General features: G+C 37.8%; 42 protein-coding genes and 2 tRNA genes (1 of these 44 running past the window's edge). 8 read left to right on the forward strand and 36 right to left on the reverse strand.

Features of this window, described 5'->3' with window-relative positions:
• Positions 1-284 precede the first annotated feature (284 nt).
• The 9 genes from ACSQ7D_RS08760 to htpG form a co-directional block, all read right to left on the reverse strand.
• A complete protein-coding gene (locus ACSQ7D_RS08760) occupies positions 285-935 on the reverse strand; it encodes a potassium channel family protein (protein ID WP_437135984.1) in 651 nt (216 codons plus the stop codon).
• 3 nt (positions 936-938) lie between these two features.
• Positions 939-2267: a TrkH family potassium uptake protein gene (locus tag ACSQ7D_RS08765; protein ID WP_437135985.1), complete on the reverse strand. Its 1329-nt coding sequence runs from the start codon at positions 2265-2267 to the stop codon at positions 939-941.
• 12 nt (positions 2268-2279) lie between these two features.
• The gene (locus ACSQ7D_RS08770; protein WP_437135986.1) at positions 2280-3149 is read right to left on the reverse strand and encodes a mechanosensitive ion channel family protein; all 870 of its coding nucleotides are present in this window, start codon (positions 3147-3149) and stop codon (positions 2280-2282) included.
• A gap of 138 nt (positions 3150-3287) precedes the next feature.
• Positions 3288-4757, reverse strand: a complete 1470-nt coding sequence (gene guaB / locus ACSQ7D_RS08775) for an IMP dehydrogenase (protein ID WP_437135987.1) — start codon at positions 4755-4757, stop codon at positions 3288-3290.
• Between the two features lie 138 nt (positions 4758-4895).
• Positions 4896-6443, reverse strand: coding sequence for a sialidase family protein (locus ACSQ7D_RS08780; protein WP_437135988.1), 1548 nt, complete (start codon positions 6441-6443; stop codon positions 4896-4898).
• Between the two features lie 95 nt (positions 6444-6538).
• Positions 6539-7111, reverse strand: a complete 573-nt coding sequence (locus ACSQ7D_RS08785; protein WP_002672699.1) for a PhnA domain-containing protein — start codon at positions 7109-7111, stop codon at positions 6539-6541.
• A gap of 71 nt (positions 7112-7182) precedes the next feature.
• Positions 7183-9567, reverse strand: a complete 2385-nt coding sequence (locus ACSQ7D_RS08790) for a TonB-dependent receptor domain-containing protein (protein ID WP_437135989.1) — start codon at positions 9565-9567, stop codon at positions 7183-7185.
• Positions 9568-9669: 102 nt separating this feature from the next.
• Positions 9670-10407, reverse strand: a complete 738-nt coding sequence (locus tag ACSQ7D_RS08795) for an EthD domain-containing protein (protein WP_437135990.1) — start codon at positions 10405-10407, stop codon at positions 9670-9672.
• 165 nt (positions 10408-10572) lie between these two features.
• Positions 10573-12468, reverse strand: a complete 1896-nt coding sequence (htpG, locus tag ACSQ7D_RS08800) for a molecular chaperone HtpG (RefSeq protein WP_437135991.1) — start codon at positions 12466-12468, stop codon at positions 10573-10575.
• Positions 12469-13046: 578 nt separating this feature from the next.
• Between htpG and ACSQ7D_RS08805 the strand changes: the two genes are divergently transcribed.
• Genes ACSQ7D_RS08805 through ACSQ7D_RS08825 form a run of 5 tightly spaced genes read left to right on the forward strand, consistent with a single transcriptional unit; the run spans position 13047 to position 18300 of the window.
• The gene (locus ACSQ7D_RS08805) at positions 13047-15899 is read left to right on the forward strand and encodes an SNF2-related protein (RefSeq protein ID WP_437135992.1); all 2853 of its coding nucleotides are present in this window, start codon (positions 13047-13049) and stop codon (positions 15897-15899) included.
• 55 nt (positions 15900-15954) lie between these two features.
• On the forward strand, positions 15955-16242 hold the full coding sequence (locus ACSQ7D_RS08810; protein WP_002672706.1) for a hypothetical protein: 288 nt from the start codon (positions 15955-15957) through the stop codon (positions 16240-16242).
• Between the two features lie 17 nt (positions 16243-16259).
• A complete protein-coding gene (locus ACSQ7D_RS08815) occupies positions 16260-16484 on the forward strand; it encodes a hypothetical protein (protein ID WP_009421325.1) in 225 nt (74 codons plus the stop codon).
• Between the two features lie 15 nt (positions 16485-16499).
• Positions 16500-17009: a DUF4252 domain-containing protein gene (locus ACSQ7D_RS08820; RefSeq protein ID WP_002672710.1), complete on the forward strand. Its 510-nt coding sequence runs from the start codon at positions 16500-16502 to the stop codon at positions 17007-17009.
• A 7-nt stretch (positions 17010-17016) separates the two neighbouring features.
• Positions 17017-18300 (forward strand): dihydrolipoamide acetyltransferase family protein, encoded by a 1284-nt coding sequence (locus ACSQ7D_RS08825; protein WP_178976687.1) that lies wholly within the window; start codon positions 17017-17019, stop codon positions 18298-18300.
• A 100-nt stretch (positions 18301-18400) separates the two neighbouring features.
• Here ACSQ7D_RS08825 and ftsZ read toward each other — a convergent pair whose 3' ends face one another.
• The 8 genes from ftsZ to ACSQ7D_RS08865 all read right to left on the reverse strand — a co-directional run bounded on the left by ftsZ (position 18401) and on the right by ACSQ7D_RS08865 (position 26602).
• Complete coding sequence (gene ftsZ, locus ACSQ7D_RS08830; protein ID WP_034554261.1) at positions 18401-20182, reverse strand: cell division protein FtsZ; 1782 nt, start codon at positions 20180-20182, stop codon at positions 18401-18403.
• A 30-nt stretch (positions 20183-20212) separates the two neighbouring features.
• Positions 20213-21640: a cell division protein FtsA gene (gene ftsA / locus ACSQ7D_RS08835; RefSeq protein ID WP_009421338.1), complete on the reverse strand. Its 1428-nt coding sequence runs from the start codon at positions 21638-21640 to the stop codon at positions 20213-20215.
• 251 nt (positions 21641-21891) lie between these two features.
• On the reverse strand, positions 21892-22629 hold the full coding sequence (gene kdsB, locus ACSQ7D_RS08840; protein WP_315011305.1) for a 3-deoxy-manno-octulosonate cytidylyltransferase: 738 nt from the start codon (positions 22627-22629) through the stop codon (positions 21892-21894).
• A gap of 2 nt (positions 22630-22631) precedes the next feature.
• Complete coding sequence (locus tag ACSQ7D_RS08845) at positions 22632-23075, reverse strand: DUF6790 family protein (RefSeq protein WP_437135993.1); 444 nt, start codon at positions 23073-23075, stop codon at positions 22632-22634.
• A gap of 79 nt (positions 23076-23154) precedes the next feature.
• Positions 23155-24507, reverse strand: coding sequence for an acetyl-CoA carboxylase biotin carboxylase subunit (gene accC, locus ACSQ7D_RS08850; protein ID WP_437135994.1), 1353 nt, complete (start codon positions 24505-24507; stop codon positions 23155-23157).
• Positions 24508-24518: 11 nt separating this feature from the next.
• The gene (gene accB, locus ACSQ7D_RS08855) at positions 24519-25022 is read right to left on the reverse strand and encodes an acetyl-CoA carboxylase biotin carboxyl carrier protein (protein ID WP_002672720.1); all 504 of its coding nucleotides are present in this window, start codon (positions 25020-25022) and stop codon (positions 24519-24521) included.
• A gap of 32 nt (positions 25023-25054) precedes the next feature.
• Complete coding sequence (locus ACSQ7D_RS08860) at positions 25055-26065, reverse strand: beta-ketoacyl-ACP synthase III (RefSeq protein WP_437135995.1); 1011 nt, start codon at positions 26063-26065, stop codon at positions 25055-25057.
• 369 nt (positions 26066-26434) lie between these two features.
• A complete protein-coding gene (locus ACSQ7D_RS08865; RefSeq protein WP_437135996.1) occupies positions 26435-26602 on the reverse strand; it encodes a hypothetical protein in 168 nt (55 codons plus the stop codon).
• Positions 26603-26895: 293 nt separating this feature from the next.
• Between ACSQ7D_RS08865 and ACSQ7D_RS08870 the strand changes: the two genes are divergently transcribed.
• Positions 26896-27219 carry a hypothetical protein gene (locus tag ACSQ7D_RS08870; protein WP_437135997.1) on the forward strand — a complete coding sequence of 108 codons (324 nt, stop codon included), beginning with the start codon at positions 26896-26898 and terminating at the stop codon, positions 27217-27219.
• A 65-nt stretch (positions 27220-27284) separates the two neighbouring features.
• Here ACSQ7D_RS08870 and ACSQ7D_RS08875 read toward each other — a convergent pair whose 3' ends face one another.
• The 6 genes from ACSQ7D_RS08875 to ACSQ7D_RS08900 all read right to left on the reverse strand — a co-directional run bounded on the left by ACSQ7D_RS08875 (position 27285) and on the right by ACSQ7D_RS08900 (position 42923).
• Positions 27285-27731 (reverse strand): hypothetical protein, encoded by a 447-nt coding sequence (locus ACSQ7D_RS08875; protein WP_437135998.1) that lies wholly within the window; start codon positions 27729-27731, stop codon positions 27285-27287.
• Between the two features lies 1 nt (position 27732).
• On the reverse strand, positions 27733-28188 hold the full coding sequence (locus ACSQ7D_RS08880; RefSeq protein WP_437135999.1) for a hypothetical protein: 456 nt from the start codon (positions 28186-28188) through the stop codon (positions 27733-27735).
• 379 nt (positions 28189-28567) lie between these two features.
• Complete coding sequence (locus ACSQ7D_RS08885) at positions 28568-40420, reverse strand: T9SS type B sorting domain-containing protein (RefSeq protein WP_437136000.1); 11853 nt, start codon at positions 40418-40420, stop codon at positions 28568-28570.
• Between the two features lie 486 nt (positions 40421-40906).
• Positions 40907-40979, reverse strand: a tRNA-Met gene (locus ACSQ7D_RS08890).
• A 70-nt stretch (positions 40980-41049) separates the two neighbouring features.
• A complete protein-coding gene (gene alr / locus ACSQ7D_RS08895; RefSeq protein WP_437136001.1) occupies positions 41050-42159 on the reverse strand; it encodes an alanine racemase in 1110 nt (369 codons plus the stop codon).
• Positions 42156-42923, reverse strand: a complete 768-nt coding sequence (locus ACSQ7D_RS08900) for an enoyl-CoA hydratase/isomerase family protein (RefSeq protein WP_437136002.1) — start codon at positions 42921-42923, stop codon at positions 42156-42158. The genes alr and ACSQ7D_RS08900 overlap by 4 nt, the downstream gene beginning before the upstream one ends.
• An 89-nt stretch (positions 42924-43012) precedes the next feature.
• Here ACSQ7D_RS08900 and ACSQ7D_RS08905 point away from each other — a divergent pair.
• A tRNA-Ala gene (locus tag ACSQ7D_RS08905) sits at positions 43013-43086 on the forward strand.
• A gap of 138 nt (positions 43087-43224) precedes the next feature.
• Here ACSQ7D_RS08905 and ACSQ7D_RS08910 read toward each other — a convergent pair.
• The 13 genes from ACSQ7D_RS08910 to ACSQ7D_RS08970 all read right to left on the reverse strand — a co-directional run bounded on the left by ACSQ7D_RS08910 (position 43225) and on the right by ACSQ7D_RS08970 (position 57373).
• On the reverse strand, positions 43225-43374 hold the full coding sequence (locus tag ACSQ7D_RS08910; protein ID WP_437136003.1) for a hypothetical protein: 150 nt from the start codon (positions 43372-43374) through the stop codon (positions 43225-43227).
• Positions 43375-43538: 164 nt separating this feature from the next.
• A complete protein-coding gene (locus ACSQ7D_RS08915; RefSeq protein ID WP_437136004.1) occupies positions 43539-44453 on the reverse strand; it encodes a restriction endonuclease in 915 nt (304 codons plus the stop codon).
• A gap of 83 nt (positions 44454-44536) precedes the next feature.
• Positions 44537-45850, reverse strand: a complete 1314-nt coding sequence (gene nqrF, locus ACSQ7D_RS08920) for an NADH:ubiquinone reductase (Na(+)-transporting) subunit F (RefSeq protein WP_009410222.1) — start codon at positions 45848-45850, stop codon at positions 44537-44539.
• A complete protein-coding gene (nqrE, locus tag ACSQ7D_RS08925; RefSeq protein ID WP_009410221.1) occupies positions 45834-46577 on the reverse strand; it encodes an NADH:ubiquinone reductase (Na(+)-transporting) subunit E in 744 nt (247 codons plus the stop codon). Before nqrE ends, nqrF begins: the two co-directional genes overlap by 17 nt.
• Positions 46578-46597: 20 nt before the next feature.
• The gene (locus ACSQ7D_RS08930) at positions 46598-47245 is read right to left on the reverse strand and encodes an NADH:ubiquinone reductase (Na(+)-transporting) subunit D (RefSeq protein ID WP_009410220.1); all 648 of its coding nucleotides are present in this window, start codon (positions 47243-47245) and stop codon (positions 46598-46600) included.
• A 6-nt stretch (positions 47246-47251) separates the two neighbouring features.
• Positions 47252-47989: a Na(+)-translocating NADH-quinone reductase subunit C gene (locus ACSQ7D_RS08935; protein ID WP_009421015.1), complete on the reverse strand. Its 738-nt coding sequence runs from the start codon at positions 47987-47989 to the stop codon at positions 47252-47254.
• A 3-nt stretch (positions 47990-47992) separates the two neighbouring features.
• Positions 47993-49222 carry an NADH:ubiquinone reductase (Na(+)-transporting) subunit B gene (locus ACSQ7D_RS08940; RefSeq protein ID WP_009421023.1) on the reverse strand — a complete coding sequence of 410 codons (1230 nt, stop codon included), beginning with the start codon at positions 49220-49222 and terminating at the stop codon, positions 47993-47995.
• On the reverse strand, positions 49219-49743 hold the full coding sequence (locus ACSQ7D_RS08945) for a ClbS/DfsB family four-helix bundle protein (RefSeq protein WP_009410217.1): 525 nt from the start codon (positions 49741-49743) through the stop codon (positions 49219-49221). The genes ACSQ7D_RS08940 and ACSQ7D_RS08945 overlap by 4 nt, the downstream gene beginning before the upstream one ends.
• Positions 49744-49748: 5 nt before the next feature.
• Positions 49749-50624: a hypothetical protein gene (locus tag ACSQ7D_RS08950; protein WP_437136005.1), complete on the reverse strand. Its 876-nt coding sequence runs from the start codon at positions 50622-50624 to the stop codon at positions 49749-49751.
• Between the two features lie 40 nt (positions 50625-50664).
• Positions 50665-52020 carry a Na(+)-translocating NADH-quinone reductase subunit A gene (locus ACSQ7D_RS08955; protein WP_437136006.1) on the reverse strand — a complete coding sequence of 452 codons (1356 nt, stop codon included), beginning with the start codon at positions 52018-52020 and terminating at the stop codon, positions 50665-50667.
• A 377-nt stretch (positions 52021-52397) separates the two neighbouring features.
• A complete protein-coding gene (gene folE / locus ACSQ7D_RS08960) occupies positions 52398-53069 on the reverse strand; it encodes a GTP cyclohydrolase I FolE (protein ID WP_437136007.1) in 672 nt (223 codons plus the stop codon).
• 37 nt (positions 53070-53106) lie between these two features.
• A complete protein-coding gene (gene lon, locus ACSQ7D_RS08965) occupies positions 53107-55560 on the reverse strand; it encodes an endopeptidase La (protein ID WP_437136008.1) in 2454 nt (817 codons plus the stop codon).
• 550 nt (positions 55561-56110) lie between these two features.
• Positions 56111-57373 (reverse strand): acetyl-CoA hydrolase/transferase family protein, encoded by a 1263-nt coding sequence (locus tag ACSQ7D_RS08970; RefSeq protein WP_009410211.1) that lies wholly within the window; start codon positions 57371-57373, stop codon positions 56111-56113.
• 114 nt (positions 57374-57487) lie between these two features.
• Between ACSQ7D_RS08970 and ACSQ7D_RS08975 the strand changes: the two genes are divergently transcribed.
• Positions 57488-57671, forward strand: the 5' end (the start) of a protein-coding gene (locus ACSQ7D_RS08975) for a BrxA/BrxB family bacilliredoxin (RefSeq protein ID WP_009418093.1). 227 nt of this gene lie beyond the right edge of the window; the window shows 184 of its 411 coding nt (coding positions 1-184); its start codon is at positions 57488-57490; its stop codon lies beyond the right edge, outside the window.

Genomic DNA, 57671 nt, shown 5'->3' on the forward strand with positions numbered 1-57671 from the left:
AGTTTTTTGCTATATTTATCGACTCCTGTTTCTTTTACAAGAAATTCTAACTCTTTATCTTCTATCTTAGAAAAGATATTTGAAATTCTTTTTCTATTCTTTATTATAGTGGTCATAACTTTTTTTTGCAAAGATAATACTTACACAGTATTCCTACAAAAAAAAACATAGTTAAAAATCAGTGCTTTATAAATCTTCCTTACAGTTTTGGTTTAAAACTTTAGCAATGTTAATACCTAAAAAATTGATTACAGAAGCTATTTTTTAGCATAAAAAAGCTTTTTTTATACTACTCTATCAATTACATTGGTATTGGAGAGTATAACTAAAAGGTCGTCTTTGTTAAGTTTGACATTCGGGTCGGGGGTTACGTTCATTTTGCCATCGGAATGCTTTACTGCCAAAATATTTATCTCGTACTTATGTCGCAAATTGAGTTCCATCAATGATTTTCCTATATAGCTCTTGGGCACTTTTACTTCGTATATAAAATAATCTTCGGCAAACTTAAAATATTCTATAATAGTAGGTCGCAAAACGGAATAGGCTACTTTTTCACCCATTAATTCCTCTGGGAATACTACTTGCGTAGCACCTATTTTGTATAAAACCTTTTCTTGGGTGTGATTTACGGCTTTACAAATGACATTCTTCACCCCCAAATCCTTCAACTGCAAGGTAATAAGGATACTCGCCTGAATATTATCGCCTACACTCACAAAAGCAGTGTCGAAATCGTCTTTCACTACATTTTTGAGGGCAATTTCATCGGTAGCGTCCAAAATCACAGCTTCATCGATGATATTTTCACTGAGAGCTTGCTTGATAACACTCTCACGAGAATCTATTGCTAGCACAGTAGCTTTGTTTTTATAGAGTGTTTTGGCTACCGATTTGCCAAACTCTCCTAATCCTATGACTAAAAAATTCTTCATAATCTATCCTATTAAAATATTTTCTTTTGGGTATTTGTAATTTCCTTCAGCACGTGGTCTCGATAAGGCGAGTGCAATGGTAAGCGGTCCTACCCTGCCTAAAAACATTGTAAATATCAAAATAAATTTTGAACTATTGCCTAATTGTGAGGTAATTCCGGTAGAAAGTCCGCAAGTGCTGAATGCCGAAATGAGTTCGAAAGCTATTTTTGTAAATTCTAAATCGGGTTCTAAGGCTGTGAGTATTACAATCATTGTAAGCACATACATCATCGCAATAAACACGAGTGCTGAGGCTTTATTAAAGAGTTTCCAAGAGATGCGCCTCTTTGAAAATTCGATATAGTTCTTATTGAGTAATGCTGTTTTAATACCGAGAAATAAGATGCCAATAGTAGTAGTTTTCACGCCAGAACCTGTGGAGTTTGGCGATGCCCCTATAAACATAAACGTTACGCAAAAAAGAATGGTAGCACTGCTTAAATGCTCCAACGGAATCGTATCGAAACCTGCTGTACGCAAACTTACGGAGTGAAAAAAGCTAATAAGCATCTGTCCAAAGAAACTTTTCCCGTAAAGTGTGTAATAATTTTTATATTCTAAGGTAAAAAACAAGAACGTACCCGCAACGAGCAAGATAATAGTTGTTATAATTGAAAACTGAGAGTTAATATCGAGTCTTCGTCTCTTTTTTCGCAGGTATTCATAGGCTTGAATAATGGTTGTAAAGCCTAAACCACCAAAAATAACCAAAAAAGCGATGATAATATTTACAAAAACATTGTAGGTATAACCTTCGAAACTATGAGGAAACAAAGAAACGCCTGCATTACAAAAAGCCGATACCGAGTGAAACACTGAAAAGAATAATGCTTTTCCGAAAGGGAAATCTTGAATAAAAGAAACAAACAAACACAGTGCTCCCGTAGCTTCAAAAAGCAAAGTAATATACACCACACGCTTTGTTATGGCATAAATATCGTAACTTTTGTTGTGATTAAGCCCTTCGGCTACTATTTTTTTAGTATAAAAACCGATACGTTTAGCAATAAGCAACACCAAAACAGAGGAAATAGTAAGCACTCCCAATCCGCCAAACTGAATAAGCACTAATAAAATGAGTTTTCCGTAAATAGTAAAGGTCGCTCCTATATCTATCACCGAAAGGCCCGTAACGGTAACCGCCGAAGTAGCTGTAAAAAGTGCTTCGAGGAAAGAAATATCTTTCTGAGGCGTATGGGCAAAAGGCATCATCAAAAGCAAAGCTCCTACAACTATTAAGCCGATAAACGAAAGCATTATGAGGTTATATGGGGATATTCTTTTTAACATTGGGTTCAATTTTTATTGTTTATCCATCTGAACGGTACGAATAGGGAAAGGTATATTTATATTATGTGCATCAAAACACTTCTTGATAGCCATTATAGCTTCTGATTTATACAAAAAAGACTCAGAAAGTTTCTTGGAAGGAATAGTAAAATACACAATAAAATTGATAGAACTATCAGCGAACTCAGTATAATAAAAAGAAATGGTAGTGTCAAGCTCTTTTTGTTTCATCATCTGCCGAATGGTAGTTTCAGTAAGCATTTTCACCTGCTCCAAATCCGATTCATAACCTACGCCACAAGTAACTAACACATTGGCAGTATCACTTTCAGAATAATTTTTCATAGGATTGTCTACTATAAGCTTATTGGGTATCGACACATAGTTCCCGTCAGCCATTTTAAGCTTGATAGTACGCAAATTTATATCTTCAATAGTTCCTGTATAGCCCATAGTTTCAATTTGATGCCCTATGCGAATGCTCTTGCTAAAAGATAAGGTAATGCCTGAAAAAGTATTGCTAAGCGTGCCTTGTAAAGCCAAACCGATAGCTAAACCTGCTACTCCTGCTCCTGCCAAAATGGTTTTGAACATATTTTCGAGGTCTAAAATATTTAGCGAAAACATAAAGAAGATAATAACTACCAACACAGAAATAATATTGCCAAGCATTATGCGTGAAGAAGGTTTTACACCACGCTTTTCTAAGATACGAATGGCTATTTTTTTGATAAGTCTAGAAAGATAAAAACCTAAAATAAAGACTAATAAGGCTATAACGATATTAGGTGTTTTATCGATGAAGAGTTGAATCCATAGATGTATTTTTTTAGTGAATACTTCTATAATATTAATGTAATCATTTACTATTCCGTTTTCCATTGAGTCTAATAAGTTTGTTTTACCAAATGGCAAAAGTACAAAATATATTGCTGATACGCACTTTTTTGTTATTTATTACATAAATGAGGCTGTCTAATCTTTGCAGACAGCCTCATTTATGGAAGTTATATTCGTTTATTAACGTGAATAATTAGGAGCTTCTTTGGTGATGGTAATATTATGGGGGTGGCTTTCGGTAATTCCGCTTGCAGTGATGCGCACAAAGCGACTCACGGCTTGCAACGTTTCAATATCCTTGGCACCACAGTATCCCATACCTGCGCGCAAGCCTCCGATGAACTGATGCATACTTTCTTGTAGTTCGCCTTTGTATGCCACGCGCCCTACAATGCCTTCGGGCACAAGTTTTTTGATGTCGTCTTCTACATCTTGGAAATAACGGTCTTTACTACCTTGGTTCATCGCTTCTACCGAGCCCATACCGCGATAAGATTTGTATTTTCTGCCTTCGAAAATGATAGTTTCCCCTGGTGATTCCTTAGTGCCTGCAAGCAGAGAGCCAAGCATCACACTATTGGCACCTGCGGCGATGGCTTTTACGATATCGCCGGTGTAGCGAATGCCCCCGTCGGCAATCACAGGGATTCCTTTACCTTTAAGAGCGTTTGTAACGTTCATCACCGCTGATAATTGAGGATAACCCACGCCTGCCACCACTCTGGTAGTACATATAGAGCCTGGACCTATGCCTACTTTCACTGCATCGGCGCCATTTTCGGCTAAATAAAGGGCAGCCTCGGCAGTGGCAATGTTTCCTACCACTACTTCTAAGTCGGTAAACTTGCTTTTTACGGCTTTAAGAGCGTTCACTACGCCTTTTGTATGTCCGTGAGCTGTATCAATAACTACGGCATCAACTCCTGCTTGTACAAGAGCTTCGGCGCGGTCTACCACATCGGCAGTAACGCCTAAGGCTGCTGCTACGCGCAAGCGTCCTAAGCTATCTTTGTTAGAAATAGATTTTTCTTGCAAATTGGCAATGTCTCGGAAAGTAATAAGACCTACTAATTTGTAGTTTTTATCTACTACGGGGAGTTTTTCTACCTTACTGCGTTGTAAAATACCCTCAGCTTCCTTCATAGAAGTGCCTTCGTTGGCAATCACAAGGTTTTTAGAGGTCATTACTTCGGTTATTGGGCGATTATTATCGTGTTCAAAGCGTAAATCACGGTTAGTTACAATGCCTTTTAAGATTCCGCCGGCATCAACAATGGGGATACCGCCAATATTATTTTCTTTCATACAGCGTTTTGCATCACTCACCTTGCTGTTTAAGGGAAGCGTAACAGGGTCGATAATCATACCGCTTTCGGCGCGTTTTACTTTGCGTATTTGTTTGGCTTGCTCCTCAATAGTCATATTTTTATGAAGCACCCCTATGCCTCCTTCGCGTGCCATAGCTATAGCCATAGCAGCTTCGGTTACAGTGTCCATAGCCGCTGAGATAATGGGCACATTCAGGGTGATGTTACGGGTAAAACGTGAGGTTATCGACACTTCACGAGGTAATATCTCAGAATAATTGGGGATAAGAAGAACATCATCATAGGTAAATCCTTCATTAATAATTTTATCTTGGAAATTCATTTTAAAAAAGAGAATTTAGTTGCGTGCAAATGTACTTCTTTTTTTATATACGAAGCAAATTTTTCGAGTATTTTAAATCAAACAAATAGAGACAATACTCTTTATATCGTCTCTATTAAGGTTACAAATTCTTTTGCTTTACTTGATAAACTCTTTGATAGGCACTTTTTGGAAGTATAAATCTCCATCACCTTCGTAAAGAATACCTATATATTTATTGTCTATTACAGTAAGACAAGAATAGCCCATAGCTGCTTGCTCATACAACAATATTGAAGGTAGTTTATCCCAAGTATTACCTTCGTCATTACTTGCTTTGATAGTCATATTTACTCTGTTCTTTGCGTCATTAGGATTAGAGAAGAATAAATACTGTTTTCCCTTTTTGTCTTTATAAGAAACGATACTTGCCATACAATTAGGTTCGGTGAGAGCAGTGCGAGAGGTATTGTGCTCTATCCACGTTTTGCCCATATCGGCAGTAACGGCTACTGAGCGCCCGTGATAGTTATCAGAAAGCTCATAATTAGAGCGATTGCGGTCGTCGCGCATATTGAGCATTAGTGCACCATCGGAAAGTTCTACCACTTGCGCCTCAGTAGTGTGTGATTTGGCTCCTGTACCTACGTGCCACGTTTTTCCGTGGTCTTTACTGTAAATAATAGTAGAATGAGGCACTTGGTCTTTATCCTTAAACTGACCTGCAAATACCAAAGTACCATTACTCATAGAGATACCTCTGCCAGGTCCTTGGAAAAAGAGCCTCCATTCAGGATTTTTGATTTGAGAGGTGATATTGATAGGTTCACTCCACGTTTTGCCATCGTCTTCACTTTTTACTACTACTATTTGTCCTGTTTCCTCAGGAGTCATTCCACTTTTAGAGCCCCACCAACTCATTGTTTGAGGATCTAAGCCGTGCTGCCACAAGCCCATCACCCAAATAGTGTTGGTTTGCTCATCTACTAAAACTGCGGGATCTCCCACCCCATTAAGACGGTTAGGTTTTCCTCCCCATTCGCCCATATCAATCACTTTTTTCATTGGCTCCCACGTTTGTCCACCATCAGTACTGCGACTCATTCCCACATCGATGTCTTCTTGCAAATCCTTGCAGTTGTTGTAACGATTGTCGTAAACGGCTATCAGCGTACCCTTATTAGTGGTTACAAGCCCTGGTATACGGTAACACTCTATGCCATCTTGCTTACGCTGACGAAGAGCAATAGCAAAACGCTGTCCTTCTTTTTTAGCATTATTGAGCGTAATTTTTGTCTCATTAGTGATGAGTTTTATCTTTGATAAGTAGAGTTTTTGTAAGAGGTCTGGTTTTTGAGTAGTACGAGCAGAAACCCAAACAAAAAGGGTATCATTAGTAGCTTTGAAATTCCCTTGTAGTTTGGTATTACAACTGAGATTCGAAGTTTTAGCAAAAAGTGTTGCTTGTTCTCTTTTAGCGTTAGCACCTACATAAACAGAGAGTTCAGATAGATTGAGCTTTTTACTTTTAAACTGCAAAGAAATTTCTTTTACCTCTGTCCCTTGTTTTATAGGCAGTACAAATGAGGTAATAGGATTATCTTTATCTGTAGCCAAAGGCATTTGCGCTTGAGTAAAAGTCATTCCTTTTTGCGCATAGCCCAAACTAAGAAAACATAATGCAATAATGGTAAATAGTTGTTTCATTTGTTAATTTGTTAATTTAGAGATTGATTATTAATATTATAGACTTTGTCAAAGTCTTTAACTTTGACAAAGTTGTGATGTAAACTCATACAATATTATGCCTTTTTCACATATTGAGTAAGGATAACGATTTGTTGTCCATCAACTTTGCCTTCTATATATTCAGCGTTTTCGGGGTCGAGAGTGATTTTGCGCACAACAGTACCTTGTTTAGCTGTCATACTAGTGCCTTTTACTTTCAGGTCTTTGATAAGCACAACGTTATCACCATTAGCGAGTACTGCCCCATTGCTATCTTTGTGAATTACCTTTTCGCTCTCTTCTAAATGGTCGTCGGAAGCTTGGGCAAAAGCCAATTCTTCCTCATCTAAATACATCATATTTAGAAGGTCGAGCGACCAGCCTTCATTTTTGAGTCGGTTGAGGAGACGCCACGCCATTATCTTTACAGGGCGGTGTTCGCTCCACATACTATCGTTGAGGCAACGCCAATGGTTGCTATCCATCGTTTCGGGATTTTGTATTTGACTAAGGCAAGTACCACATACCAAAAGGCTATCATCTGTACTTTCGTTTCTAGCAGGAGGCACTGTATATACACTTAGGTTTTCAGTAGCTCCACAGAGCTCACAACAATTACCACTACGAGATTTTAGTTCTTGTAACATCTTAATTTAATTTGTCGATTTTCAATTAATTAATGTGCAAATATAGAGAGTTTTCTCTGAACTACACAAATTTATTCTTTTATTAATCTGTCTTTTTCTGAATTATCTACTTGTATTTCATTTGTTTTAGATTGATTATTACCAAACTTATAGATTACAGAAAAATGTACACTGCGATTATCGTTGAAGATTCTATTTCTAAATTTATAAGTGCTATAATCGACGCTATTCCTTGCTATTGTTGTGTTAAAAGGGTCGGTTAAGTAGATATTTACATTCAATTTCTGTTGTAAAAACGATAGAGAAGCTCCTAACCGCATTAGGAAAGTGTTCTTAGAGACATACATTTCTTCAACTCCTTTGGTGTTGTACAGCATATTCAAAAACAGTTTATTAGTTTTATCCTCATTCAAGGCTATGGTGAAATTTGATAACAAAGTGCCGTGTATTCCTCTTAAATTCTTATCAGGTAAACTTTCCTCTGCCGATTTAGATTGTTGATAGGATACATTAGCACTACTATAGTTAGATATACAATTAGAAATCTCCCAATTATAAGCCAACTCAGAACCTACACTATAAGTAGTTAATACATTCTTTGGTTGTGTTACTACTACATTGTTATTATTTTCAGTAGAAACTACAAAAGCCCAATTATCAGCTATTTTAGAACCATATAGAGAAAACGATAGGTTTCCTTTATACACATATCCAAACTCTACATTGGTGGTGATATTAGGCAATAAATCTGGATTGCCTATTTCGTAATTATTGGCGTCTTTGTAATTCCTAAAAGGATTCAAATCATATAAACTTGGTCTTGCAATTCGTTGGTTAAAAGAGAGAGCATAAGAATGATTATTATTTGGTTCATAAGAAAGAGATATGGTAGGGAACCAATTGTAATAACGTTTTTCATTGGTAATATTTTGAGTTATTAATGTTTCTTCTGTTTGGGTATGCTCATATCTTATACCAGCACTTAAAAAGAGTTTTTCAGTAAGATTGCAAGAGAGATTCAAATACATTGCCCATAAGCGTTCTTTGTAAAGAAAATCATTGGATTTTGAGGTATCAAAAACATCTAATCCGCCTATTTTATTGTAGAATTTCACTCCGTTATCATTACTAAAATAAGTACCTTTACCACCTAATTCAATTTTTGTATTCAAAAAAGTTGTTTCTAAGTTGGTACCAAAAGCATTGATTTTGAAAGTATAGTCTATATTATTCTTATTTTCAGAAGAACTCTCTAATATTTGTCCATCTCCTCTGTAATTATTAGCTCTGAATACAGAGGTAGAATTATTCGTATTTCTATTATGATTGAAATAAAACTTCAATTGGCTACCCAAAGTATCTAATTTGATATCTAAGTAAGGAGAAAATGAGAGACCTTTATTATTACCCAAAGTATTAGTAGGCAATTGTTGAGTTTTTAATATACTTTGGGCATTATTGTAGAATTTAACCTCAGAATGCCCGTAAGCATTGTTATCCCAGTTGCTGTAATTGAGGTAGAAACCCAAATTAATAGCTTTTACCAACTGATAGTCGGCATTGAGCTGATGACTTAATCCTTTGTCTATTCTTTCAGTATTTTCAACGGACTCTCTTTGCTCATCAGTGAAAAGTAGTTTGTTTTTATTCTCAAAATTCCTATTTTCATCACCATAAAACAAATTGTAATTGAGAATTAGTTTCTCGTTGGAATAATTGAGTGTTAAAGCGTTATTTACACTTGCTTTGGTTCTGAGTATAGAAGTTGAAGAGATATTGGCATCAAAACCTGTATTTAGTTTTTTCTTTAGCTTGATATTAATAAGACCTGTATTTCCTGCTGCATCGTACTTTGCTGATGGGTTAGTAATAATCTCTATTTTGTCGATATTCTCAGACCTCAATGTTTTTAAGTAGTTCTTTAAATCATCACCTGAAATATTGAGCAGTCTATCGTCTATCATTACTAATACATTGCTTTTACCGATAATTTTTAGTCCGTCGCTGGTGGGGTCGATTCGAGGAATGTTTTTGAGCAATTCATCACTACTGACCCCTGTAGAGAGTAGACTATTCTGTACATTATACACCAACCTATCCGACTTCTTTTCAATTAGTTGTTTCTTTGCTGTAAGGATTACTTCTGATAACTGATGTGCATTATCAATCATCAGTACCCCTAAGTCTGTATTTTGATTAAGTACTATTGTTTTTTGGTATAGTATTTCACCTAAATATCTTATCACAAGGGTAAAGTTTCCTTTCTTATTTACAGACAATGTAAAATCACCTTTATTTCCCGATAATTCACTTAAAAAAGGTTTATTATTCTCATATAGTATCACTTCAGCAAATTCAATAGGGAGCTGGTACATATCAGTAAGTTTCCCTTTTATTGACTGAGAAAAGAGAGAATAACTGAATAAGAAAAAGGAATATAGAAGTAAAGGCTTCATAATAGTTTATCGTATATTCTCTGCAAAAATAAAGTTTTTCTTAGAAACTACAAAAAAAAGAGGCACGAGCTTGTAGCTCGTGCCGGCGTGTGATAATTTTTATTATAAAAACTCTACTTTTAAATAACAAATTTTACCTTCTGAATTTAGTTTTGCTGTATCTTTACCTTTAAAGGCAAAGAAAGTACCATCTTTTCGTTTTCCTGAGACAGCCCAATGAGTTTCAAGAGTATTTTCAGTAACTTTAATGGTTTCCCAAAGGTGTTTTGTAGTTTTATTCCTTTCAAAGAATTGTTTAAAAAAAGAGATCACTGCAGTTTTCCCTTTCATTTGTGAACCATCGGCACTTAACATTGTAATATCTTCAGAAAACAAAGCTATTAACTTATCAAAGTCTGCTACACTATTTCCTGCATAATCTGACAAATAGAAATACTCATCAAGAACTGTCCAATTCTTAACTTCAAAAGGCAATTTATCAAATATTCTTTCCTCAGTACCGAGCCACATTACGGAGTTTGCCATATCTACAAATTTAAGTTCATCGGCACGGAGGTCGGCTAAGGCTTTTTGCCCCTCAGGAGTGTTTCGGGCTCTGAGAAAATCGTCTTTACTTTCATACCACAATTCACCCATAGCATCAAAGGTAAAAGGGAGGGTTTCTCGCTGTGTAGACGATTTTTCATCAGTAGGTTGAAAAGGAAATGTTTTAGTATAATCCTTTATCAGCAGGGCTTCTTTATAGTTTATTACTTTTTGAGAATGTGCTTCCCATAGTTTTATAAATTCTTCTGTGCTAAGATGCTGTTTCTTGCGCACAAACATTATAATCTTAAACATATCAATATAAGTTATCAGAATAATTAAAAGATTGTAAGGAATTTTACAAAACGTTTCTACAAAACATATTGTAAAAATACCTGACTATCATTATATTCAACTTTGCCAAAGGTCGTAGCACGACAAGCTACTAAAACCTTTGGCAAAGTGTATGGTGTTCATTTACTAATTTGCTAATTTGTTAATTTCCCAATTTCTCTTTACAAAGTCGGCAAGTTCTTTACCTTTGAGGAGACCTTGTGAGAGTCGTGCTAAATCAAAGGCTTGCTTGATAAGGCTTTCTTTTTGAACTTCATCTTTAGAGTGGAGGATAGCATCGGCTAAAGGAGAATTGCTATTTACCACTACGTGATACACTTCGGGGAAACCTCCCATAGCAAACATACCACCTCCTCCGGTAGCACTCATTTCCTTCATACGGCGCATAAATTCAGGTTGATTGATAACAAATGGCGTATCATCGCTGTCTAAGTCTTCTAACTGCACCATATAGCCTTCTTTAGGAATTACTTTCTCAATTTCAGCTTTCAGTGTGTTTTTCTCTTCGTCGGAGAGTTTGGCAATAATAGGTTCTTCTTTTTGTATCAGCTTAGTTACAGGAGCAGCATCTACACGGGTGAAAGTAAGTTTCTCATTATCACCTTCTAACTTCTGTATCAAGTGCGATACGATAGGGCTATCCAATAACAACACTTCGTAGCCTTTTTCTTTGGCTTGCTCAATAGCTGTGTATTGCTGTTCTTTATTTTGAGCGTATAACACTACCAAAGTACCATTTTTGTCGGTTTGTTCAGCTTTTATTGCTTCTTTTAGTTCTGCCAAAGTGTAATACTTGCCATCGGTAGTGGGGTACAACATAAAATCGGCTGCTTTTTCGTAGAATTTATCATCGGTAAGCATACCATATTCGAGCACTATCTTAATGTCGTTCCACTTGTTTTGGAAGTCGTCGCGATTATTAGTAAAGAGTGATTTCAGCTTATCAGCTACCTTACGAGTGATGTAATTAGCAATCTTCTTTACATTACCATCGGATTGGAGGTAAGAACGCGATACGTTTAGCGGAATATCTGGCGAATCTATCACCCCTTTGAGCATTGTTAAGAACTCGGGCACTATACCTTCGACGTTATCGGTAACAAATACTTGGTTTTGATACAACTGTATGCGGTCTTTCTGTAACTGCATATCGTTAGTGAGTTTAGGAAAATATAGAATACCGGTAAGGTGGAACGGATAATCTACGTTCAGATGAATGTGGAACAGGGGTTCATCGAACTGCATTGGATAGAGTTCGTGATAGAACGCCTTATAATCCTCATCTTTCAAATCGGCTGGCTGTTTTGTCCAAGCAGGATTAGGGTTATTTACAATATTATCGACCGTTACATATTCCGTTTTATAATCCTCAGGGGCATTTTCAGGGCGAGGTAACGGCTCTTGTTTTGTGCCAAATTTAATTGGGATAGGCATAAAGCGGTTGTACTTGCGCAATAGCTCTTCGATACGGAAGTCTTCCAAAAACTCAGTAGAATCATCGGCGATGTGCAAGATAATTTCAGTACCACGTTCGGTGCGCAGGTCGGTTTCCTCTAAGGTAAATTCAGGACTACCGTCGCATACCCAGCGCACGGCTGGAGCATCGGTATAGGATTTGGTGATGATTTCCACTTGTTTGGCTACCATAAAAGCAGAGTAGAAGCCCAATCCAAAATGACCTATCACTCCGGCGTCTTTGGCTGTATCTTTATATTTCTCCAAAAACTCCTCAGCTCCTGAAAAGGCAATTTGGTTGATGTACTTTTCGACCTCTTCTGCCGTCATTCCAATACCTTGGTCGATTATATGGAGGGTTTTATTGTCCTTATCGACCTTCACTTCGATGATAGGGTTCCCATATTCCACTTTTGCCTCGCCTATAGTAGTGAGGTGTTTCAGTTTAAGGGTTGCATCGGTAGCGTTGGAGATAAGTTCACGCAAGAATATCTCGTGATCGCTGTACAAGAATTTTTTAATAAGTGGAAAGATGTTTTCCACAGAGACGTTTATATTTCCTTTCATTTTTATTTAGTTAAGAAGTAAGAGATAAGAGGTAAGACTCGTATCTCTTAATTTGTTATTTACTAGGGGGAATATAGCGAAAAGAGTACCAAAGTAGGAGGAGGTGACAAAATGGCAGGTGAGAGGTCGTACGGTATTTTAATTAGCAAATTAGAAAATTAGAAAATTAGAAAATTAAAGAGAGTTTATAGAAAAGACGGTGCGAGACGAACAAAAGACGAACAAAAGACGAACAAAAGACGAACAAAAGACGAAGAAAGGACGAACAAAAGACGAACAAATGACGAACAAATGACGGTGCGAGCCGCACGGGCAGATAAACAAATGACGAACAATGAACGAAGAATAAATGGTGATAAAATAAAGGTAAGGTGAAGATATAATATATCAAGTTTTAACCTTGCCAAAGTTTGAAATTTTCGCAAAGTGAGGACAAATATCTTGCAAAGTGTTGTTCAATAAACGTTTTTTCCTATCGATGTTGATAAAAAGAGGTTACTTAGTTTTTTTATTCCTGTAAAAATACTGTACCTTTGTCCGCTGAATACAAAACCTTACAGCAATTACATTATTGAGTTATGTTTTTATTTTTTGATTTTAGCTTTCACCCTACCATAGAACTAGCTTTGCCTAATGCTTATTTAGCCGAAAAACAAAACGGATACGCCTCGTTTTACAAGAAAGCTACCGCAGAAGTATTACATAGTTTGACTAACTTTGAACCATCAGAAAGTGAAAAAGAGGCTTTAAGTATCGTAAATAGTCTACAACCTAATATTCTACATCAAAAATATATCAAAAAAGGGGATAGTTTTGAGGAAATATACAAAAATGCCCAAATAAAAAAGCATATTCAACAACAAATAGAAGAAAAAACGGCTGAATTACTTTCTATTATTGCAGAAAATAGTTTGTTTATCACTACTAACCACAATCACAAAGACGATATCAGTAAGAAAATACTACCCATAAGCACGAATATAATTGAACCTCTATTGGAATTTACAAAAATTGAAGGAGGTATTAGTTATCGGTTGTTGTTACAGAAAGACGATGAAAAATTATTGCCTTCTGAAAGCCATATCGAACTGCTGAACAACTTATACGCTTGGATTGTACTCAAAGGGCAAGTAGTGCGAGTAGCACATATTAAAGCTTCGCACCTTAAACCTTTTTTGAATAAAGAAAGTACCTTTATTCCCGAAAAAACTTTCCCCGAATACTTCGAGAAATTCCTTAAAAAAGTACTTAGAAATGCACAAGTAGAAACAAAAGGCTTTAAAATTATTACTCAGAATGAATTAAAAAGTAGTGAATTGGATATTTTATACGATTTCTTTGCTAATCATTACAAAATATACATACACTTTGATTACAATGGTTATACTTTTGACAGTAATCAAGCGAAAAACAATCAGTCGAACTTAGAAATAAGCCCCAATAACGATATAAAAATATATAATTACCAACGAAATAAAGAAGAAGAAACTAGAAAGTATCGCCTTTTGGAACAGTTAGGTTTTGTGAACGACGGAGGTACTTTTTCAGTTGAAAGTAAAGACCCTTTTGCTTCGTATTTTCATCTGTTGCACTGCAAAAAAGATTTGGAAGAAGCAGGTTTTGGCTTTCATACTTTTAGCATAGAAGGTGGAAAAGAGATCAGTGAACATCTGCCTGAGCTCATTTTTGCAGAAACAAGTACCGAAAACGATTGGTTTGACCTCAATATAAGAGTAAAACAAGGAGAAAATAGCTTTCATTTTAAAGATTTAATCAAGAATTTAAAAGAAAATAACCCTATTTACTTACTTCCTGATGGAAAAGCCTTCATTATTCCTCAAGAATGGTTTAGTAAGTTTGGTAGTATTGCCAAATATACACAAATTAGGCAGGAGAAACTGCAAATTAGCAAGAGTAACTATGCACTCTTGGAAGCTGTACCCGAGATAAAACCTCAGAACTTAGTAGAAAAAGTGAGTTATACCCCCTCGCCTAACCTACGAGCTACCTTACGTCCGTATCAAATAGAGGGTGTAGAGTGGCTTTTACAACACTATTACAATGGTGTGGGGGCGTGCCTTGCTGATGATATGGGACTTGGGAAAACACTACAAACCATTGCCTTATTGGTGGCTATACACGATGCTTTACCCGAAAAAACGATTGAAACTGCCGACCTTTTTTCAGGAATAGAAAAGAGTAAAGAGGCTCTAAAAGTATTGGTTATTCTGCCTTCATCGCTTATTTTTAATTGGTATGACGAGACTAAAAGGTTTGCCCCACATTTTAAATGCACACAATACGTGGGGGCTGACCGAAAAGTAAAAGCCAAACGCTTAGGTAATTACGATGTGGTTTTTACCAGTTATCCGATAGTAGAACGCGATGTGGAACTCTTCCAAAAGTACGAATTTAGGTATATCATTTTAGATGAAAGCCAGCGTATTAAAAATAAGAACTCAAAGACATTCAAAGCGATACACACCTTAAAAGCGACTCATCGGATTGCGCTGAGTGGGACACCTATTGAGAACTCACTCAGTGACTTATGGTCGCAGATGCAATTTATCAATCCGAATATACTGAAAAGTTATGCTTCGTTTTACAAGAACTATGAAGTGGAAATCAGCAAAAAGAAAAACACACAAGCCTTAGAGGAGTTAAAGACCATTATCAATCCGTTTTTACTAAGGCGGACAAAGGAGCAAGTGCTTGACGATTTGCCAGAAATGGAAGAGCAAATTATCTACTGTCCTATGAGTGAAGCCCAACACAAATGGTATGAAACAGAAAAATCGAAAGTGCGTAACCAGCTTTTACAAATTAATGAGCCAATCACTGAATTTAACACCCTAAATATGCTAATGAGGCTTAGAAAAATAAGCTTACACCCTAAATTAGTAGACAAAGAGAGTAAAATTGCATCAGGAAAGTACGAAGAAGTGATAAATTATATGGAGGAATTACTACAATCATCTCGAAAAGCACTTATTTTTAGCAGTTTTGTGAGTCATTTAGCACTTTATGAAGAATGGTGTAACAAAAAAGGGATAAAATATGCTAAACTAACGGGAGAAACACCTTCGTTTGAGCGCAAGAACCAAGTAGAGATGTTCCAGAACAATCCTAGTATATCGTTCTTTTTCATTTCGCTTAAAGCAGGTGAGGTAGGGTTAAATCTCACGCAAGCCTCTTATGTTTTGTTATTAGACCCGTGGTGGAATCCGTTTTCTGAAAAGCAAGCTATTGGGAGGGCTCACCGTATAGGGCAACAAAATAAAGTGAACGTGATACGCTTTGTGAGTAAGGATACCATTGAGGAAAAAATCATCAAATTACAGAAAAGTAAAACAGAACTTTCCGAAAACATTATTGATGAAAATCACATCATTAAGGAAGTAATGGAACAAATTAATAGCTTATTGGAATAATTTTTGTGCAATATTTTATTGTTAATTATCAATTATTTTTTACCTTTGCATTATTATGAAGATTAGATTATTTAAATTACCAAAAAACAAGCGCTTTAACTATACTCCTCGTTACTACGAAGGGAAGGAAGAAGGCAACCCTTTTGAGATGGGCTCCCGCATTCGCAAAGACCGCGAAACTGTGACGAACCACTTCACGGAAGAATGGCGTTCTATCCGCAGTGAGAGTCGCAACCGAAAAAACGCAGGGGTAAACAAAACTTTTTGGATAGTGTTATTAGTATTAATATTGATAACTCTTTACTTCCTTGACTTTGATTTATCAATATTCAGAAGACATTAACAAAGTTACAAGAAAATATGAAAAAAACTATTGCAATTTGTGTACTCATAGCGGTGGCGATAGGATTAGGCTCTTTTTATTGGGTGAAACAGCAACGCGAATGCAAAGAAGCAGAGTACAACTACCAAGTAATAAGAAAAGGGCTTTTAATACTCTCAGAGGAATATAATAAAGGCGCTGAGAAAGTGCAATATCTCAAAGAATATGAAGAAACTAAAAACAAAATAGTTAAAGAACATTAACAACATATTGTTACTATGAAAATAAAGAAAATATTAATGCTATCTGCTTTTTGGGTGACCATAGCTGTTAACGGACAAACAGCCTTTGAAAAGTTAGAAACCAATAAAGATATTAGCACTGTGGTAGTATCGCAGAAGATGTTTCAGATGCTATCAAAAATTGACAGTAAAGATGCGGAAGCCAAAGAGTTTATGGAAGTTGCTAATAAGCTCAAAGGAATGAAGATATTCACGACTGAGAGTAAAACGGCTGCTGGGCTAATGAAAACAGAAGCACAACAGTACCTTAAAACAGCAGGGCTATCAGAATTAATGCGAGTAAAAGACAAAGCTCAAAATGTGAAATTCTACACCAAAGAAGGGAAAGATGCTACCCACGTATCGGAACTACTAATGCTTGTAGAACCGACCGAGACTTCAAAACAAACTATAGTATTATCGCTCACAGGTGATATAGACCTTAATAAAATAAGCGTATTAACCAAAAATATGAACCTCCCACAAGAGGTTAAAGAAATAAAGTAGCAGGAAAATGGCAAGATATGAATTAATTTTCCCTTCATTAGGAGAAAGTGTAACAGAGGCTGTTGTTACCAACTGGCTGAAAAAAGTAGGCGATCCTGTAGAAGCCGAAGAAAGTATTGTGGAAGTATCTACAGATAAAGTAGATACTGAAGTACCTACTGATGTGTCGGGTATTCTGGCTGAAATCAAGTTTCAAGTGAATGACGTTGTGAAAGTAGGTGAAGTAATAGCTGTTATTGAGACACAAGAAGAGATTAGCACTTCTGGAGAGGCGCTTGATGTTGTACAACAATCGGTTGCAAGTTTAGAAAAAAACATTGCTAACATACAACAAAGTACCTCAGCTCACCCACAAGTAGACTTCAGCAAAACAGAGCGTTTCTATTCACCTTTGGTAAAGAATATCGCTAAGAAAGAAGGTATCAGTTTAAGTGAGTTAGACAGCATCAAAGGAACGGGGTTAAACGACCGCGTAACCAAGAGTGATATTCTTGACTATCTATCGCATAGGACACAAGGAAAAGCAAAGCCTTCAGCTACTTTTGATGCTACTCCTGCCGATAAGAGAGTTTATACCAAACGCGGTGAAGAACGAATTGAAATGAGCCGTATGGGTAAACTCATTGCAGAGCATATGCTAAAAAGCAAACTTACTTCAGCACACGTACAAAGTTTTATTGAGGTAGATGTAACCCGTATATGGAAATGGCGCAATAAAGTAAAAAAAGCATTTGAAGAGCGCGAAGGTGAGAAATTCACTTTTACACCTATCTTTATGGAAGTGGTTGCCAAAGCACTTGTTGATTTTCCTATGATGAATGTCTCAGTAGAAGGAGATAGCATTATCAAGAAGAGAAATATTAATATAGGTATGGCTACTGCGCTATCAGACGGTAACCTAATTGTTCCCGTTATAAAAAACGCTGATGAACTCAGTTTAAGAGGTATGGCAAAAGTAGTAAATGACCTTGCTAATAGAGCTCGTGCTAATGCACTCAAGCCCGATGAAGTGAAAGATGGCACATATACAGTAACCAATATAGGTTCATTTGGCACTTTGTTTGGTACTCCTATTATTAATCAGCCACAAGTAGGTATCTTAGCAATAGGAGCTATCCAAAAAGTTCCCGCTGTAATTGAAACTCCAGAAGGAGACACAATAGGGATTCGTTATAAACTAATGCTTTCTCACAGTTATGACCATCGTGTTGTAAATGGAGCCTTAGGAGGAATGTTTGTACAGCGTGTAGCTAAATATCTTGAAGAGTGGGATATGAATAGAGTACTATAAAATAATTTCAATAATGTGATTATATAGAAAAACGGGAAGTTTAATTAAAACTTCCCGTTTTATTAGAATATGGTTTTTCTCATAAATGAGTCCTTTAAAACTAATCTACATTGTCGTGTAAATAAGAATTGTTTTTTCTTATTTGCATCTCTCCTGCGCTATCTTTCCCCATAGAGGTACGTGATTGATTATTACTTCCAAACTTGTAGTTATAATCTTGCAAACGATTGGAACGAGAGCGTTTCATTACATCAGAGATTCTACTGTCAATAGGGTTCAAAGAAGACTCTATATCCTCTTCTTCTGCAAACATATCTAATTGACCTGAAGAAGGAGAAGTTTTGGACTTAGAATCCTCTTCTTTCTTATAAAGAATAAACTCGTTTGAGTTTTTATCTTCTGTAAAAGAGGTTGGCTTTGCTTCTATAAAAGTTCTTTCAAGCTCTGTATAGTCTTCTAAAGTATAACGAATTTCTCCCTCTTGATTTACAACAGGAGGATTCTTCCGGCGTTCTACTTGAGGAGCTTCTTTATGAATATCCTCACTCAATTGGTGAATAATTGGAGCTTCTTTTTCGGGCTCCTCGTGTTTTACTGATGTTGATTGCTGGGTTTGCACTTCAGCTTTTTTTTCAATAGTCTGAAAACTATTCTTTTTAGGAATAGACTTATCTACTATCACAAACTCATCATTTACAGCAGTAACTATTTCACAATCCACCCAAATATTAAATAAATCTGATAGCGAAGACTCTTTCTTTATATCAGAAATTGAGGAAATAGGATAACTGCTATTTATAGCATTAACCACAGTTCCTTTAGGTTCTGTTAAATCACGAGTAGCTGTTTGATTTTCCTCAAGAATATGTATTACCTTTTTGGTTTCAGCGTTCACTATTTCTTGTTGTTGGTCAGCATCAAAGCCTGTGGCAATCACTATCACAGAAATAGCTTCTCCTAATGATTCATCTTCACCTATCCCATAGATAAGGTCAGCCATATTATCACCTGCTTGCTCTTGGATAAAACTACTTATTTCAGTAACTTCACGCTGAGTAGCTTCTTTTTTACCATAAGTAATCAAAAGAAGAGCATTTTTAGCACCTGCTATCTTATTATCATTTAGTAAAGGAGAGTTTAAAGCAGCTGCTACGGCTTCATAAGCTCTGTTATCACCTTCAGCTGAGGCTGAGCCCATAATAGCTGTACCCCCGTTTTCAAGTACGGTACGAGCATCGCGTAAGTCGATATTTACAAGGTAATGCTTACTGATTACCTCAGCCATACCTTTAGCTCCTTTTAATAATATCTCATTCGCCTTTCCATAACTCTCTTTAATACTCAAATCACCGTATATTTCGTTGATTTTATTATTATTGATAACAATAAGAGAATCTACACATTCACGTAGTTTCTTTATACCTGCTTGTGCTTGTCGACTGCGCTTTAAGCCTTCATAATTAAATGGAGTAGTTACAATAGCAACGGTAAGAATACCCATATCCTTAGCTTGCTTAGCTATTACGGGCACTGCTCCTGTTCCTGTTCCACCACCCATACCAGCTGTGATAAACACCATTTGGGTATTCCCTTCCAAAGTACGTTGGATATCCTCAATACTTTCAAGAGCCGCTTTTTCACCAATATCAGGATTGGCTCCTGCTCCTAATCCTTCAGTAAGGGTAACTCCTAATTGAATTTTATTAGGGATAGGGCTGTTTTCCAAAGCTTGTGCATCTGTATTACAGACTACATAATCTACCCCTTTTATACCTTCGTTGTGCATGAAATTCACGGCGTTGCACCCTCCGCCTCCTACGCCAATAACTTTGATATAGTTACTAATATTCTTTGGCAAATCAAATTGAATGTCCGAATTCATATCAAAAAAATCATAATTATTTGTTTCTACTTAATCTTCACTATCTAAGAAGTCCTTTAGTTTTTCATTTAATTTACTCCACCAGCCTCTACTAGTTTTATGTATCTCTAATTCATCATCTTCATCTTTATCTTGAAAAACATTTATTTTTGGTGAATCTACTATTGTGATAGGTTGTTTTTCAAGTGATGAATCCTGTAAATCTGTTGATAAAGGCTCCACTACCACTCCTTTTCCGTTCTCTATTGTTTCTTGAGCTTTTACTTCCTGGAAGCGTTTTTTAAATTGCTCTTCTGCTTCATTTTCAATAGCGCTCATTACAAGACCTATAGCCGTAGAGTAAATAGGCGAAGTAAGTTTAGGGTCAGAGTTACCTGCTAAGTGCTCATTAGGATAGCCTATGCGGGCATCCATTCCCGTAATATATTCTACTAATTGAACAATATGCTTCAGTTGGCTTCCACCTCCTGTGAGTACTACTCCGGCAAACAGTTTCTTTTTAGTTTCTTCGTGACCGTAATTTTTAATCACGTTAAATACTAAATTGATAATCTCACTTACTCTTGCGTGAATAATTTTAGAAAGGTTTTTAAGCGTTATTTCTTTTGGTTCCTTCCCTTTAATACCAGGAATAGATACTATCTCATTATCTCGGTTCTCTCCTGGCCAAGCCGACCCAAATTCTACTTTCAGCATCTCGGCTTGACGGGTGAGTATTCCACAACCTTCTTTTATATCATCAGTAATAATATTACCTCCTAAAGGCACTACGGCTGTATGACGGATAATACCATCTTTAAAGATAGCTACATCGGTAGTACCACCTCCTATATCCACTAACACTACTCCTGCATCTTTTTCCTCTTCGCTTAATACAGCTTTAGCAGAAGCAATAGGTTCCAAAGTAAGACCTATGGGCTTTAGATGTGCCATTTCCACACAACGAGTAATCCCTTTGATAGCGCTTACTTGCCCGATAACTAAGTGAAAAGTAGCATCTAAACGCGTCCCCATCATACCGATAGGTTCTTTAATATCTCCCACATTATCTACTTTATAGTCCTGAGGGAGTGCGTGAATTATCTTTTGTCCTGGTGAAAGTGCTATAGAGAACACCTGTTCTTTCAGGCGTTCCAAATCGTCAAAGTCTATAAGTTGTTCAGGGTCTGTACGGGTAATATAATCGCTATGTGAACGACTTATGATATTTTGTCCTGCGATACCTGCTTCTACGTTCTCAATTTCTAAGCCTGTCTTTTCTTTGGCATCTTGAATAGCATCCATAATAGATTGAGTAGTTTTAGCAATGTTAGTTACTACTCCTTTATTGATACCTTCACTTTTAGATTGCCCATAACCTAAAATCTGAATCTTCCCGTATTCGTTCTTTGCCCCTACCATAGTTACAATCTTGGTAGTCCCGATATCTAACCCTACGTAATACTTGTTATATTTCATTTTTCACTTAAACAACTATATCTAGATGTATAGCCGATAATTTTTTGTTTAATTCGTTATTAATTAGGTCGCTCTATTCGTGTCTTCACACTTCTTTAGACGTAGCAAAGATATAGAAAAAAAGAAACTTTACAGCATTTTTTTATTAATAAGTTATCAACATTTTTATAAACATCTGATAATCAATGTTAATAATTTGCTAAATTTCTGCTTTATTTCCCTCAATTTTAGTCTTTTTATCTCTATTTTTATCACTTTTGTGTAATCAATCGCTTACGTGCTCTCTCCAAATCTTCGGGGGTATCAATCCCTATGGTAGGAATATTGGTAAGTGCTAAACGTATTTTAAACCCATTTTCTAAGTAACGAAGCTGTTCTAATTTTTCCGTTTCTTCTAATAAGGAAGGAGGTAACTCGGTGAACTGTTGTAATGCTTCTTTGCGATAGGCATAAATACCTATGTGCTTATAATAAGATACCTCGGCGTTAGGGTCGCGAGGAAAGGGAATGATATTCCTCGAAAAATAGAGCGCCTCTCCAAATTTGTTCACTACTACCTTCACATTGTTTGGGTTTGCAATATCATCTGGGTCGGTAATACGCTCCATTAGGCTTGCTACCGCTATGCTTTTAGTAAGGTCTTTAACAAAAATATCAATTACTTTTTGTAAGTTTTCTTTATCGGTAAAAGGCTCATCTCCTTGTACATTTACAATAATATCTACGTCTAAATCTCTTGAAGCTTCTGCCAAACGGTCACTGCCACTATTGTGTTCTTTTTTACTGCGAATTACTTTGCCTCCTACCTCCCGTATCACTTTTTCTATACGGTCGTCATCAGTTACCACATACACTTCGTCAAACAAACGGGTATCAGCTACACGTTCATAAGTATGTACAATTACAGGCTTGCCACAAAGGTCTTGCATCAGCTTTGCAGGAAAGCGGGTCGCTCCGTAGCGAGCAGGTATCATTGCTATCAGTTTCATCTCTAATTCAGTATAAACAATATTAATAACGTTAAGGACATTAGCAAATCAGGAAGAATAATCCATACGTTCCCTTTGTTGAAATTGTGTTTTCGCTTCATCTCAGCGATGTGTAACAAGGCTGCTCCTATCAAGAATACACTAAACGGAATAGCCGTTGCCAACCAGAATCCGTCGCGAAACCAATGGCACAATATACCACAAATACCAATCCCCAACGACACAAACCCCAATTCTTTTTGAAAACCATTAGATATCCATCCTATGGTTTTAGCTACTTTCTCACTGAGTACCGAGTGCCCTACAAAGTTAAACAACCCGAAAAAGCCTACCCCATAAACCAAATGAGTGTATAATGCGGTATATACAAAGCTTTCATCGAAAGAAAAAGCATACAGTACAACAGCTAATACCCAACAAATAAAATATACAACAAGATATATCATAGTATTGTAACTATACAAAAGGGACTATCTTTCTCTTGAGTTAGACAGTCCCTTTCTTTATATAATCATTTCTACTTCATTATTCTGACACTTGGGGTTTCATCTGGAAATCCTCCATAAACTTAGTAGTGTAATTGCCTGCTAAGTAATCGGGGTCGTCCATTAGTTGCAAGTGGAACGGAATCGTGGTTTTCACTCCTTCTACTACAAACTCGTCTAAGGCGCGTTTCATCTTGGCAATTGCTTCCTCACGGGTTTGCGCTGTAGTGATGAGTTTCGCAATCATCGAGTCGTAGTTAGGCGGAATTACATAACCACTGTACACGTGAGTATCGAGGCGCACTCCGTGACCTCCTGGGGCGTGCAAGGTGGTAATCTTACCTGGCGACGGACGGAAGTCGTTATAAGGGTCTTCCGCATTGATACGACACTCTATGGCGTGGAGTTTAGGCGTGTAGTTCTTACCTGAGATAGGCACTCCGGCAGCTACCAATATCTGCTCGCGAATAAGGTCGTAGTCTATCACCTGTTCAGTGATAGGGTGCTCTACTTGTATACGAGTATTCATCTCCATAAAGTAGAAATTGCGGTCTTTGTCTACCAAGAACTCTACCGTTCCTGCCCCTTCATATTTAATAAACTCAGCAGCTTTCACTGCAGCTTCTCCCATACGCTTGCGAAGGTCGTCCGTCATAAAAGGCGACGGCGTTTCTTCGGTAAGTTTCTGGTGGCGACGCTGTATCGAGCAGTCGCGTTCTGAAAGGTGACAAGCCTTGCCGTATTGGTCGCCTACGATTTGTATCTCAATGTGACGAGGGTCTACAATCAGCTTTTCCATATACATCGCATCGTTACCAAAGGCAGCTCCTGCTTCCTGCATCGCGCTGTTGAGGGCTTTCTCGAGGTCTTCCTCTTTCCATACATCGCGCATACCGCGACCTCCCCCACCGGCAGTAGCTTTCAGCATCACAGGGTAGCCTATTTCTGCTGCTATCTTTTTAGCGTGCTCCAATGATTCTACGAGCCCGTCAGAACCTGGTACGGTAGGCACTCCTGCGGCTTTCATAGTCGCTTTAGCTGATGCCTTATCACCCATTTTTTCAATCATTTCAGGCGATGCGCCTATAAACTTAATGCCGTGTTCTGCACAAATCTTCGAAAATTTCGCATTTTCCGAAAGAAATCCGTAGCCTGGGTGTATGGCATCGGCATTGGTAATTTCGGCAGCGGCTATAATATTAGGTATTTTTAAGTATGAATCTTTGCTGGGTGGAGGACCTATACACACAGCTTCATCGGCAAAACGCACGTGCAAGCTGTCAGCATCGGCAGTAGAATATACGGCTACCGATTTGATACCCATTTCGCGACACGTACGTATCACGCGTAAGGCAATTTCTCCACGGTTGGCTATCAATATTTTTTTAAACATAATTGTTTGGTTTATGAAGGATCCACTAAATACAATGGCTGGTCAAATTCTACAGGTGAAGAATCATCAACCAATATTTTAACTATCTTACCAGAAACTTCTGATTCTATTTCGTTGAAGAGTTTCATCGCCTCAATAATGCAAATCACACTACCTTTGGCTATGGTAGAACCTACTTCCACAAATAGCGGTTTGTCTGGACCAGGACGACGATAAAAAGTACCAATCATCGGCGATTTGATAGTAATGTATTTGCTATCGTCATCGGCAGGTGTTGCTGGTTTGCTGTCAGCAGGTTCAGCTGTAGGAAGTTGTTGTACAGGCACTTGCTGTTGCAAAGGCAATTGCGGTAGCTGTTGTGCTACGGGCAATTGTTGTACAAACACTTGCTCTTTGCCACTTTCATCAGGGTTCGTTTTAATGGTGATTTTTACATCTTCCATTTCCAATTTCACTTCGCTTGCCCCCGACTTGGCAACAAACTTAATTAAATTTTGAATGTCTCTTAAATCCATACGTGTATTGTATTTTTCTCAATGGTTGTTCCTTATTTGTGATAAAGGGCTCCGTCGTATGCCCATTTTAAGTAAATAGCTCCCCAAGTGAAACCTCCCCCAAAGGCTGCCAATACTATATTGTCTCCTTTTTTGAGTTGGTTTTCATAGTCGTTAAGAGCTAAGATGATGGTTGCCGAAGTTGTATTGCCGTACTTGTGAATGTTGAGCATCACTTTTTCAGCAGGTAATCCCATACGCTCGGCAGTAGCATCAATAATACGTTTATTAGCTTGGTGAGGCGTAAGCCATTGCACTTCGTTTGAGGTCAAACCGTTCCGTTTGATAAGCTCCTCTGCTATGTCAGCCATTCCTGTAACCGCATATTTAAACACCGTTTTACCGTCTTGGAATACAAAATGGTCTTTGTTAGCCACTGTTTCAGCGGTAGTCGGACAGAGAGAACCTCCTGCTTTAATGTACAAATAGTTACGTCCTATACCATCACTTCTTAAGAGTTCGTCCTGTACACCTAAACCTTCATAGTTAGGTTCAAAAAGTGCAGCCCCTCCCCCATCGCCGAAGATAATGCAAGTAGCTCTATCGGTATAGTCTATGATAGACGACATCTTATCTGCCCCCACCAAGAGTACTTTTTTATAACGCCCTGATTCTATGTATTTAGCAGCTGCCGAAACCCCAAATAGGAAGCTCGAACACGCAGCTTGCAAATCGAATGAAAAAGCATTCACAGCGCCTATTTGCGACGCTACATAAGGACCTGTAAGGGCTACAGGCATATCAGGGGTAGCCGTAGCCAAAATAACTAAGTCTATTTCTTTGGGGTCGAGACCTGTTTTGCGAATAAGGTCTTTAGCGGCTTCAATTCCTAAAAATGATGAACCTTTATTAGGGTCTTTAAGTATGCGTCTTTCTTTGATACCTGTACGGGTGTAAATCCACTCATCGTTAGTATCTACCATTTTTTCTAACATTTCATTGGTTAGAACATCTTCTGGTACATAGCCTCCGATAGCCGTAATGGCAGCGGTTATTTTCTCCATCGTAATTCTCCAATTTAATTTTTATATAACTCACATAGTGATTATTAACTCCAATAAGTAGTTTTTTCACAAAGCCCACTATGTAAATTTGGGGCAAAAGTACATAATATTTTTGATTTAGCACCAATATGCAAAGAGTTTTTTTACTGAATATCCTTTTAAAAGCTTATTTTTAATGATGCAAAATTTTTACAAATAAATAAAACCCTAATAAAATGAACTTTTAAACTATTATAAAACACCCTATCTCCACCCTGCTACTCAGGTTTCTTTCATTCATCATTCGTTTATGTATAAACTTTGCAGAAGTTTGAAACTCTAACAAAGTTAAAAACCTCCAATAATCATCTTTTTATCTTTACCTCAACTTCAACTTACCTTCGCTTTAGCATCGCTCCTCCTTCGTCTTTCCCTCATCTGCCCGTACATTCTTTGTTCGTTCTTTGTTCGTCTTTTGTTCGTCTTTTGTTCGTCTTTTGTTCGTCTTTTGTTCGTCTTTTGTTCGTCTTTCCTATAAGCTTCTCCCAAATTAATCATTAACCATTAACCATTAATCATTAAATAAGGCTTCCTATAAGCTCTCTAAATCTACATTATTTTATTTCCCATCCCCCATTTGCTAATTTGCTAATTAACCCATTTACTAATTTTACCCGCTTGTGTGGCTCACACCTGCCAGTATGGCTCACACCTCACACCGTCATTGATTGGGTATTATTGGTATTTCTGGCATTTCTGATATTAATCAGTTTTATTGACATTTTTGGTATTATGGTATTAATTCAGTTTCAATTCGTATCTTTGCAAAGTAATTATAAACTTTTATACCGATGAAAATATTCTATGCGTTTGCTATTATTGGAATTATGCTATTGGGCATAGCCCATTCAGCACTTAGTTTCAAGAAATACGACCAACTTTCGGCAGAAGCCTTTTGGTTTTTCAGTGCAGGGTTAGCACTTATTTTTGCGGGTTTAGCCAATGGCTTACACTATCAGTTACAACTGCCTATTACTTTTCGTTATGTACTTGCTATAAACGTGTTATTAGTACTTTTTACAGTATTTTTAGCAATAAAAGTACCTGCCCCTACTACCCTTTTAGTAGCGATATTCTCAGCACTACTTTGCATAGCAATTTTACTAAACAAATAGATAGGCAAGTACTCAATTACGATGAGTTTAATAAAAAAGAGCTGATATATAGAAAATGAGCTTTTTCATAACGCTTTATTTTTATATGTAATGTTTTTATTAGTTTTAGGAATCTCAACTATACAGAAAGGACAGCTGAAAGCAGCCCCCAATCCTTTAACTTCACTAACCGTATGAACTACAATAGAAGTGTTATCTTCTGCAACAGAAGTTACATTAATAGAAGAAGGTGTATAGCGTTCTTCCTTTCCCCAAATAATAATTACTTGCTTTTGTGAGAAATTAATTTTAAAACTGTTTATAGTTTCTGTGGTGAGTCTTAACACTTCTCCAATTTTTTGCAATTCAACTTCATTAGAAATAATTTCCTTTTTATTGATATATTCTAAATCAGGAGGATTGCAACCACTAAACAATGTTCTAAAAGGTACCGCTTTAAAGTTATCTTTTTTTGAGCAACCACACCCCGCTATTACTAATAGCAGTAGTGCTAAAAATGTTTTTGTTTTCATTTTAATTATTTTTTTGAATGTTAAAACTTATATTAGCATTGTCAGATATTTTCTTCACTATAATACCATAATAAAGTACTCTTGGTTGAGTAAAAAATGTATCCGAAAGACCAACTTCGAGAGTATACTCATTATTCCCTTTTTTTCTAAAATCGTAAGATTTCACCCCATAAGTATGAACAAAAAACTTACTTCCTAATAAAACAGTCTGTGTAGAAAAATCTATTTCTTTAAAAATAGTTCTTTCTCCTAGATTCTGATTAGGAAACAAATCTTGTAATTCTTTCCTACTCTGGATTACTTTTAGAGTATCTTTCTCAAGATTAATTCCCAAGAGTTGCTCTTGAGGAATTTCTCTTACAATCACAGCCTCAGGAGAAGTATCCTTGTCTGCTTTTGAGCAACCGCACCCCACTATCACCAATAGCAGTAGTGCTAAAAATGTTTTGATTTTCATAGTTATATTGCTTTTAAAGTTTTATGCTACAAAGTTACGAAAAAATTTGTTATAATATATTGTATTTTACAGAAATCTTTGTTGGGTCATCTATTTTATGATTTACAGCTATATTTTTATTATTCTTAAAATCCAGTGGCAAAGCTGAGCAATCCACAAAACACTTGTCTGCTGTTCTAAAATACTCTCCATTCCTCTCAAAGGTCACCAAGTAATCAACCCTCTTTAATCAATTTGTCTTAAAAAGCTAAGCTTCTACTTGTTTGATTTTTTTTAAGGCTTTAGCCTTACTCTTTTTACGTTGAATTCCCATAATAAATTAAAAAAAAGAGCTGTTCATTGCTGAACAGCTCTTTTTAGTTATGAAAACTATTAACGATTATCGGTATAATGTAAAGTTGCCATAGAACTCACGTTTGTCGTATAATTCATCGTTCACCTCAATGATATACCAGTAGTCACCAGCTGGTAAGCTACGACCGTCGTAAGTACCATCCCAACCCTCTCCTGATCTGAGCAGTGCTACACGTCTACCATAGCGGTCGAAGATGTAGAAGCGAGCATTCACGTTGTTGTCTAAGTTTTTAGGTTTCCAAACATCGTTAATTCCATCGCCATCTGGGGTGAAGAAGTTCGGTACTTCAATGTCAAGATATTCTTTTTCTATCGTCATTGTACGTACACAACCTTGTGCATCTTCCACCTTCACTTCTATGATTTTAATGCGTCTGCCATTATCTATTCGTTCAGGGTCATTATGCTTGATTTTGTATACACGGTTATCGCCACTATCTACTCCGTTGAAGTAGTAAGTATAGCCCTTCACTGTGCTAGTTACCCCTCCTGTAGCTATCACTTCTATCGTATTGAGGGTAGTGTTGGTTACCTGACTCAATACAAGCGGAGTGATTTGATCTACCGTAAAGGTCTTGCTTGTTGTACAATATCCTGTGATAGGAGCTACCGCAGTGTAATGTATATGAATAGTTTGAGTGCGGGTTGTTCTATCAAAGTTATCGATATAAGCTATATTACCTACCGTACGAGTAAAGGCTGTCCGACTTGCCGTACCGTTAAGACTATAAGTTATCTTAGAGTAATCTACTTCTGTATTTCTGAAACGTACTATCAAATGGTCTACATAGTTATTAGTATTCATTTCACAAGTACCTTCTTGTTCTACATAGCTTATAGCTATATCAGGGAACTCTTCTACAGTAAAGCTAAGTGTCTTAGTCATCGTACACTTATTAGTATCTTGTATCACTACTTGATAATAAGTGTTCTTAGGTGATGGAGCTAATCCTGAGAACGTTTCTGATGAACCTGCTGTTACTCCTGAGCGTCCGTCTATCTTTTGGTTATTATCAGCTCTCACGATATTCACTGTATAAGAACCTGTACCGCCTGCGATATTGTGAACTGTTACGCTTCCTCCATTCTCACCATAGCAAGTAAAGAAGGTTGAGTTAGTCACATCAATATCAGCAGTAATAGGTTGCGGATTCGTAAAGGTATAGCTTCCTGCTACGGTTACTGAACAGTTCTTAGCATCTACTATATCCACACGGTAAGTACCTGGTTTAATACCTGTAAAGGTTGCTTCACCTTCATTAGTAGCTATTTCAGGTAAATCACTGCCCATTGCCGATGTTCTCACTAAAATATAGTGATAAGGACGTGCTCCTCCTGTTACACCTGTTACTTTAAGAGTACCATCATCAGCATCAATACAAGTGATTGGAGTTGTGGTTACTGAAATAGTAGAGGTATTGATACCACTATATGGGTCAATAGTCACACTCAAAGTACCTGTAGCGGTTGCACAACCTAAGGCATCGGTTACTGATATAATATAGCTACCTGCGTCTAAGCCACCAAACTCAATTCCTGGAGCACCTGCTCTCACATTAGTTTGTACGTGTGGAGTACCACCTCCTACAGGAGTAAGTGTTACAGTAAAGGTTTCTTGACCTCCTACTACTGTTAAGGCTGCTACCCCGTTCTTATTAGCACAATCGACAGATACTTTTTGTCGAGCATCTCTCACTTCTATCTCAGCAGGGTTAGAAGGAATAGTAAAGCGTGTTTTCGGTACTTTACATCCTACTCCATTCACTGTTACTTCAATATCATATGAACCACCTTTCAAGTTCACAGTAAAGCTACGTGTACCTGCTGGTATCGTTGCCGAAGTAGAAGTAGCTACTGTAGCTCCCACTGAGGTAATGGTATAAGTATATCCATTTGTTGATTGATCGCCGTTAGAAAGGTCTGTATCCACTAATCCGAGTGTGATAGAACCATTATCGTTATGGCAAACCGCTCTCACTGGGTTAGTTGATTCTATCGCAAAAGTATTAGGCTGTCTAATACTGTGTACGCCTGTAATGCTACAACCAGTACGTTCATTAATTACTTCTATTGTATAATTGCTATTACCAAAGCCACTTGAACCTGTAAGTGGTACACTAAGAGTAGTAGCAGTGGTAGAAGTAATAGCCACAAATCCATTATCAGTACCTCGGATAGTATAGCGCAATGGAGTGCCTGCTATATAAGTAGGCGTTACCGTTAAGCTAATATTTATCACTTCATCTACCACACAAGTTACTGAGGTAGTTGTAGTAATGCTCATTGAGGTAAGAGCAAAGGCAGGAGCTACTGTTACGCTAGCAGTATTAGTACTACAAGTGCCTGAAGCGTCTTTTATGCTTACGTAGAAGCTACCTCCATTGAGGTTTGTTAAGGTGTACTCAGTACCTGTACCTAAACTATTACCTGCTCCGTCAAAGAACTCAGTAGTATAAGGTGGTATACCTCCTCGTATCTTAGTTACATCTACGCTTACTTTTGGTGTAGTCATTCCTGCACCTCCCTCACATACATATTGAGTAGCTGAAAGAACATCTGCATCAAAGCTCAAAGGCTCTGGTGAAGTAAGTATTGTTTCTACCATTGCGGTACAACCCGTACTATTAGTAACAGTTATTTGGTATCTTACCCCTTGCGTAGTACCTCGTAGCTGTGTAAAGGTAGCATTATGAGTTCCTGCGGTCGAAGGTGTAGTAGTTACCGTTACGTTGCTACCATCGGTTAAGTCTATGGCACTTGTAATTCTAAATGTATAGGTATCAGGGTCGGTAGGGATAGCTACGTCTATGCTTCCTGTTGGGGTAGCTGTGAGACCTAAGTTACATTTTTCGTTATAAGCTTGAGCTACTATAGTCGATGGGTCGATAGGTGTTGGGTCTACCACTTGAACTTCTTTCACGATAGGACAATCGCGTGTTTCAGCATCAAATATACTGATGCGGTAGGTAGCAGCCTCAGTTGGGTTGGTAATAGTTACCACACCACCTGCTGGCAAGGCTATATTCTCTCTAATAATTTCACCTGCTAACGAACCGTTATCTAAACGCTCTAAGGTATAGCTGTATACACCTGTACCTCCAGTGGCTACTACGGTTATTTCAGCCGTAGGTGTAGCACACGTTTTTACTTTGCTCACGGTAGCCGTAGCGGTGATGATAGCCGTAGTACTGAATGTTGTACTAGTAGCACAACCATTCACATCTTTCACAACGATAGTGTGATTTACTAATGGGCTTACTTCTACCTCAAAGGCTTGATTAGCTATTGTCCAAACCACAGGCTGATCAGCACTACCATCTAAGGTGTAATAGTGGTTACCTTGACCTATCTGGTTGAGGGTCACTCTCACTGGTATCTTACCTGTTATATTGTTATAGGCTTGGCAATTCAAGGCTGTAACATCCGATATACTTGGTACATCAAACATTCCTATGGTTACAGCAGCGTGCTGTATACAGCCATAAGCATCGCTTACATATACATCCCAGTTACCTGCTGGCAAGTTGATGTAAGTAGAAGCTTGCGTAGTGCCTGTCATTACCGCTGGGTTATAAGCTCCACCTGCGGTTACATAACCATAAGTATAGCTTGCAGTACCTCCTTTGATATTCAACCACGCTTGACCAAGTGTACTACAAGAGGCTTTCTGAGTAGCTATAGTAGATACTTGTAATGGCACCGCTGAGCGTTTTACTTCAAATGGGAAGGCTTTCACGCAACCTGTATTTTCAGTAAACTCAATATAGTATTTACCTGCTGGCAAATTACTATTGGTGTTTTGTGTGATATGGAACGGAGCTGTTACACTTCCTCCTGCACCTACTTGTTGGTGATTATCTTCTCTGAATATCTTCCAAGTAATAGCTGTTGTGCTACCTTGGAAACCTGTTAAGGTATAGCTTACTGTACCGTCATTACCTCCTGCACATTTCACATTGGCTACTTGTAAGGTAGCACCCAATGTAGAAGCCGTAGGCACTGGCATAGTAGCTTGTTGAGTATATCTACAACCTGTTGTGATGTTGTACACCACAAAGGTATATTGAACACCAGGTGTTAAGTTTGGTATTTTCACAGCTACTCCTGTACCAGAAGCAGTTCCTCTATACCACGTATCAGTTCCTCCATTGAGGTTGGCGGTTGTCAATTGTTGTGCAGTAGCCGTATTTGGTGGATTCACAATTCCTGGGCGATATACAGCAAAGTAAGCATTAGTAGTTGCACTGAATGTTGTGCCATTACTTGCCTTAATAACCATACTACTTGTAGTTGTACAACTTGTAGGTGTTTCAGCAGTGATAGACATTACATTAGAATTAGGATTAATTACAGTGCTAAGTTTAGTTTCACAACTATTAGCATCAGTAATGGTAATATCATAATTACCATAATCCAAACCAGTGAACTCTGTTGGCATATTATTAGAAGCGGTTAAAGTATGTGTACTTTCATAACCGTTCAAGTTATTTCTCAAATGTACTGCAAAAGGTGGAGTACCTCCTCCATTAACAAGAGTTACAGTGATAGCCGCTAAATCAGCTGCTGCTGATGTACAGCCCATTTGTTTGGTAACCGTAGCTGTAGCGGTAAGTTGTGGTACTGCATCAATAGTAAAGTTTTGAGTAGCCACACAACCACGATTATCAGTTAATTCAGCTACATAGTTACCTTGTGCTAAAGCAGTAGCTGATTGTACAGTTCCTCCAGTATCTTTAATCACTAAGGTATACGAAGCAGTACCTACATAGTAATCATTTGGTGTAATTGTTACTGAACCATTCGCTTTTCCACAAGTAGCTTTGGTAGTAGTGAACGGTTTCAAGAAGCGAGGTGAATCGCTTAATAAAGTGATGTAACGTTCAGCAGTACATTCGCTACCGTCAGGTTTATAGGTTACTTGGAATCTAATAACAGTAGTAGTGGCTACGCTCACTGCTACAGTAGCTTGTGAAGGAGCCGTAGCTATGGTAGTATAAGTTACACCATTATCTACACTGTATTTAAATTCTTTCATTGCTGTTGGGATACCGCCTTGTGCTGTAAGGGTGTAGGTTACACTACCTCCTTTACAATCAGCATACTGTTGGGTAGTAGGCGATACCTGTAATGTCAATGGGTCGTATACTTGGGTAGTAACAGTTGTACTACAACCAAATCCATCAGTTATAACAAAGGTATGGTTTCCTGCTGGCAAAGCATCAGGATATACATAGCTATTAGTGTTGAATGAATAGATAGCTCCTCCTACACGTTGTACTTTATAATTGCCATTACCACTGAGCATTGTAATAACTACTTTCTTCTCATCTCCTGTTCTATAACAGTAAGATTGAGGTTCGGCAGTCGCTGAAATAGTAGCTTTATCTTCAATCTCAAAAGTAGTTTCTGTTTTACAGCCATTAGCATCAGTTACTACTAAACTATAGGTTCCTGCTACAAGGTTATTAAACTCATAAGGGTTAGGCGTTTTAGTAGCTGGCTGTGGAGCACTTAAAGTACCTGTTACCAATCCCACTTGATACTGATAACCTGGTGTACCTCCCGTAGCCGATACTTTTACTTTAGCCTTTCCTCCATTGTAACAAGTTATTTTCTCCATTACTACGGCAGTAGGTACAATAGAGGTAGGTTCTCCTATCTTGTAACCCGTTTGTAAGGTAGTAATACAGTTTGGATTATTAGCATCTTGTACAGCTACTACACCGTTTTGAGTAGCACTTAATCCTGTAATGGTAAAGACTCCTTGTGCGTCAAGGGTAGTCGTAGTCCAAACTGCTTGGTGAGGGTCAATAGAATATTTAACAGTATTAGAAGCTGGATTTATTACTCTAATACGCACTTGTCCATCACTAGCACCTTTACAGCTTACATTCTTCTCAGTACCATATTTCTCAATACGCATTTGTTTGAATTTCTCAATATTCACTAATTGAGAAACTTGTGAAGCACAATATTGTGTAGCTTGGGCTACTTTAATATTATCCACAGCATAATCATTGCCTAAGTTACCATAACTTGCAGCCGCTGTATTTACAATCTTAACGATAAGAGTACCATCGGTAAGACCTGTCAATTCAGCTTCGGTAAAGGTAATACTTACATTCTTCCAGCTTGTAGCATTCACAGTGCCTACATTCTTGCCACGAAGCAGTGCTCCATCGCTCTTGTGTAATTCTACGCTGAAACGAGGTGCTACTCCTGAGGCACTTGAAATAAGATTCAAGGCATCAAAACTTACAGTTATAGGAGTAAGAGCAGTTGCTCCTGTAATGCGTTTTTCATACACTAATTCGCTACTACCATTTCCTGCAATAGCCAAATAACGTCCTCCCGAAGGGTCAGTAGGCGATGGTACCCAAGAGGCATTAGTTCCTACTTGTTTAGTAACTACATAATTACCATCAGCTAAGTCACCATCAGTCTTACATACTAAACCTGTAGTGGCTCCTGATAAGCACTCATTAGCACCTTTGCCAAAATCTTCTACGTATAGTACATTAGGCGTAGTAGCTGTATTCAAAGTTTTATAGTACACAGTAATAGAGTGCGTACCTGGCGCTAACCATCTACTGAAAGTATTACCTGCGATAGCTGTTTTACCACTACCATCTATACTGTATTCATAAGTTTGACTAGTAGTTGAAGCTATCGTTACAGTTACCATTCCATAACCATTATCACAACGATAGGTAATAGGGTTAGCAACGGTAAGAGTCGGTACGGTTTGTGCAACAATATTCACAGGGATAACAATACGGCAATCCTTGCTATCTTTTACATACACATTACCAGAACCTCCCATAAAGCCAACGTTGTTGGTTCCATAAGTAGTTTCTCCATCAAAACTATAACGGTAAGGAGGTGTGCCTCCTGCAACATTGTTTACCGCTATTTTATATTGATTACTTGCATCGCAATCTTTATCGGCTACTACTCCTGCAAAAGCTCTAAGAGGGTCTTTAGTAGGGGCAATTACAATAGGTTTCTGACTGTAAGTACATATATTACCCCCTACATTCGATTTCATTTCTATCTCATAGCTTCCTGCGGGCAAACCAGTAAATAATCCTCCTGAACTTGTCTTGAAAGCAGGTGTGATGCGATTACCATTACTATCTAACTTATACAAGTTAATAGTACGATTTTGGTGTTGGCTACCTGCTGGGAATATCATATTGATGTGTCCACTATTAGGATTGCTTTCACACTCAATTTCTTGAGTTACCGACAAGGTATAGCTATGTGGATCTGGTGGTGTAATCGTTACCTTGTTAGACAAAGCAAACTTACCATTATCCATATCACCTACTATAAATACATATTCTCCTACTTGGGTAATATTTGGCACATCTACATCTACGCTTGTTTGGTGTCCTAACTGTAATGCAATAGGTGAAGCAGAAGTAATTGCCGTTTGTTCGTCAGCAAATTGTTGTACTCCATTGATACTCCAAATATAGAAACGATAAGTAGGTTTACCACCTTCGGCTTTAAGTTGTAATTTAGCAGTGTTACAATCTTTCCAACCTTTGAAGGCAGCAGTCATTGTCATTTCAGTGAGCTTATCTATCGTTACATTACCATTATACTCACAACCTGGTATTTGTACTGAGGTAACCTTAATATCATAAGTACCTTGTCGCAAGTTAGGAATACGATAATCATTTGTATTGATATTGTCAGTTCTTAGAAATACACCTCCTTTGTAGATTTCTACCTTATAGTTTACACCACTGGTGCTAAGAGTTAATCTCACTGAACCTTGTGAATAGTTTGTTTCATCAATCTTATCAGTAAGGTTACCACTTAATCCTGCTGTAAATACTTCAAAATAGAAGTTTTCATTACAATCTTTCAAGTGTAAACGATATTTACCAGCACTATTAGCTGTAAAGGTAGCGTTAGAATGTACCGGATTCCAACAATTATCATCGGTATTGCGACAATCAGGAGAAGTTTCTGTACAACCTCCACTCCATTGTTGCCATTCAAAAGCAGTGTTTTTATAGCTTACTGTAATATTCTTACTTCCTCCTTGACAGAAGTAGAAATGGCTTGTCCAACTACCATCACCAGGACAAGTTACCCCTATATTCTGAGCTTGTGCACGAATAGGGTCGGTAGAAGGTGAAATACCTTGATAGTTGATAGTTTCTACTGTTACTACTGAAACTCCCTCGCAAAAATTCGTTTTCTCTACCTTATAAACACCTGGTGAATTAGCAACGATTGATTGTTTTGTTTCTCCTGGTAGGAGGTTTCCATCCTTATACCATTGATAACTTGTAAAGCCTCCTACAGCTTCAAAAGTCATCGCTCCAGTACCACAGAACACTTCCTGACGATTGCAATCCGTAGTATTTATGATGATTGTTTTAGTACCTGCTTCCGTTTGTTGATTTCCTGTACAACCCGCTGCTCCTCCTTCGTAGTCTATATTCATAGACGTTTTCAAGAAGTTCTCACAAGGTTTTAAAAAGTCATTACAATCGCCTACAAGTTTAAGAGGAATACGAATCACACGAGCAGGGTCTCCTGCTTTAAGCGTAGATTGCAGCTGTACACCTCCTGCTGTACCTCCTATCACAAACTGATAGCTCTTAGTAGCATTATTATAGCTACTTTGAGGAAGAGGATTATTCACTGTACCATCACCTGCCCCATTAAGGTCAGGGTTACCATTAGTAACTACGGTAGTATTAGCAGGAAGTTTTACATTTATAGTTGCTTTATTGATATTTTCTGAACCGTCGTTCTGATAAGTAAGTACATAGAAGAACTCCTGATTAGGGGTCAACTGAGTGATAGTATTCCCCGAAGTATCAGTATAACGATGGTTCGATTTTAGTTTAGTAGCGTTAGATTTCACTGTAACAGTGAAAGAACAACTAATAGTATTTCCTTTTATATCAGAAAACGCATAGGTAACGGTATGAACTCCTATATTAAAATAATATGGAGGTGTATGGCTCTTTGTAGTAGTGATAGTACCACTACAAGTGTTATAAGCCGAAGGCTCTTGCCAATTTACCGATTTACCACAGGCTCCCTGATCAGCAAAAACTGTAATATCATTAGGACAAGGTGTTCTAAACTTAATGGCATCACTTCCTGAAGCCACCTGTACAGTAGTAGATTTAGTGTATACTTTAGCATTACCACAACCTATACCTGGCTTCAAGTTATATTCAGCCAAATAGTGAGTAGTGGTCGTAATATCCTCAGAGAATGAAGGTCCCGATTGAAGTGGAGACGAAGTAGTTTTTTGTCCATTAGCATCAAGCTTAAACCATCGGATATCAAAAAGATGTCCTGATACTCCAAGAAATACTTTAACTGTATTAGTTTCGCATAATCCTGATTTATCCACTAATAAATAAGGATCAAAATCACCAGTACTATTTATCTCAATATCTTTATTTACTGTTTGGCAACGGTGAATAGTCCTCACCATATAGTGCCCCATAGGTAAATTAGAGAAAATATGATAATATTGGTTTTGTGACTGCTGGTAAGTTGCTTTTTTTACAAAAGTAGTTTGAGTAGAAGTAGCACTCGGTTTAGAGTACAGCTCATAGGTAACAGGGAAAGCCACTTGCTGTCCTGTTAAATCTACTGAAATCATACCAGTGTTGCTACCACTATTACATACTGCAGGGTTTAAAATAGGGTTTAATTTCTCCATCTCTGGAATAGAGATCTCTTGGTAATTTTCGCTATTTATAGGAGGCATAGTAGGATCTGTTAAACTATGAACTCTATAAATTCCAAAAGTAGAAGAAGGAATAAAACCATACTTATTATCCCAGTCGGAAAATATCCTATATTTCCCAGTCAATAAATTAATAAATTCTCCTTTACTATTCTTTATATAACTATCATTACCATTTACTTTCACAGGTTGCCAAGAGTGATTGCCATAAGCGTCTACTACATCTCGTTCTATATATACTTTTTCTGAATCGGATCCAGTATTATTCACTAATCGCCCTATGTCAAAAATAATCTTTCCTACTTCACAATCTCTTTCATATTTCAAGATTGGATTATATCGCATTGCTGGAAGCACGTAATCTCGTGTAGTAGTATTACTACAAGCATCCGTTACTATTATTCTATAATTAGTAGAAGGCAAATTGGTACAACCAAAATTTCTAATATCACCTTCATTCGTATAATTTATTGGATATGTAATAGTACGAGTAACAGAGCTTCCTAAGGCCAATTTTCCTTGATAAGTAACCGATTTAGTACCATCTACAGGTTCTATCTTAAATTTCAATGGATAATAAAATTTATTATCACCTATTTCTTCAAAACGAAAAGCTCCTGTCCCTTCATAACTACCATAGCCTATTTTTAAATAGTTCCATATTTTCTCAATCGGATTAGAGGTAGTTTTATCTATATATTCTATATATTTTTCTTTAACACAAGTTCCTCTACATCCTATAGGGTCTTTATAGGTAAGCCTATAAAGTCCTTCTCCTACCTTATCTAAATAAATAGTATTACTTGTCCATCCTGCTTGTCCCGCTCCAGGGTTGTTCCCTGCCACTATCGGTATTTCTACCCAAGGTCCTGCAGAATTACCAGTTGTACTCTTTTCTAACTTAAATTGCCCTATTTCAAAGGGAGCTACTGGCCAAGTTACATCATAGTAATAAGTACCCCCATCCAAGTTAGGTAGTTCTCTCCAAAATCCTCCTATCGCATAATAACTAAGAGATAAACGTTGCTCAAAATTTCCACAGGAACCTGGTTTATTTTTCTTATAAGAATCATTACTAGTTCTAAAGGCATCACACAAAGGAGTTGTGATTTCCTCATTAAAACGTACTCGCTCAGTAATCGTATTATTAGGTCCCTTTATAATAATCTCTACTTCATCACCTTTTTCAATAAAAGAGGGGAATTTCAATTTAAAACCATAACCATCAAAAGTACTAGAAATATCTACTTGCGGTTTAGAACTGTTTAAAAAGCGCACCACGGCTCTACCAGGTTGAGTAAAGAAACTTTTCATCTCTGAATATGTTACATTCGGATTCTGAGTTAGCCAACGATCCACCGGTCCTACTTCTTTTATTTTTAATTCAACTTCATATTTATTACAATCAGTTCTACTTCTCGTTAAATAACGATTGCTAATTCTTATGTCAATACAACTAAAGTCATTTTGTAAAGCTGGAATTTGTACTTTTGGAAGTATGCGTTCCTCACCACAGTTGTTATGTACATTTGTAATATCTTTTATTTTCACCTTTATAAAAGTATTTGGAAGTACCTTATGAGAATTATTTCCTCTTACTTCTATATAATTGTTACCTGCAGGACGAGTAAAGGTTTGTGCAGGCACCAGCACTTGGTCACTCATATCAAGTAGGGTTACCTCAAAAGGACCTATACCTCCATTAGGTATTTTAAATTTCACACCACCATTGTTCTTATTACAGGCAGGAGCAATGGCTTGTAGACTCTGGATATTCATTATCTTATAGCTAGAAATAACCTTTACGCTTTTAGCTTCAGAGTTCCCATTTTTCGCATCATATACTGTTACCGTATAGTTACCAGGATTTAAACTAGTAAAAGTATATTGCCCTGAGGTACCTCCTGCCATTCTCTCTAAACCTGAATCAGTTCCGTAACCCTCTAAGCGTACAAAATAACCTTCACTACCAGGCGCAGGACAACCCGAAGGAAGAGGTGATACTGGCTTTGCCTCTACCTTTAGCTGTGCATCGGAGTAACAAGTACCCGCCGTAGGCGTTACTTTTACGTCTATACATTGAGCTGACGCAACTCCTGCGAACATCAAAAACAAAATTGCTGATAAAAACTTTTTCATTATCATTAGTTATTAAACTATGGTATATAAAACTGCTATTCTTAAAACTAATATGTATATTATGTATACAGAGTTAGTGCGACAAAAGTAATCTTTTTTTTTTAATTACACATCATTAAAGTATATATTTTTACGTTTTTAAATCAAAAAAAATATAGGTTTTTCATTTCCAATATTTTACACTATGTTAAAGTCTTGTTAAAGTTTTACCCAAATGCATTTTAGATGTTTTTTAAGTTGTAAAAACTTTTCTTTTTGCAGAAATAAAATACGACTTCAATAATATTTTATCTAACAAATAATATAAGGCACATTAAAAATATCTATAGCGTTAAATTAAATATTACTAAATTACTTTATATAAAAAGTGAAGAGATGTTTTCTATTTACGGCTACCTTCCTCGTGCAGAAAAATAGCCACAAATCCGACACACTTATTTTAAGAAGTTAGGCGTAATCAGTCTTTAAACCAGACTAATTACGCCTATTTTGTAGCGGGAACTGGACTCGAACCAGTGACCTTCGGGTTATGAGCCCGACGAGCTACCTACTGCTCTATCCCGCGATTTCTGGGTGCAAAAGTACAACCTTTTTTTTATATACCAAAATTTTTTAGGTATTATTTTTTACACTTTTCACTCTTCTATATATACTCTCTTGATTCTGTGCGCCATAGAGGTAATAAGTTCATACGAAATTGTCCCTGCCGATTCAGCCAATGTCTCAGCTGTATGCTCTTTATCAAATACAATTACCTCTCCTCCCTCTTCACAAGGAATATTAGTAACGTCTACCAATATCATATCCATACACACATTACCTATAATAGGCGCTTTCTTCCCATTGATAAATACAAAGCCTTTCCCCTTACCGTAAATACGGTTGATTCCATCAGCGTGACCTACTGGTATAGTGGCTGTTTTAGTAATATGGTCAGCAATGTAACCTCGATTATAGCCTAAACTATCACCTACTTGCAAAGTGTGTATTTGTGAGATAACACTTTTGAGAGTCATAATAGGCGTAAGATATTGTTGTAGCTGAGCGTCATTGGCAAAGCCGTACATTCCTATACCACAACGCACCATATCAAACTGAGCGTGGGCATAATTCAGTATACCTGAAGTATTACACTGGTGGTAAATTACTTTATGAGAGAAAGTTTTGTTTATCTTTTCTTGAAAAGCAATAAAAGTCTTAATCTGATTTTCAGTAAACTCTTTCTCATTCATATCCTCTGAAGCCGCTAAATGAGAATAAGCCGTTTTCACTGTCACTGTAGTATTATTTTTTAACAAAGTAAGCTCTTGGTCTATTTCATTTAAATCAAACCCCAAGCGATTAAGCCCTGTGTTACATTTAAGGTGCACAGGATATTTTACCAAATGGTGTTTCTCAGCATACTCCAAGAATAGCTTTGTAATACGCTGTGAATATAATGTCGGTTCTAATTGATATTTTACAATATCATCAAAATTAATAGGTTGTGGGTGTAACACCAATATAGGAAGTGTAATACCTGCTTCTCTCAGAGCTTTACCTTCGGAAGTGTAAGCAACGGCAAAGTAATTCGCCAATCCTTTTTTTTGCAAATGTAAAGCTATAGGCACCGAATTATTCCCATAAGAGAAAGCTTTTACCACTCCCAAAAACAAAGTTGTAGGTTTGAGTCGGCTTTTTAAGTAAAGAACGTTTTTTTCTAAGGCGGTAAGGTTAATTTCTAAAACGGTTTCTTCTGTTTTCATTTATTCTTCAATTTTTCTAACATTAATCTTGTTTGCTCTGAAAGTACTAATTTTCCTGAAATAGCTGCGTTATTTATGAGTTCTTGTTCCCAATGCTCAGTGTGTTGCCAAGTGATGCGTTTCATTTCCGACAAAGCTACTGGATTGGATTTCAGAAGCGTATCTATAAAATGGTCTATCGCTTCGTCCATATCTTTTGTATTTTCGAACACGCGAGCAATCAACCCTTTTTGTTGAGCCCAATAAGCACTTTTCCATTGGTCAGGAGCCATAAAAAGTTCGTTGAGCGTTGCTTGTCCGGCTTTACGTAAGATTGCAGGAGCAATCACAAAAGGGCCTATGCCCAGTGAGAGTTCCGATAGCTTGATACTCGCTGCTTCGGTAGCAAACACATAGTCTAAGGTAGCGAGTAAGCCCACTCCTCCGCCAACAGCCTTGCCTTGAGCGCGCCCAATAATAAGTTTTTTACAGCGACGCATCGCTAAAAAAAGATGCGCAAAGCCCTCAAAGAATCGTTTCCCTTCTTCTTCGTTGGTAACAGCTAAAAGCTCGTCAAAAGAAGCTCCTGCACAAAAAGCTCTATCACCTTCACTCCTGAGGAGTATAATACTCACTTCTTCATTTTCAGAAAGCGCATCAATTTCTTTGGTAAGTCTGTTTAGCAACTCCAAAGGGAAAGAGTTCGCATTAGGGTGTCCAAAAGTAGTAATAGCCAGTTTTTTATCTATTTTCGTATACAACGAACCTTGCAATCTATCAGTCATTGTTATTATAATTTTATGGCAAAAGTATAACTTTTTTCGCAAATAGGTTTGGTAATTAGAAAAAATATTTTACCTTTGCGCTTGCAAACGGGGATGTAGCTCAGTTGGCTAGAGCGTTTGGCTGGCAGCCAAAAGGTCGTGGGTTCGAGCCCCATCTTCTCCACAAGCAAAAAAGATGATTAAAAGTTCTTCTTTTAATCATCTTTTCTTTGTTTATTCTTCTTCTGTCTGCGAAGCTCACTCTGTTTATCTTTCATCATTCCTTCATTCATTGTTCATTCGCCTGAGCAGCTTACACCGTTTATTTTTCGTTATTCCTTCGTTCTTTGTTCATTTGCCCGTGCGGCTCGCACCGTCTTTTGTTCGTCTTTTGTTCGTCTTTTGTTCGTCTTTTGTTCGTCTTTTGTTCGTCTTTTGTTCGTCTTTTGTTCGTCTTTCCTATAAGGTTCATATAAGCTTTGTTTAAGCTCTCTCTACCTTGCTACCTATGCGACCCACACCGTTCTTTATTCGTTTAAGAGTCGAATAGAATATTCCTCTGTTCTAATGTTTGTGAATATATCGCGTACACATAAGCTAATTTATATATGTGATAGACAACAATTTCTAATTTTACTAATCATTAGTCCCTAAAAAGTAAATCGAGTGTAAGGGAAGTCTATTTTTTTCATCATCAGACATTTTGTTATAGTATTGCTGCCATAAAGCTAAAAAACGTTCAAAATCTATTAGTTCAATATGTTTATCTGTATTTCGTGCTTCACTTATTGCATAATTACTAAACTCTCCTGAGGTTACAAAAATACCTACATCAGTATTTCTCTTCATCGTTCCTGCCAGTCTTTGAATATCATCAGAGGAAATTTTAGATTCTGGTTTATGCTTAACTTGTACAATTATGCGAGGAGGTATTACTCCCAAAGGGTCTGTATAAGCAATAATATCGATTCCTCCATCTCTTCCTTTGGGTGATATGTGAGAAATATGATACCCCATTGACTTTAAAAGAATAGCTACTAAATCTTGGAATTCGTAAGGATTCTTTTCTATGACAAATTCTCTAATTCCTTCTAATGCTCTTGTTTCATACTGTTCTAAAAGAACTGACTGTTTTTGTGTATTCTCTTCATTCAATGACACTGTATCATTATCCAAATCTGAGGGTTTATCTTTATTGACCCTATTTTTAGTATCCCATTCCCTATACTTTTGATTTGCCATTTCTAAAAGCTTTTCAGCTCCTTGTTTCATAGCTTCTTCCCCTTCTTGAGTTAGATACCAAACCCCTGCCTGTTTTGTCAAAAAACCCGCCTTCATACAATCAATAGTATAAAAACTAAGAATTGCTTCCCATCTTACATAACCCGTCTTTTCAAAAATATGGTTCTCATAATCATCAAAGGAAGTAGTATTTCGAATTTCATCTACTATCTGTTTTCCTCGCATTTTACCTCCATTTTCTTTCAGTATTTTAAAAGCAGCATAAATTACTTTTTGTGCAATTATCTTTGATTTTGATTCTTTCTTCATACTTACATCAATTTTATGTCGCAAAGATAATAAAAAAATCCGACTTATCGCTAAGTCGGATTTTTGTATAATGCAGGTAGTTATTAACCACCAAAGTCGTCGAAACGAATGTTTTCATCGGGCATACCAAAGTCTTGTCCCATTTTCTGAACGGCTTTGTTCATCATTGGAGGACCGCAGAAGTACAATTCTATATCTTCTGGAGCTTCGTGTTTGCTCAAGTACTGTTCAATTACAGCGTTGTGAACAAATCCTAAGAAGCCATCGCCTTCAGGATCATTAATATCTTTCTTCACTTTCCAGTTGTCTTCAGGTAGTGGTTCAGAAAGTACAATAAAGAATCTAAAGTTAGGAAACTCGCGCTCCAATTCACGGAAATGTTCTACATAGAACAACTCGCGTTTTGAACGACCTCCGTACCAATAAGTAACTTTCCTATTAGTTTTTAAGGTTTTAAAAAGGTGATACAAGTGCGAACGCATAGGCGCCATACCAGCTCCCCCTCCTACATATAACATCTCAGCGTTAGAATCATTGATGAAGAATTCGCCATAAGGTCCTGAGATGGTTACCTTGTCACCTGGTTTACGTGAGAAGATATAAGAAGAAGCTACCCCAGGATTTACGTCCATCCATCCTCCTTTAGCTCTATCAAAAGGAGGCGTAGCGATACGCACATTCAACATTATACGGCGTCCCTCTGCTGGATAGGAAGCCATAGAGTAAGCACGCTCTGCCGGTTCTGGATTCTTCATTACAAGAGGCCATAACTTAAACTTATCCCACTCCATTCTGAACTTATCAGGCTCTCCTGGGTGTTCTTTAGGGTGTGCAGTGATATCAATATCAGAATATTTAACTTCACAAGCAGGAATTTCAATCTGAATGTATCCTCCTGGTTTGTAGTCCATATCCTCTGGGAGTTCTACCACAAACTCTTTAATAAACGAAGCCACATTATAGTTGCTCACTACAGTAGCTTCCCATTTCTTGATACCAAACACTTGTTCTGGTACGCCTATTTGCATATCTTGTTTTACTTTCACTTGGCAAGCTAAACGCATACCTTCTTTGAGTTCCTTCTTTGTAAAGTGAGGCGTTTCTGTAGGAAGAGCCTCTCCTCCTCCCTCATACACGTGGCATTTACATTGTAAACAAGAACCCTTACCACCACAAGCTGATGGCAAGAAAATCTTCTCGTTACCCAAAGTAGAAAGCAATGAACCGCCGATAGGCACTTCAATTACTTTGTCTTTATTAATTGTAATTTTCACAGGTCCCGATGGGGTTAGTTTCTGTTTTACGTAAAGCAAAATAGCTACTAACAGCAGGATTATTACCAATAATCCTATTACCGTTACCGTAATAGTTGTTAATATTTCACTTGCTAATATCATTGCTTAAATCTTTTGTGTTATGAGCTAATTTATCAGTTTTAACTTCTTGTTGGATAGTAGTCTCTTGTTTAGGAGCTTCTTTAGCTTCCTTTTTGCTGCTACCACCTGTAAGCATACCACCAAAACTCATAAAGCCGATAGCCATAAGCCCTGTAGTGATAAAGGTGATACCCAAGCCACGCAAGGGTGCAGGTACGTGTGAATAACGTATTTTCTCACGGATAGCTGCCAACGCTAAGATAGCGATAGCCCATCCCAATCCTGAACTGAACCCGTAGGCTACTGAAAGACCAAAAGAGTGAATAGTTTCCTCACGTGATTGCATAAAGAGTGACCCTCCCAAGATAGCACAGTTTACAGCTATCAAAGGCAAGAAAATACCCAACGAGTTATATAACGATGGAGAAAACTTCTCTACAATAATCTCTACCAACTGCACCATCGTAGCTACAGTGGCAATGAATAAGATATAGGTAAGGAAGCTCAAATCATAATTAGCATACTCTGGACCTAACCAAGCTAAAGCACCTTCTTTGAGGATATACTGGTTCAACAAGTAGTTCATAGGTACGGTAAGAGTCTGTACAAAAATAACGGCAGCTCCTAAGCCTATGGCAGTAGATACTTTTTTAGACACAGCCAAGTACGAACACATACCCAAGAAGGTAGCGAAAATCATATTCTCTACGAATACCGATTTAAAAATCAGTGTTAAATATTCTAACATTTTCTTTTCTTTTTAAATGATTAATGACTGTCTTCTATCAAGGCTTTATTACGTGAACGTTGTACCCACACTACTATACCGTAAGTTACTAATGCCATAGGCGCTAACAACATAAAACCGTTGTTTTCATAGCCCCAAGCATATACACCTGTTTTCTTAATAGGGTCTCCTAATACTTGGAAACCGAGCAAAGTGCCTGAACCTAATAGTTCACGGAAGAAGGCGACGATAAGCAAAGCGATAGAATAACCACCTGCATTACCAATAGCATCTAAGAACGATTTTCCTGGAGGATTTCCTAAGGCAAACGCCTCAAAGCGTCCCATCAAAATACAGTTAGTGATGATAAGCCCTACATATACCGATAGCTGTTTGCTAAGGTCGTACACATAGGCTTTCAGCACAAAGTCCACCACGATTACCAAAGCAGCTGCTACAATTAGCTGGGCGATGATACGGATTTTAGGTGGTATTACATTTCTAAGTAAAGAAATGGTTACGTTACCCATTACAAGTACAAAGGTAAAGGAAAGACTCATTACAATAGCGGCTCTCAATTGCGCTGTAATCGCTAAAGCTGAACAAATTCCTAATACTTGTACCGTTACGGGGTTGTTATCCCATAAAGGGTCGGTTACTAATTTTGTATCTTTTTTTGATAGTCCCATAGTCTCTTATTTGTTTAAACTTTTAATATAGGATATATAAGGCTCTATGCCATCGCGTATCATTGCTTGCACTCCATTACCAGTAAGGGTAGCTCCTGCAATAGCATCTATTTTCCCATCTTCTTTACGTTTGTTTTCAGGGTCACCATTGCTTTTTGATATTTGAATGCTTTGGAAATTACCAGCAGCATCTAAGAGGTGTTCCCCAATAAAGTCGTCCATAAAGAAACGTTCTTTGATATTAGCTCCCAAACCAGCAGTTTCTCCCTTGTGGTCAAAGAAAACGCCACGTACGATAAGGTCTTTATCTACGGCTATATATCCCCAAATAGCATCCCACAAACCACGTCCGTTTACGGGAATGATGTAGAGGGTAGTTCCATCTTTTTCACCTACATAAAGAGGCAAACCTTCGCGATGACCATTGAAGTTGATAAGGTCGTTAGCACCTTCTACTTTTTCAGCGGTATTTCCTTTGATAAGGTATTGTTCTTTCACATAGTTAGGGAACTGTTTTTCAGCATCAGTTGTAGAAAGAAACTCTACTTTACCACCTCCGAGCTCACCTTGGTTGTGATTTACACCCATAGCGTAGAGAATGTTTTGTTTCTTTTCTAACTTTTTATTGTTACTGATATCGCTGCTCAATGCTGACGAAATACCAGCGAGCAAAGCTCCTACGATTACCACCATTATAATGGCGAAAATCACTGTATACGAATTACTTTCTGTTTTTACTGCCATAATTTATGCGGTTTTAGTAACTGTTTTTAAACGTTTTTTACGACGAGATACATTAGCTTGTACTACGAAGTGGTCGATAGTAGGAGCCAATACGTTCATTAATAGGATAGCAAGCATTACCCCTTCAGGGTAAGCAGGGTTGAAGCAACGGATAGCAATTGCGATGAAACCTGCTAAGAACCCGTAGATATACTTTCCTTTCGTAGTTTGTGCTGCTGTAACTGGGTCGGTAGCCATAAATACAGCTCCGAAAGCCAAACCTCCAATGAGCAAGTGTTGATAAGCTGGTACACTCCAAATAGTGTAGAACTGAGTACCTACCATACTTGGTGCTAAAGCATTGAAGATAGCGCCCATTACCCAAGCTCCTATAAACATACTAACCATCACACGCCAAGAAGCAATTTTAGTATAGATGAGGAATAAACCTGCTAAGAGGATAATGATAGTAGAAGTTTCACCTACTGAACCTGGGATAAACCCGAAAAGAAGGTCAGAATCGGTGTAGTGAATAGGGTGTCCTTGTGCCAAGTTACCCAAGATGGTTTCGCCTGAAACCGCATCTAAGTTTGCTCCAGAAGCAATTTCTTTAGAACGATCTAATACACCTGTTACCCATACTTTATCCCCTGTCATTGAAGTAGGATAAGCAAAGAATAAGAAGGCGCGAATGGTAAGCGCAGGGTTTAAGATATTCATACCTGTACCTCCGAATACCTCTTTACCAATGATTACTCCAAAGGCTACTGCTACAGCAAGCATCCAAAGTGGAATATCTACTGGAACGATAAGTGGCACCAACATACCGGTTACCAAGTATCCTTCCTCTACTTCGTGACCACGAATGGTAGCAAATATAAACTCAATGCCCAACCCTACTACGTACGACACTACTACAAGAGGAAGTACTTTTATAAAACCAATACTAAAGTTTGTCCAATTCCAAAAATCTCCACTACAAAAAGCTAAGCCTTCAGCGGGGTGTGTTAAGTGACCGAAAGCCACTTCGTGCTGGTAACCTATATTGAAAATACCGAAAATCAAACAAGGAATTAGTGCCAAAACCACCATATTCATTGTTCGTTTTAGGTCGTCAGCAGCCTTAATGTGAGTACCTCCGTGGGTTACCTCATTAGGCGTATAGAGGAAGGTGTGGAGCGCGTTGAAAGTCGTCTCCATCTTCGTTCCTTTATACTTTTCTTTTAATGTATTTAATTTACTTTTTAAACTCATTTTCTTGATGATAAGTAATTATTCTTTTTTATTGATTTACGAATTAGTTTTAAAGCCCAATCGTAATGACTTGATGTTGCCGAAACTAAATAAGAACCTAACGAAGTCGTCTTTGTCCAAGGATATCTTTTCTTTGTAAAAAGTTCCTCATCAGTATGACTTTCTATAATATGAAAAACCTTACTATGTGAATCTTTAAACAGAGAAAACATTTTAGAAAACGGTACCTTTTGGCAACTCTTCCATATCTCTCGATTTAATTTAGGAGTGTCTTTCATAGTATAACCCTCTTTGGGTATTTTGGGTTTACCTCCTTTCATTCCTTCCTCATACCAAGATAAAAAAAGCAAATGCCAATGATATAAATGCCCGAGTACATCTCGGAGATTTCGATTCATTGTTCCCTTAGGAAACTCCTTTTCTCGTTTGTCTTCGGGAATAGTATCAATCAAAGAAATCAATTCATTGTAATTTCTTTCTGCTGATACTACAAGCCCTAATTTAGATTGCGGACGTGCCATAATGTTTAGATTTTACTTTTCAATAAGTCATAAACAGTTTTATCAATACTGAGATATTTTATAAAATCTTCGGTATCAAACTCTATCTTATCTTTCTTATTCTTTTTTGCTGTAGCGTTAGAAACTGAAAGATAATACTCATTAGCCGAGGTATACAAAGTAAAAACACTATGGTTAGTTCCTTTATCACCTCTTTGAATAACTGTAGAAAGTTGTTCCCAATTACCTTGTTCTGCCTGTTGTTTAAAGTCACTTACATTTTCTATATAAGAAAAAGCAGGTAATTCTTCTTCTTTAAACCACTCATCTGCAAGCTCGTTAAAAGGCTCTTTAGCTCTACCTACAGAGGCAACTATTCCCATAATCACAATTACTAAGAATTCAATTATCCAAATAATAGTAAGGAAAACTCCACTCACAGTATTCCCTTTTATAGTCCACGTCCCTTCTTCATTGATAAGTCCTATCAATCCAAAAAGGTCTGATGGATGCCCTAATAAGTACAGCAATTGTTCAATTTGCACATTACTTATAGCTACACCTATTTGCTTATTACCATACACTTCACTTGTATTAATAGCCAAATCAGCCCATACTACCCATTGCAGATAATAAGCAACAAGTGATGCTATGAGAGCAAACAAAATAGCTAAGCCATAATTACGTACTTTACCCAATCTAACTACTAAATAACCAACAGTAATGGCTATAGCAAAACCAAAACCAAATGTTACTAAGAAGTTAAGATATATAATTGGGATATACCATATTAAGTACGCATAGATGGTTGCTAATATAGGCAATGCTACTGTACATACTAATATGAAATACACAAATGATATAGGTGAAAACTTCCCTGAAGGTTTGTAATAATTAGACATATTTCAATTATTTAAAACTGTTTACTTACTTTTATATGAATCAACCTAATTCCGCCATCATTAAATCAAGTCCATCTCTGATAATTTGCTGATGTGGTTGTTTAGATACACATACAAATTCAGTAAGTGCAAAATCTTCTGGTGCTACTTCGTAAGCTCCTAAGTTTTCCAACTCGTCCAAATCCTTATACAAGCAGGCTTTGAGCAGTTGCATCGGATAAATATCCAACGGGAAAACCTCTTCGTACATACCTGTTACCACAAAAGCGCGTTGTTCACCATTGGTATTGGTATTGAGGTCGTACTTTTTCTTAGGGTTCAACCACGAGAAAGTAAGCGAACGTGTAAGCGAAATTTTGTTGGCTACTGGTTTTGCCCAACCGAACAAATCATAATCATTTCCTTCGGGAATTGCTGTAATTTGGTCGTCGTAAAAACCTAAGAAGCCTGTTTCACTCACCTTAGTACCAGTAAGCACATCACCGCTAATAATACGGGTTGCAGCCACGTCTTTTACCTGGCTACCCACGACGCCAGTGATTTGAGCTCCAGCAAGGGCTGTAACATAGTGAGGTTTCTCAATGCGCGAACCTGTAAGAGCTACTGTACGGGTGAGGTTCACTTTACCTGTTAAGAAGAGTTCTCCTATCACCACCAAATCTTGAGGCGTTACCACCCATACCACTTCACCTTTGTTTATCGGACTGATTTGGGCTATTTGTGTACTGACGTTCCCTGCTGGGTGAGGTCCTGACACATTGTGCACCACTATGCCCTTAAGGTTGCGGAAAGGTGACAACGAGCTGTCTTTGAAAACGGACACGTGTACTTTCCCTGTGGTGAGTTTAGCTAAGGCGGTAAGAGCGGTTTGCAGAGCTTGCTCTTTTCCTTTGAGCACATAGTCGTAATCGGGAGCGAGCGGATTGGTTTTGCAAGCCGACACAAAGATAGCCTTAGGCTTCCCGTCGGGATTGGCAATCACGTCATAAGGGCGTTGTTTGATAAAAGGCCAGCAACCTGCTGAAAGGAGGTGTGCCTTAATATCTTCACCCTGCATCTCTTCTACGTCTTTCTTCCCATAGTCTTTGAAGGTTTGTTCTTGACTGGGCGCAATGTGTATTTCCAACACTTTACGACGCTCACCTCGTACAATCTCCTTGATGGTACCACTTACCGGAGAAGGGAACAATACACGCTCATCACTCTTTGAAAAGAATAGTGCTTCACCTGCTTTCACTTCATTACCCTCACGCAATAAAAGCTTAGGAATAACACCGTGAAAATCATTGGGTTTAATACCATACAAAGAGGCAAGCGGAAGCTGTTGTGTAGTTTTATCAGCTTCGCCTTCCAAGTGTATGTCTAACCCTTTTCGAATGCGGATGTCGTTTGACATATAAATAATATTAGTTAGTTTTATTAAATTAGGTGCAAATATACAAATTTATTTTTGATTTAAAATAATCTACTCCTTTTTTTTAGCTCAATATATCAAATTTACGTATAATATCTTCCTATTTCACAGCTAAAAAATAGCCCCCTATTTCATCTATAAACTTTTAAAATTCAATATTTAAACTACTACTCTTTACCTTTACTCTTTCCTAAAATCTTTATTCATAAAAAATACCCCTAAAAGTATCTAAACTTTTAGGGGTATTTTATTCTTTTAATTAACATCTGCTCAATATAACAAATATTATTTTCTATTGCCTGCCGTGCTACAGCGTTCTGAGGGACAACATCACCTCCTTACAGCAAACTTACATTAGTTTAATGGAATCTTGTGTCTAATTTTATATATTCTAAGAACTCCTTTCTTACCTCAGGGTCTTTGAATTTACCACCAAACTCAGCAGTAACCGTACTGCTATCAATATCTTGTATACCGCGAGAGTTCACACATAGGTGTTTGGCATCTATAATACAAGCCACATCTTCGGTACCGAGAGCGCGTTGCATCTCTTGTACTATTTGCTTCGTAAGGCGTTCCTGCACTTGCGGACGTTTCGCATAGTACTCTACAATACGATTCATCTTCGAAAGCCCTAACACTTTACCGTTAGAAATATAGCCCACGTGAGCACGCCCCACAATAGGTAACAAGTGGTGTTCACAAGTGGAATATACTACAATATTCTTCTCTACCAACATCTCACCATAATGGTAAGAGTTCTCGAAAGTAGACATCGAAGGTTTGCGCTCTGGTAATAAGCCTCCAAAAATCTCTTTTACAAACATCTTAGCTACACGTCTGGGAGTGCCTTTCAAACTATCATCGGTTAAATCCATTCCCAAAGTATGTAAAATAGCACGTACGTGAGTTTCTATTTCTGCTATCTTTTCGGTTTCACTCATCTGAAAAGCATCTGCTCTAAGTGGTGTAACTGCCGAAGTTGCTATATGGTTATCTCCTAATATATCTTCTTCTTGATTTTTATTCATTGTTCTTTATCTTATGAAAATGCAAAAGTACTAATTATTACTCAAAGCTTAAAACTTTTTTGTGTTTTACATCTTGGTTGGTAATTGCCAAACGTATCACTTCTTCCATATCCGTTACATAATGAAAAGTAAGTCCTTTAAGGTATTCTTGCTTGATTTCCAAGATGTCTTTCTCGTTGTCTTTGCTCAAAATATATTCTTTAATACCTGCGCGTTTCCCTGCCAAAATCTTCTCTTTGAGTCCACCCACCGGTAGTACCTTTCCACGCAAAGTAATCTCTCCGGTCATTGCCAAGTGTTTTTTCACTCTCTTTTGAGTAAAGAGCGACATTAGTGAGGTAAGCATCGCAATACCCGCACTCGGACCATCTTTAGGGGTTGCCCCTTCAGGTACGTGTATATGCACATCGTAACTATCAAAGAGTTTCACATTGAGGTTATAGCGCTCAGCATTGGCTTTTAGATATTCCAAAGCAATAGTAGCCGATTCTTTCATCACCTGACCTAAATTACCCGTGATATTAAGCACCCCCTTACCTTTCGATAAGGCAGATTCTATAAACAGAATATCTCCTCCTACACTCGTCCACGCCAATCCAGTAACTACGCCAGCTACCTCGTTATCTTCGTATTTATCGCGTTCTAAGCGGGCAGGCCCCAATATTTTTTCTATGGTCTCTACGGTAAGTTTAGGGTCATAGGCTTCTCCCATTGCTAAGTTTTTAGCTCCGTAGCGCACTACTTTTGCTATTTCTTTTTCCAAAGCGCGTACCCCCGATTCGCGAGTATAACCTTCCACAATACGTTCTATTTCCTTTTTGCCTAATTGCAAGTCGGTAGTTTTCATACCGTGTTCTTTGAGTTGCTTAGGTAATAAGTGACGTTTAGCTATCTCGGTCTTTTCCTCTATGGTATAACCCGTTACGTTGATGAGTTCCATACGGTCTAGCAAAGCAGGCTGTATGGTCGAAAGGTCGTTCGCAGTAGCGATGAACATCACCTTAGAAAGGTCGTAACCCATCTCGAGGAAGTTGTCGTAAAACTCTTTATTTTGCTCAGGGTCGAGCACTTCTAGCATAGCCGAAGAAGGATCGCCTTGGTAACTATTGTTTCCTAATTTATCTATCTCATCTAATACAAATACAGGGTTAGAAGTCTTAGCTTTTTTAAGCTGTTGCAAAATACGCCCCGGCATTGCCCCGATATAGGTTTTGCGGTGACCGCGTATCTCTGCCTCATCATGCAAACCTCCTAACGACATACGCACGTACTCACGGCTCAAAGCTTTGGCAATAGAGCGTCCTAAGGAGGTCTTCCCTACCCCAGGAGGCCCATAGAAGCACAAGATAGGTGATTTCATATCATTACGGAGTTTAAGCACCGCCAAATACTCTATGATACGGCGTTTCACCTCTTCTAATCCGTAGTGTTCCTTATCGAGAATTTTCTGAGCGCGTTTTAGGTCAAAGTTGTCTTTAGAATACTCATTCCAAGGCAATTCCAATAATACTTCTAAGTAATTACGCTGAATGCCATAATCTGGACTATTAGGATTGGTACGTTGCAATTTGCTCAGTTCCTTTTCAAAGAGCTCTTTTATCTTGTCGTCCCATTTCTTGGTTTTAGCTTTCTTTTTCAGCTCTTCCATCTCTTGCTCGTACGACACGCCTCCTAATTCTTCCTGAATAGTACGCATCTGCTGGTGCAAGAAGTATTCACGCTGTTGCTGGTCGATGTCAATACGCGTTTTCGACTGTACTTCGTTACGCAAGGTAAGGCGTTGCAAGTCGATGTTCAAATATTTTAAGATAGCCGTAGCGCGCTCTTTTAGTTCGTCAATTTCCAATACGCCTTGCTTTTCCAAAACGGTAGCATTCATATTGGACGATATAAAGTTAATCAGGAACGATGTGCTCTCTATATTCCTAATAGCAAAAGCCGCTTCCGAAGGGATATTCGGATTTTCTTGTACAATCTTGATAGAGAGGTCTTTCACAGCTTCAATAGTCGCTTCAAACTCCTTATCGTTCGCATCGGGTTTCACATCCGGCATCTCTTTTATCATCGCTTTGATGTACGGCTTTTCTTCTACAATACTCTCTATTTCGAAGCGCTTTTTACCCTGAATGATAATAGTTACATTGCCGTCAGGCATTTTCAAAACTCTGAGAATACGGGCTACCGTACCAAAACGGAAGAGGTCTTTGCCCTCGGGTATTTCGGTCTTCTCGTCTAATTGAGCTACAACACCAATAGTCTTAGTAGTAGCATATGCCTCGTTGATAAGGTGAATAGACGCATCTCTCCCCGCACTGATAGGCACTACTACTCCTGGAAATAGCACAGTGTTTTTCAAGGGAAGAATAGGTAACACGTGTGGTATGCGTTCGCGTTCTATCTCTTCTTCATCTTCCAAAGTAAGAAGCGGAATGAACTCTGTATCTTCATCTATATGTTCAGCCAAAAGGCTGTCAAAATTTCCTATATTCATATTTAGATCGTTACTATATGCCATTTTGTCAGTAGTCACTTGTCTATATAAATATTCTCATTATATCTATACAGTTTAAAATCAATTTCTTATATACTACAAAATGTACATTGCTCCCTATGTATTACAATAGGTGTGCCATAAAAATTACCTCCTTCTTACTTTCTTCTTTACTCCGTGTTTACCGTCACACTCCCCCCCTATTGCCTATGGTCTAAGGCCGAGTGCCTTTTCCCTTTCTTTCGTCTCGAAACCCCGTTTTTGCCATTTTTTGCATTGTTGTATGATATTATGAATCAACTATTTATACACTCTTTCTATACCAATCGTCCAAGATTCGTATAAGCTTCCTATAAGCTCTCTATAAGCTAACCCCACCCTCCTAATACTCTTTTTCCTTCAAAATTCCTCTCAGCTCTCTTCCGTTCTCCTCCGTTTCCTTCCGAATACTCCTAACCGTCCCAACACATCGCTTTTTCATCTCAAACTTTGCCAAAGTTAATAGCCCGTGCGGCTCGCACCTCATTTGCTAATTGCAACTCGTACCACCCTACTTCATCATAAAACTCCTCTCTAAGTTTTCACGGTGGTTAGGGTGCGCTATCGCAATCAATGCCTTAGCCCTTTCACATAAATTCTTGCCAAAGAGCTCAGCCACACCATATTCAGTAACGATATACTGCACGTGAGCACGAGTGGTTACCACACCTGCCCCTTGTTTAAGAAAAGGCACAATCTTGCTCTCTCCTTTGTTTGTGGTCGAAGGAAATGCAATGATTGATTTACCTCCTTCGCTAAGCATTGCACCTCTTACAAAGTCTATCTGTCCACCAAATCCTGAATAAATAGCCGTTCCAATAGAATCAGCACACACCTGCCCCGTAAGATCCACCTCTATTGCTGAATTGATAGATATCATTTTCGGGTTCTGACGTATCACCGACACCTCATTAGTGTACGAAGCTTCAGCTATTTCCACTGATGGATTTTTGTCAATAAAATCATATAACTCTTGTGTTCCCATCACAAACGAAGCTATAATCTTGCCTTTGTCTATCTTCTTTTCATAACCATTAATCACGCCCTTTTTCACCAAATCAAGCACTCCTTCTGTGAGCAGTTCTGTATGAATACCTAAGTTTTTTAGGTGTCCCATCTCTCCCAAAGTAGCATTAGGAATGTTACCAATACCCAATTGCAATGTACTACCGTCCTCAATAAGAGGCACAATATGTCGGGCTATTTGTTTTTCAATAGTATCAGGTTCTGTAAGATGCAATGAGAAGATAGGAGCATCGTGTTCCACTAAGAAGTCTATTTCATCAATATGTAGAAGGGCGTCACCGTAAGTACGAGGCATTTGCTTGTTTACTTTTGCAATCACATATTTTGCATTGCGTATCGCCGATTTACAAGCCTCTACACTCACACCCATAGAACAAAAACCAAACTTATCAGGAGGCGATACTTGTATAAGCACTACATCTACTTTAACGTGCTTCCTATCAAATAATAAAGGCATATCACTTAAAAAAATAGGGGTATAGGAACCATTCCCATTTTTCATAATATCTCGCACATTCCTCGACAGAAAAAAAGAATTTACATAAAAACTATCCTTGTATTTAGGGTCAGCATAAGGAGCGTCTCCCTCAATGTGAATGTGCCCTATACTTACATTGCGTAGTTCTGATGCACGCTCTACAAGAGCATCTACAAGTATTTCAGGTACAGCAGCGCCTCCGTGAATATAAACAAAGTCACCACTCTTTACAACCTTTAAGGCTTCTTGAGCAGTCGTAATTTTTGCCATTTAAAATAATATTAGTTAATGGCTCAAAAGTACTACATTAAATCCATTTGGCAAAATAATTCGTAATATAATTTTTTTTAGTACCTTTGTCCCCAATTTTAAAAACGAAGTATTATGTATCCACCTGAATTGGTAAAACCAATGATAGAAGAACTAACAGCGGTTGGTTTTGAAGAATTAAAAACAGCTGAGGCTGTAAAAGAAGCATTGAAAAGAGCAGGTACTACCCTAGTGGTAGTAAACTCTGTATGTGGTTGTGCTGCCCGTAATGCGCGACCTGCAGTAATCTACAGCTTGC

This window comes from Capnocytophaga sp. G1920 (genome assembly GCF_051417515.1).

Bases quoted from the DNA above. Each gene is read 5' to 3' on its own strand.
- ACSQ7D_RS08760 (WP_437135984.1), bottom strand. From the start codon at position 935: ATGAAGAATTTTTTAGTCATAGGATTAGGAGAGTTTGGCAAATCGGTA.
- ACSQ7D_RS08765 (WP_437135985.1), bottom strand. From the start codon at position 2,267: ATGTTAAAAAGAATATCCCCATATAACCTCATAATGCTTTCGTTTATC.
- ACSQ7D_RS08770 (WP_437135986.1), bottom strand. From the start codon at position 3,149: ATGGAAAACGGAATAGTAAATGATTACATTAATATTATAGAAGTATTC.
- guaB (WP_437135987.1), bottom strand. From the start codon at position 4,757: ATGAATTTCCAAGATAAAATTATTAATGAAGGATTTACCTATGATGAT.
- ACSQ7D_RS08780 (WP_437135988.1), bottom strand. From the start codon at position 6,443: ATGAAACAACTATTTACCATTATTGCATTATGTTTTCTTAGTTTGGGC.
- ACSQ7D_RS08785 (WP_002672699.1), bottom strand. From the start codon at position 7,111: ATGTTACAAGAACTAAAATCTCGTAGTGGTAATTGTTGTGAGCTCTGT.
- ACSQ7D_RS08790 (WP_437135989.1), bottom strand. From the start codon at position 9,567: ATGAAGCCTTTACTTCTATATTCCTTTTTCTTATTCAGTTATTCTCTC.
- ACSQ7D_RS08795 (WP_437135990.1), bottom strand. From the start codon at position 10,407: ATGTTTAAGATTATAATGTTTGTGCGCAAGAAACAGCATCTTAGCACA.
- htpG (WP_437135991.1), bottom strand. From the start codon at position 12,468: ATGAAAGGAAATATAAACGTCTCTGTGGAAAACATCTTTCCACTTATT.
- ACSQ7D_RS08805 (WP_437135992.1), top strand. From the start codon at position 13,047: ATGTTTTTATTTTTTGATTTTAGCTTTCACCCTACCATAGAACTAGCT.
- ACSQ7D_RS08810 (WP_002672706.1), top strand. From the start codon at position 15,955: ATGAAGATTAGATTATTTAAATTACCAAAAAACAAGCGCTTTAACTAT.
- ACSQ7D_RS08815 (WP_009421325.1), top strand. From the start codon at position 16,260: ATGAAAAAAACTATTGCAATTTGTGTACTCATAGCGGTGGCGATAGGA.
- ACSQ7D_RS08820 (WP_002672710.1), top strand. From the start codon at position 16,500: ATGAAAATAAAGAAAATATTAATGCTATCTGCTTTTTGGGTGACCATA.
- ACSQ7D_RS08825 (WP_178976687.1), top strand. From the start codon at position 17,017: ATGGCAAGATATGAATTAATTTTCCCTTCATTAGGAGAAAGTGTAACA.
- ftsZ (WP_034554261.1), bottom strand. From the start codon at position 20,182: ATGAATTCGGACATTCAATTTGATTTGCCAAAGAATATTAGTAACTAT.
- ftsA (WP_009421338.1), bottom strand. From the start codon at position 21,640: ATGAAATATAACAAGTATTACGTAGGGTTAGATATCGGGACTACCAAG.
- kdsB (WP_315011305.1), bottom strand. From the start codon at position 22,629: ATGAAACTGATAGCAATGATACCTGCTCGCTACGGAGCGACCCGCTTT.
- ACSQ7D_RS08845 (WP_437135993.1), bottom strand. From the start codon at position 23,075: ATGATATATCTTGTTGTATATTTTATTTGTTGGGTATTAGCTGTTGTA.
- accC (WP_437135994.1), bottom strand. From the start codon at position 24,507: ATGTTTAAAAAAATATTGATAGCCAACCGTGGAGAAATTGCCTTACGC.
- accB (WP_002672720.1), bottom strand. From the start codon at position 25,022: ATGGATTTAAGAGACATTCAAAATTTAATTAAGTTTGTTGCCAAGTCG.
- ACSQ7D_RS08860 (WP_437135995.1), bottom strand. From the start codon at position 26,065: ATGGAGAAAATAACCGCTGCCATTACGGCTATCGGAGGCTATGTACCA.
- ACSQ7D_RS08865 (WP_437135996.1), bottom strand. From the start codon at position 26,602: ATGATTAATTTGGGAGAAGCTTATAGGAAAGACGAACAAAAGACGAAC.
- ACSQ7D_RS08870 (WP_437135997.1), top strand. From the start codon at position 26,896: ATGAAAATATTCTATGCGTTTGCTATTATTGGAATTATGCTATTGGGC.
- ACSQ7D_RS08875 (WP_437135998.1), bottom strand. From the start codon at position 27,731: ATGAAAACAAAAACATTTTTAGCACTACTGCTATTAGTAATAGCGGGG.
- ACSQ7D_RS08880 (WP_437135999.1), bottom strand. From the start codon at position 28,188: ATGAAAATCAAAACATTTTTAGCACTACTGCTATTGGTGATAGTGGGG.
- ACSQ7D_RS08885 (WP_437136000.1), bottom strand. From the start codon at position 40,420: ATGATAATGAAAAAGTTTTTATCAGCAATTTTGTTTTTGATGTTCGCA.
- alr (WP_437136001.1), bottom strand. From the start codon at position 42,159: ATGAAAACAGAAGAAACCGTTTTAGAAATTAACCTTACCGCCTTAGAA.
- ACSQ7D_RS08900 (WP_437136002.1), bottom strand. From the start codon at position 42,923: ATGACTGATAGATTGCAAGGTTCGTTGTATACGAAAATAGATAAAAAA.
- ACSQ7D_RS08910 (WP_437136003.1), bottom strand. From the start codon at position 43,374: ATGAACCTTATAGGAAAGACGAACAAAAGACGAACAAAAGACGAACAA.
- ACSQ7D_RS08915 (WP_437136004.1), bottom strand. From the start codon at position 44,453: ATGAAGAAAGAATCAAAATCAAAGATAATTGCACAAAAAGTAATTTAT.
- nqrF (WP_009410222.1), bottom strand. From the start codon at position 45,850: ATGATATTAGCAAGTGAAATATTAACAACTATTACGGTAACGGTAATA.
- nqrE (WP_009410221.1), bottom strand. From the start codon at position 46,577: ATGTTAGAATATTTAACACTGATTTTTAAATCGGTATTCGTAGAGAAT.
- ACSQ7D_RS08930 (WP_009410220.1), bottom strand. From the start codon at position 47,245: ATGGGACTATCAAAAAAAGATACAAAATTAGTAACCGACCCTTTATGG.
- ACSQ7D_RS08935 (WP_009421015.1), bottom strand. From the start codon at position 47,989: ATGGCAGTAAAAACAGAAAGTAATTCGTATACAGTGATTTTCGCCATT.
- ACSQ7D_RS08940 (WP_009421023.1), bottom strand. From the start codon at position 49,222: ATGAGTTTAAAAAGTAAATTAAATACATTAAAAGAAAAGTATAAAGGA.
- ACSQ7D_RS08945 (WP_009410217.1), bottom strand. From the start codon at position 49,743: ATGGCACGTCCGCAATCTAAATTAGGGCTTGTAGTATCAGCAGAAAGA.
- ACSQ7D_RS08950 (WP_437136005.1), bottom strand. From the start codon at position 50,624: ATGTCTAATTATTACAAACCTTCAGGGAAGTTTTCACCTATATCATTT.
- ACSQ7D_RS08955 (WP_437136006.1), bottom strand. From the start codon at position 52,020: ATGTCAAACGACATCCGCATTCGAAAAGGGTTAGACATACACTTGGAA.
- folE (WP_437136007.1), bottom strand. From the start codon at position 53,069: ATGAATAAAAATCAAGAAGAAGATATATTAGGAGATAACCATATAGCA.
- lon (WP_437136008.1), bottom strand. From the start codon at position 55,560: ATGAATATAGGAAATTTTGACAGCCTTTTGGCTGAACATATAGATGAA.
- ACSQ7D_RS08970 (WP_009410211.1), bottom strand. From the start codon at position 57,373: ATGGCAAAAATTACGACTGCTCAAGAAGCCTTAAAGGTTGTAAAGAGT.